Source organism: Clostridium aestuarii, from assembly GCF_026735135.1.
GTDB classification, from domain to species: domain Bacteria; phylum Bacillota; class Clostridia; order Clostridiales; family Clostridiaceae; genus Clostridium_H; species Clostridium_H aestuarii.
In genome coordinates this window covers 57,529-115,199 of record NZ_JAPQER010000007.1, presented here as the reverse complement: position 1 = coordinate 115,199, position 57,671 = coordinate 57,529, and the positions used below count along the sequence as shown (strand labels likewise).

Annotated in this window: 54 protein-coding genes and 6 CRISPR repeat arrays (2 of these 60 only partly in view); of the genes, 37 read left to right on the top strand and 17 right to left on the bottom strand. The window is 25.8% G+C overall.

The features are described 5' to 3' along the window. Positions 1 to 191: the beginning of a type A chloramphenicol O-acetyltransferase gene (catA, locus tag OW763_RS14285; RefSeq protein ID WP_268041871.1), read on the bottom strand. It extends 469 nt beyond the left edge of the window; only the first 191 of its 660 coding nucleotides appear in the window; the start codon lies at positions 189 to 191; its stop codon lies beyond the left edge, outside the window. 176 nt (positions 192 to 367) lie between these two features. Next, on the bottom strand, positions 368 to 1,138 hold the full coding sequence (locus OW763_RS14280; protein ID WP_268041869.1) for a GNAT family N-acetyltransferase: 771 nt from the start codon (positions 1,136 to 1,138) through the stop codon (positions 368 to 370). Between the two features lie 332 nt (positions 1,139 to 1,470). Here OW763_RS14280 and OW763_RS14275 point away from each other — a divergent pair, with 332 nt between their 5' ends. Beyond that, entirely contained in the window at positions 1,471 to 1,872 is a 402-nt protein-coding gene (locus tag OW763_RS14275; RefSeq protein WP_268041867.1) for a cyclic nucleotide-binding domain-containing protein, read from the top strand. A gap of 433 nt (positions 1,873 to 2,305) precedes the next feature. Here the strand turns inward: OW763_RS14275 and OW763_RS14270 are convergent, their stop codons facing one another. From OW763_RS14270 to OW763_RS14245, 6 genes are all read right to left on the bottom strand, one after another. After that, on the bottom strand, positions 2,306 to 2,473 hold the full coding sequence (locus OW763_RS14270; protein WP_268041865.1) for a hypothetical protein: 168 nt from the start codon (positions 2,471 to 2,473) through the stop codon (positions 2,306 to 2,308). A 205-nt stretch (positions 2,474 to 2,678) separates the two neighbouring features. Further along, the gene (locus tag OW763_RS14265; protein ID WP_268041864.1) at positions 2,679 to 3,212 is read right to left on the bottom strand and encodes a dihydrofolate reductase family protein; all 534 of its coding nucleotides are present in this window, start codon (positions 3,210 to 3,212) and stop codon (positions 2,679 to 2,681) included. Between the two features lie 170 nt (positions 3,213 to 3,382). Continuing rightward, the gene (locus OW763_RS14260) at positions 3,383 to 3,553 is read right to left on the bottom strand and encodes a hypothetical protein (RefSeq protein ID WP_268041863.1); all 171 of its coding nucleotides are present in this window, start codon (positions 3,551 to 3,553) and stop codon (positions 3,383 to 3,385) included. A 208-nt stretch (positions 3,554 to 3,761) separates the two neighbouring features. Beyond that, positions 3,762 to 4,352 carry an ATP-dependent Clp protease proteolytic subunit gene (locus tag OW763_RS14255; protein ID WP_268041861.1) on the bottom strand — a complete coding sequence of 197 codons (591 nt, stop codon included), beginning with the start codon at positions 4,350 to 4,352 and terminating at the stop codon, positions 3,762 to 3,764. A 215-nt stretch (positions 4,353 to 4,567) separates the two neighbouring features. Further along, entirely contained in the window at positions 4,568 to 5,092 is a 525-nt protein-coding gene (locus OW763_RS14250; protein ID WP_268041859.1) for a GNAT family N-acetyltransferase, read from the bottom strand. A 72-nt stretch (positions 5,093 to 5,164) separates the two neighbouring features. Then, positions 5,165 to 6,901, bottom strand: a complete 1,737-nt coding sequence (locus OW763_RS14245) for a replication initiator protein A (protein ID WP_268041857.1) — start codon at positions 6,899 to 6,901, stop codon at positions 5,165 to 5,167. Positions 6,902 to 7,399: 498 nt separating this feature from the next. On the opposite strand from OW763_RS14245, the gene OW763_RS14240 reads away from it, so the two are divergent. The 28 genes from OW763_RS14240 (at position 7,400) to OW763_RS14105 (ending at position 43,605) form a co-directional block, all read left to right on the top strand. Next, a complete protein-coding gene (locus OW763_RS14240) occupies positions 7,400 to 7,966 on the top strand; it encodes a hypothetical protein (protein ID WP_268041855.1) in 567 nt (188 codons plus the stop codon). A gap of 587 nt (positions 7,967 to 8,553) precedes the next feature. Next, positions 8,554 to 9,501 (top strand): Rpn family recombination-promoting nuclease/putative transposase, encoded by a 948-nt coding sequence (locus tag OW763_RS14235; protein WP_268041853.1) that lies wholly within the window; start codon positions 8,554 to 8,556, stop codon positions 9,499 to 9,501. A 153-nt stretch (positions 9,502 to 9,654) separates the two neighbouring features. Beyond that, positions 9,655 to 9,798, top strand: a complete 144-nt coding sequence (locus OW763_RS14230) for a hypothetical protein (protein WP_268041851.1) — start codon at positions 9,655 to 9,657, stop codon at positions 9,796 to 9,798. Between the two features lie 20 nt (positions 9,799 to 9,818). Next, positions 9,819 to 10,876: a CRISPR direct-repeat array (repeat unit 37 nt; unit sequence ATTTAAGTGCAACTTCCATTAAAACAAGGATTGAAAC). 110 nt (positions 10,877 to 10,986) lie between these two features. Continuing rightward, positions 10,987 to 11,973: a CRISPR-associated endonuclease Cas1 gene (gene cas1 / locus OW763_RS14225; protein ID WP_268041849.1), complete on the top strand. Its 987-nt coding sequence runs from the start codon at positions 10,987 to 10,989 to the stop codon at positions 11,971 to 11,973. Further along, on the top strand, positions 11,973 to 12,263 hold the full coding sequence (cas2, locus tag OW763_RS14220; RefSeq protein ID WP_268041847.1) for a CRISPR-associated endonuclease Cas2: 291 nt from the start codon (positions 11,973 to 11,975) through the stop codon (positions 12,261 to 12,263). Before cas1 ends, cas2 begins: the two co-directional genes overlap by 1 nt. Then, entirely contained in the window at positions 12,238 to 12,843 is a 606-nt protein-coding gene (gene cas4, locus OW763_RS14215; RefSeq protein WP_268041845.1) for a CRISPR-associated protein Cas4, read from the top strand. Before cas2 ends, cas4 begins: the two co-directional genes overlap by 26 nt. 252 nt (positions 12,844 to 13,095) lie before the next feature. Further along, positions 13,096 to 14,112 (top strand): hypothetical protein, encoded by a 1,017-nt coding sequence (locus OW763_RS14210; protein ID WP_268041843.1) that lies wholly within the window; start codon positions 13,096 to 13,098, stop codon positions 14,110 to 14,112. A gap of 394 nt (positions 14,113 to 14,506) precedes the next feature. Further along, positions 14,507 to 16,324: a TIGR02556 family CRISPR-associated protein gene (locus OW763_RS14205; protein WP_268041841.1), complete on the top strand. Its 1,818-nt coding sequence runs from the start codon at positions 14,507 to 14,509 to the stop codon at positions 16,322 to 16,324. Between the two features lie 57 nt (positions 16,325 to 16,381). Continuing rightward, positions 16,382 to 17,311 (top strand): type I-B CRISPR-associated protein Cas7/Csh2, encoded by a 930-nt coding sequence (gene cas7b, locus OW763_RS14200; protein WP_268041839.1) that lies wholly within the window; start codon positions 16,382 to 16,384, stop codon positions 17,309 to 17,311. A 5-nt stretch (positions 17,312 to 17,316) separates the two neighbouring features. Then, positions 17,317 to 18,018 (top strand): type I-B CRISPR-associated protein Cas5b, encoded by a 702-nt coding sequence (gene cas5b / locus OW763_RS14195; RefSeq protein WP_268041837.1) that lies wholly within the window; start codon positions 17,317 to 17,319, stop codon positions 18,016 to 18,018. Next, positions 18,005 to 20,419, top strand: a complete 2,415-nt coding sequence (gene cas3 / locus OW763_RS14190) for a CRISPR-associated helicase Cas3' (protein WP_268041835.1) — start codon at positions 18,005 to 18,007, stop codon at positions 20,417 to 20,419. The genes cas5b and cas3 overlap by 14 nt, the downstream gene beginning before the upstream one ends. 9 nt (positions 20,420 to 20,428) lie before the next feature. Beyond that, positions 20,429 to 21,082: a CRISPR-associated endonuclease Cas6 gene (locus tag OW763_RS14185; RefSeq protein WP_268041833.1), complete on the top strand. Its 654-nt coding sequence runs from the start codon at positions 20,429 to 20,431 to the stop codon at positions 21,080 to 21,082. Between the two features lie 355 nt (positions 21,083 to 21,437). Beyond that, positions 21,438 to 22,637: a hypothetical protein gene (locus OW763_RS14180; RefSeq protein WP_268041832.1), complete on the top strand. Its 1,200-nt coding sequence runs from the start codon at positions 21,438 to 21,440 to the stop codon at positions 22,635 to 22,637. A gap of 342 nt (positions 22,638 to 22,979) precedes the next feature. Continuing rightward, positions 22,980 to 23,377: direct repeats of the CRISPR family, unit length 37 nt. Between the two features lie 335 nt (positions 23,378 to 23,712). Continuing rightward, positions 23,713 to 24,150, top strand: a complete 438-nt coding sequence (locus tag OW763_RS14175) for a PBECR3 domain-containing polyvalent protein (RefSeq protein WP_268041984.1) — start codon at positions 23,713 to 23,715, stop codon at positions 24,148 to 24,150. Between the two features lie 322 nt (positions 24,151 to 24,472). Beyond that, positions 24,473 to 24,616: a hypothetical protein gene (locus OW763_RS14170; RefSeq protein ID WP_268041830.1), complete on the top strand. Its 144-nt coding sequence runs from the start codon at positions 24,473 to 24,475 to the stop codon at positions 24,614 to 24,616. 19 nt (positions 24,617 to 24,635) lie between these two features. Then, positions 24,636 to 25,697: a CRISPR direct-repeat array (repeat unit 37 nt; unit sequence GTTTAAGTGCATATTCCATTAAAACAAGGATTGAAAC). 71 nt (positions 25,698 to 25,768) lie between these two features. Next, the gene (locus tag OW763_RS14165) at positions 25,769 to 26,632 is read left to right on the top strand and encodes a group II intron maturase-specific domain-containing protein (RefSeq protein ID WP_418921804.1); all 864 of its coding nucleotides are present in this window, start codon (positions 25,769 to 25,771) and stop codon (positions 26,630 to 26,632) included. Between the two features lie 93 nt (positions 26,633 to 26,725). After that, complete coding sequence (locus tag OW763_RS14160; RefSeq protein ID WP_268041828.1) at positions 26,726 to 27,580, top strand: Rpn family recombination-promoting nuclease/putative transposase; 855 nt, start codon at positions 26,726 to 26,728, stop codon at positions 27,578 to 27,580. A 198-nt stretch (positions 27,581 to 27,778) separates the two neighbouring features. Then, positions 27,779 to 27,922 carry a hypothetical protein gene (locus tag OW763_RS14155; RefSeq protein ID WP_268041826.1) on the top strand — a complete coding sequence of 48 codons (144 nt, stop codon included), beginning with the start codon at positions 27,779 to 27,781 and terminating at the stop codon, positions 27,920 to 27,922. A 20-nt stretch (positions 27,923 to 27,942) separates the two neighbouring features. After that, positions 27,943 to 28,561: direct repeats of the CRISPR family, unit length 37 nt; unit sequence GTTTAAGAGCATATTCCATTAAAACAAGGATTGAAAC. A gap of 266 nt (positions 28,562 to 28,827) precedes the next feature. Beyond that, the gene (locus tag OW763_RS14150) at positions 28,828 to 30,984 is read left to right on the top strand and encodes a hypothetical protein (RefSeq protein WP_268041824.1); all 2,157 of its coding nucleotides are present in this window, start codon (positions 28,828 to 28,830) and stop codon (positions 30,982 to 30,984) included. 15 nt (positions 30,985 to 30,999) lie between these two features. After that, positions 31,000 to 32,259: a PDDEXK family nuclease gene (locus OW763_RS14145; RefSeq protein ID WP_268041822.1), complete on the top strand. Its 1,260-nt coding sequence runs from the start codon at positions 31,000 to 31,002 to the stop codon at positions 32,257 to 32,259. Then, the gene (locus OW763_RS14140) at positions 32,252 to 33,208 is read left to right on the top strand and encodes a PDDEXK family nuclease (protein WP_268041820.1); all 957 of its coding nucleotides are present in this window, start codon (positions 32,252 to 32,254) and stop codon (positions 33,206 to 33,208) included. The genes OW763_RS14145 and OW763_RS14140 overlap by 8 nt, the downstream gene beginning before the upstream one ends. Positions 33,209 to 33,228: 20 nt before the next feature. Beyond that, positions 33,229 to 34,719 (top strand): Cas10/Cmr2 second palm domain-containing protein, encoded by a 1,491-nt coding sequence (locus OW763_RS14135; protein WP_268041818.1) that lies wholly within the window; start codon positions 33,229 to 33,231, stop codon positions 34,717 to 34,719. 16 nt (positions 34,720 to 34,735) lie between these two features. Beyond that, positions 34,736 to 35,416: an RAMP superfamily CRISPR-associated protein gene (locus OW763_RS14130; RefSeq protein WP_268041816.1), complete on the top strand. Its 681-nt coding sequence runs from the start codon at positions 34,736 to 34,738 to the stop codon at positions 35,414 to 35,416. Beyond that, complete coding sequence (locus OW763_RS14125; protein WP_268041814.1) at positions 35,409 to 37,007, top strand: hypothetical protein; 1,599 nt, start codon at positions 35,409 to 35,411, stop codon at positions 37,005 to 37,007. Before OW763_RS14130 ends, OW763_RS14125 begins: the two co-directional genes overlap by 8 nt. Continuing rightward, a complete protein-coding gene (locus OW763_RS14120; RefSeq protein WP_268041812.1) occupies positions 37,007 to 38,278 on the top strand; it encodes an RAMP superfamily CRISPR-associated protein in 1,272 nt (423 codons plus the stop codon). Before OW763_RS14125 ends, OW763_RS14120 begins: the two co-directional genes overlap by 1 nt. Next, positions 38,278 to 38,745: a hypothetical protein gene (locus OW763_RS14115; protein WP_268041810.1), complete on the top strand. Its 468-nt coding sequence runs from the start codon at positions 38,278 to 38,280 to the stop codon at positions 38,743 to 38,745. Before OW763_RS14120 ends, OW763_RS14115 begins: the two co-directional genes overlap by 1 nt. After that, a complete protein-coding gene (locus OW763_RS14110; protein ID WP_268041808.1) occupies positions 38,746 to 40,989 on the top strand; it encodes a TIGR03986 family type III CRISPR-associated RAMP protein in 2,244 nt (747 codons plus the stop codon). 357 nt (positions 40,990 to 41,346) lie between these two features. Then, positions 41,347 to 41,964: a CRISPR direct-repeat array (repeat unit 37 nt; unit sequence ATTTAAGTGCAACTTCCATTAAAACAAGGATTGAAAC). A gap of 349 nt (positions 41,965 to 42,313) precedes the next feature. Beyond that, a CRISPR array of direct repeats spans positions 42,314 to 42,935; the repeat unit is 37 nt; unit sequence ATTTAAGTGCAACTTCCATTAAAACAAGGATTGAAAC. A gap of 262 nt (positions 42,936 to 43,197) precedes the next feature. After that, positions 43,198 to 43,605: a hypothetical protein gene (locus OW763_RS14105; protein ID WP_268041806.1), complete on the top strand. Its 408-nt coding sequence runs from the start codon at positions 43,198 to 43,200 to the stop codon at positions 43,603 to 43,605. Positions 43,606 to 43,907: 302 nt separating this feature from the next. Here OW763_RS14105 and OW763_RS14100 read toward each other — a convergent pair whose 3' ends face one another. The 5 genes from OW763_RS14100 to OW763_RS14080 form a co-directional block, all read right to left on the bottom strand. Then, entirely contained in the window at positions 43,908 to 44,648 is a 741-nt protein-coding gene (locus OW763_RS14100; RefSeq protein ID WP_268041805.1) for a lactate utilization protein, read from the bottom strand. Between the two features lie 223 nt (positions 44,649 to 44,871). Beyond that, the gene (locus OW763_RS14095) at positions 44,872 to 45,357 is read right to left on the bottom strand and encodes a DUF5673 domain-containing protein (RefSeq protein WP_268041804.1); all 486 of its coding nucleotides are present in this window, start codon (positions 45,355 to 45,357) and stop codon (positions 44,872 to 44,874) included. 28 nt (positions 45,358 to 45,385) lie between these two features. Further along, positions 45,386 to 45,907 (bottom strand): hypothetical protein, encoded by a 522-nt coding sequence (locus OW763_RS14090; RefSeq protein WP_268041802.1) that lies wholly within the window; start codon positions 45,905 to 45,907, stop codon positions 45,386 to 45,388. 446 nt (positions 45,908 to 46,353) lie between these two features. Continuing rightward, positions 46,354 to 46,797, bottom strand: coding sequence for a MarR family transcriptional regulator (locus OW763_RS14085; RefSeq protein WP_268041800.1), 444 nt, complete (start codon positions 46,795 to 46,797; stop codon positions 46,354 to 46,356). A gap of 22 nt (positions 46,798 to 46,819) precedes the next feature. Next, positions 46,820 to 47,395, bottom strand: a complete 576-nt coding sequence (locus OW763_RS14080) for a cyclase family protein (protein ID WP_268041798.1) — start codon at positions 47,393 to 47,395, stop codon at positions 46,820 to 46,822. A 421-nt stretch (positions 47,396 to 47,816) separates the two neighbouring features. On the opposite strand from OW763_RS14080, the gene OW763_RS14075 reads away from it, so the two are divergent. The 6 genes from OW763_RS14075 to OW763_RS14050 all read left to right on the top strand — a co-directional run bounded on the left by OW763_RS14075 (position 47,817) and on the right by OW763_RS14050 (position 51,706). Further along, entirely contained in the window at positions 47,817 to 48,335 is a 519-nt protein-coding gene (locus OW763_RS14075; protein ID WP_268041796.1) for a GNAT family N-acetyltransferase, read from the top strand. Between the two features lie 434 nt (positions 48,336 to 48,769). Next, the gene (locus tag OW763_RS14070; protein WP_268041794.1) at positions 48,770 to 49,102 is read left to right on the top strand and encodes a hypothetical protein; all 333 of its coding nucleotides are present in this window, start codon (positions 48,770 to 48,772) and stop codon (positions 49,100 to 49,102) included. Positions 49,103 to 49,289: 187 nt separating this feature from the next. Beyond that, positions 49,290 to 50,279 (top strand): DUF4097 family beta strand repeat-containing protein, encoded by a 990-nt coding sequence (locus tag OW763_RS14065; RefSeq protein ID WP_268041792.1) that lies wholly within the window; start codon positions 49,290 to 49,292, stop codon positions 50,277 to 50,279. A 5-nt stretch (positions 50,280 to 50,284) separates the two neighbouring features. Then, complete coding sequence (locus OW763_RS14060; protein ID WP_268041790.1) at positions 50,285 to 50,827, top strand: RNA polymerase sigma factor; 543 nt, start codon at positions 50,285 to 50,287, stop codon at positions 50,825 to 50,827. Next, positions 50,808 to 51,167 carry a hypothetical protein gene (locus tag OW763_RS14055; RefSeq protein ID WP_268041788.1) on the top strand — a complete coding sequence of 120 codons (360 nt, stop codon included), beginning with the start codon at positions 50,808 to 50,810 and terminating at the stop codon, positions 51,165 to 51,167. Before OW763_RS14060 ends, OW763_RS14055 begins: the two co-directional genes overlap by 20 nt. A 5-nt stretch (positions 51,168 to 51,172) precedes the next feature. After that, a complete protein-coding gene (locus OW763_RS14050) occupies positions 51,173 to 51,706 on the top strand; it encodes a hypothetical protein (RefSeq protein WP_268041786.1) in 534 nt (177 codons plus the stop codon). Positions 51,707 to 51,801: 95 nt separating this feature from the next. Here OW763_RS14050 and OW763_RS14045 read toward each other — a convergent pair whose 3' ends face one another. Together OW763_RS14045 and OW763_RS14040 are read right to left on the bottom strand one after the other, a co-directional pair. Beyond that, a complete protein-coding gene (locus tag OW763_RS14045) occupies positions 51,802 to 52,344 on the bottom strand; it encodes a protease inhibitor I42 family protein (protein WP_268041784.1) in 543 nt (180 codons plus the stop codon). 51 nt (positions 52,345 to 52,395) lie between these two features. Continuing rightward, entirely contained in the window at positions 52,396 to 53,010 is a 615-nt protein-coding gene (locus OW763_RS14040) for a hypothetical protein (RefSeq protein ID WP_268041782.1), read from the bottom strand. A gap of 278 nt (positions 53,011 to 53,288) precedes the next feature. Between OW763_RS14040 and OW763_RS14035 the strand changes: the two genes are divergently transcribed. Then, positions 53,289 to 54,461: a HipA domain-containing protein gene (locus OW763_RS14035; RefSeq protein ID WP_268041780.1), complete on the top strand. Its 1,173-nt coding sequence runs from the start codon at positions 53,289 to 53,291 to the stop codon at positions 54,459 to 54,461. An 87-nt stretch (positions 54,462 to 54,548) separates the two neighbouring features. On the opposite strand, the gene OW763_RS14030 is transcribed toward OW763_RS14035, so the two are convergent. Further along, positions 54,549 to 55,817 carry a hypothetical protein gene (locus OW763_RS14030; RefSeq protein WP_268041778.1) on the bottom strand — a complete coding sequence of 423 codons (1,269 nt, stop codon included), beginning with the start codon at positions 55,815 to 55,817 and terminating at the stop codon, positions 54,549 to 54,551. 175 nt (positions 55,818 to 55,992) lie between these two features. Further along, complete coding sequence (locus OW763_RS14025) at positions 55,993 to 56,391, bottom strand: hypothetical protein (protein WP_268041776.1); 399 nt, start codon at positions 56,389 to 56,391, stop codon at positions 55,993 to 55,995. A 625-nt stretch (positions 56,392 to 57,016) separates the two neighbouring features. Here OW763_RS14025 and OW763_RS14020 point away from each other — a divergent pair. Continuing rightward, a protein-coding gene (locus OW763_RS14020) for an endonuclease MutS2 (protein ID WP_268041774.1) crosses the window boundary here: on the top strand, positions 57,017 to 57,671 show its 5' portion. 1,250 nt of this gene lie beyond the right edge of the window; the window shows 655 of its 1,905 coding nt (coding positions 1-655); the start codon lies at positions 57,017 to 57,019; its stop codon lies beyond the right edge, outside the window.

Genomic DNA, 57,671 nt, shown 5'->3' with positions numbered 1-57,671 from the left:
CTATTTATTACTTTTGCAGCCATATAGATTAAAGCAGGATATAATTTTATATTATTTTTTTTTAGTTGAATAAGCAACTCTGTAATATCGATATTAGCTGTAATGCTGTATGTACATCTAACATTATTCATATAATGGTCAAAATATGGCCTTCTACTCCAATTTTCTTTTTCTATTAAATTAAAATACATTGAACCCAACTCCCTACATACAAATTATAAATAAAACAATTTAAAACTTTTAAATCATTCTTAATATAAATTACAAATTAGTTGAAAAAATAGCCTTAAAAACACGCAATAATAAACCCAGTTAAAATAAATAATGAGATTTTGGATTTCATAGTTTTCCTCTCTAAAAATTATATTTATCTTGCAGGTGTAGATAATCCTTTTTCGGTTATTATTTTTTCAAATTTCTTATCAGAAAGGATATCATTCGTTACAAATTCTCCATCATAAAACAAACTATATGATGTGAAAGGAGCAGGAGCGTTTTGTGCCTGTTCTGTGGTTTCAAACCGAATTGTCTTAAATTTAATTCCTTTATCTTTTGCAATTGCTTCAATAATAGGTACATACTTTACGGTAAATGGACATTGGTGTGCGTAATACAAAACAAATCCACCTTCACTAATTGCAGGATTTCTTACTGTATCCTTAAATTTAGGATATAACACATTTCCCTCAAATGGAAGATACATAAGCTCATAATAAGGTTTAGCTGTATCAATCACCTTAAACCCCTTGTGTTTTAAAAACTTAGGGTCAGCAAGATATGGTCTTTTCTTTTTGGATGACAATATAACAAGTCCTTTTTTACCTTTTTCTTTACTATCTTTGATACAATCATCTAAAAGTAAAGTAGCATTGCCTTGCCCTTTGAATTTTCCAGAAACCCACAGGCAATCAATATACATATATCCCTCTGCATTAATTGGGCACCATGCTTTTTCAGCGGGTATATACTCAATGAAACATTTGCCTCTAACATTACCTTTTTTGAAAACAAGTCCATCACTAAAACGTTCTGCTAGCCACGCTTTTTTTGATGCAACCTGACAATCTTTATTGTTTGTAATAGCACAGCATATATGTTCTTCTTCTAAATTTTCACTTGTAACTGTTATTATATTCATATTTATTTCCCTCATTTTTCTGTTATACAAATAATTTTTGATGCACATTATTTTACAATTTTATTATATATCATTTTATCATATTGAAACATACTTTCTTTAAATGACAAATAAAAAATATAAAATCTTAGGTTATATCAATAATATACTCATTCTACACTATCAATTACTTTGCTTATAATTCCTATTATATATTGTTTTTTTGTTGAAATTTGTAGAAATTTAGATTAAACTATTTTTAGAGACAAATTTATCCTTTGATTTTATTTTTAAATTTACCCCTTAAAAGATAACAAAATTTAATTTTTAATTATAAATATAGGAGTGTTATTATGAAGTTAACTATGCTTGATATTGAAAAAATGAAAACTATCGGTGAATTAAGAGAATACCCTGAAGATACTTATATATTCAAACAAGGTACTTTAGGCATAGAAATGTATGTTATTATTTCAGGAGAAATTGAATTATATATGGGAAATTGTAATAATTATTTATCTTTAGGTAAATTGACCAGCGGAGATGTTATAGGCGAAATGTCTTTATTAGAAACCATGCCTAGATGTGCCACTGCAAAAACAACAACAGAATGTATGCTTTTTATAATAAATAGACGTAATTTTAAAAAGATATTTGAATTATTACCAACAATAGCTATGAGAATAACAAAAAATTTAAGTTGTAGATTACGACAACAAAATGAAGAATTATGGATATTAAAAAATAATACATAATTATTATACAAAATCAATAGTAAAAGAGCTGTACATTTTAATTAGTACTAGCTCTTTTCTATTTATATATAACGTAAACAAAAACTGTTCCAGTTTTTGTAGGGTGCCTGATCCCTTAATCATTTTAAACTTATTTTTAGTATAATAAAACCTCCCGCAGTTATAGGAGCTGATATGTAGCAAAACAGTCTTATTTAATAATAGAAATTATATGTTTATTTTACTCATTTATTCGATTATTAATTTAATCTTTTATTTGTTTATTCAAAAGAATATTTACTCTTTTACTCTTATATTCATATCAATAAATTATTTGAAAATTAAAATCAGCCACATATTGGACAATAATTTTTTCTTTCATAATATCTATCTAATATAAATCCCTTATAACTTATAACTCATCACTTGTCACTTACCACTTATCACTTATAACTTATCCCTTATAACTTATATCTTTACTATTCTTGTCTATATAAATATCAAGTGCTTTTATTCCTCGGTGAGCAAGTTTAACAAATAATATGAATGCATATATACCAATACCTATGAATGCAAAATATATTAACATTATAATTATTGAAAATCCTGATGCAACTCCCATTTTAAATCTCCTCCTGATAATTCGTAATCTCTTTAAATTGTATAATAATATATGTCCAATTATACCATATTAAACCTTATTAGTTACATAAAAACATATTAATAGTTAGATACTATCTATACGCTGAACATATATCTAATTAAACAAAAAGATATAGGTAAATTTGTTTTTACACAAATCAACCTACATCCCCATTTATAATGAATTATCTTCTAATATAGCTAAGTTCAACCATACCATCAATCGTTTTAGTTTCAACAAGTCTAAGTTTGATTTCTGGATTTTCCTTTAAAAAAAGCGGAATTCCATCACCTAAAATAGTTGGTATTATTGTTACAATGTACTTATCTATAAGGTCTTGCTTAATAAATTGATCAATTAACTTTCCACCGCCAATAAGCCAAATATCCTTACCCTGTTGTTTTTTTAGTTTTTTAATAAATCCAGCAATATCTTCTGATATGAACTCTGCTCTCTTATCCATTTCACATTTTCTTGTGGTTGCCACATAGCACTTTTTGCCTTCATAAACCCAATTATCAGGAGATAATTCATTAATAACCTGTTCATATGTAGTTCTGCCCATTACAACAGTATCTATTGTATTATAAAAATTAGTATATCCATTATCAACATTAGGATTATCACCATTACCACTTAACCAATCAACGGCTCCATTCTCTCTTGCAATATATCCATCCAAACTTGTTGCAATATAAAGTATTATACTCCTGCTCATTAGTTTATCCTCCAACCTTTTACTTGAATTAAATACGCTATATTCTACTATTATATATTAACTCTTTTAAAAATCCTTCAACCTTTTCTTTATCATGAACACTTATTTTCATTTTAATTACCTTAATCTCATCATATCTAAACACTTTTTTTATTATAGGACTATGTGCTTCAAACCCTAAGCAATAATATTCCAATACCACCAAGAAAAAGCATTGCGCCATCACACTCTCTTAAAGCTATTGCAATGGCTTTATCTTCTCTTTTTATTTTTCTTACTCTACTTATTATTAAAATTAAAATGAAAAATGTAATAAATGGAATAAAATATCTATTTTTCATATAATAATTCCCCTTTTGCCAATATTAAGACTGCAAAATATTTTAACAATACTTATCAAATTATACCATATTAAACCACATTAGTTATATAAAAACACCCTATTAGATAGGTACTATCTATACGCCAAGCCTACATCTAACTAAACAAAAAGAAGTTAAGAATTTTAACTTTAAAATTCCTAACTTCTTATAATCAATATAATTGAAATTATAGATTAGTTAGTTCCTCATACTTTGAAATAACTTTATTTACTATACCATAATCAATTGCTTCATAAGCATTTAACCAATAATTTCTATCTGTATCTTTTTCTACTTTTTCTAACGGTTGACCAGTAGCTTCACTAATGATGCTATTAATTCTCTTACGTACTCTCAATATTTCTTCTGCTTCAATACCGATATCTGTAGCTGGACCATTGAATCCACCTAATGGTTGATGTATCATATATCTTGTGTTTGGTAAAGAATATCTATCTTGTTTGTCAACAGCAAGGTAGATTGTGATACCGGCACTTGCAACCCAACCAGTACCAATTACAATAACACGTGGTTTAACAAATTTAATCATGTCATGAATTGTATCACCAGCTTCAACATGACCCCCTTGACTATTAAGAAATAACTTTATTGGTTCATCTCCCATTTCTTGTAGAATTAAAAGCTGTTTAGTTATTTTTTCAGCTAAAGCTTGATTTATCTCTCCAGAAATAATGATTGATCTAGATTGCAATAGTTTTTCTAGCACTAAACCAGAAGCTTCTTTTTCTTGTTCTTTTTTTTCATCTTGCTTATTCATGGTATCATTCTCCTATCAATTAATATATTTAGATTTAATAATAACATAATCATTACTTATTTAACCAATTATATCATAATTAATCCACAAATTGTTGATTAAAAAACAAAAAGGTCCACCTAAAAGAAGGTGAACCTATGCTACTATGATTATATGGTATTAATATGTTATAAGTGTTGAAAAATTATGGCAATCTTATTAAAACACCATAATCTTTAGTACAAAGAAATCCAATATCTTTGAGTAATTCGTTCTCCCTCTGAAACTTCATTTTCCAACACACCACCATTATGTATAATCGTTTTTGATGATGCAATATTTTCTTTATCACAAGTAACAAGTACTTTTTCTATATTTATATCTTTGCATTTTTCCAAAGCCAAACAAAGCATTTCCTTTGCATATGCTTTTCTACGTTCAGATTTTCTTACACTGTATCCAATATTCCCGCCAAATTGAAGTAAATAGTCATTTAGTCTATGACGAATGTCTATCATTCCAATTACTCTCTTATCACAAAGTCTTATTGCTAAATATGTAGATGATGGAACAAATCCAGTTCTCACCGTTTCTTCTTTTGAATTATCTATAAGCATAGAAAACCATTCATTAAAACTTCTAGCTTTTTGTAATCCAGCAGTACCATCCATACTATCACCATTTATTTCAAATTCATTTTTATAATCCAATATTTGTTTCTCATATTCTTTTGTTGGAAAAACCAATGTAATTTTTTTCATAAATAACTCCTTGTAATTTTTATTATAATTTAAACTTAATAAATTATCGTTAATACCTATATATAGAAGTATCTACTCTCCACAAGCTAAAGTCATCTGTTCATTTTTAAAATCTTCAAATCCTTTTAACACCAGCATTTGTGAGATGTTATTTTGTAATTTCTTTTTAAACAACTTACTTTTATCTTGGCTTTTCTCAAAAGCTAGCCACTCTTGTTTTTGTTTTTCTAAAGACAATTTATCTTGCTCATTTATACTACCATCTGATAACAACAATTTAAATTCTGAAATTTTCTTTTCTACATCATTATTCAGTACTGCTAACAAATTTTCATACACTAATTCATATGCACCAACATTATCCTTTTTAAATTCCCTTATCTCCTTATCAACATACTTGATATAAGCATTTTCAATTTGCTGCTGTAAATCCATCTTACTTGTTTTGGCATTTGATTTCTCGTTTTCTACATAATCTACTATATGCTTATGTGTAAGTTCCAGCTTTACATTATCAGTTGTAAGGGCAAAATTTAATAATCCTGCTGGGTTAGATATTTTTCTTTTAGTCTTTTCCTCTTCTAACCATAAAATATACTTAATTATCTCCCATTTGTCTTTTTCTTTTACTATTTTATTCGTAAAATCTTCACTTGCACCTAGACTTATCAATTCTTGCCTTATATCCTTAGGTATGTATAATCTAAATTTAGCATCATCTTCATAATCATCTATGGATATTGCTATTTGTTTATACTTCATAGACAATCTGTCTACAATTTCTTCTTTAGAACCTTCAAAAATAATATATATACAACGTTCCTTAATATTATTAATTAGAACTTCATCACCAAAAAAATAATCGGATATAACCCCAAATGCTTTAAGATATTTTAATCCACTAATCAATCTTTCTTTGATTTTTGAAGGATGTTTTTCATAAATTGGAATTTTGTTTTTCAAAACATTTAGACTTCTTTTAATATATCTTACTGGCTGCTTATTAGAGAAATATAAATTACCTTTAACATAAGAATATAATCTTCTTGCTAATCCTCTAGATGGTAAGGAGAAATATTCTTTAGGATTTATATATTTTATATATTCATATCTAATATTATCTATAATTACCCTATTAAACTGAACTTTGCACTTAGCTCTTACAATTTCGCCTTTTACACGTTTTTCACTTTCAAACTCACAATCTAATATTAAATTAAATCCTTTACCTTTTGACCTTAAATATTTATCATTTTTTTTGTTAAAGATAACACCTTCACCTAAACTATGATAAGTTGCATATTTTAATTTATATATTTCCTTTATTAATCTTTCTAAACTTTTACCACCTGTAGACTTATTCATAAATTTGGCTAACTCATATAATGTGAATTCCATTTCATCATTAGGAATATCATACATATTAGTAGATTCATCATAACAAATAGGTGCTATCTTTTGTATATATAGACCTATCAACCCATTCCACACATCCATAGTTGTCATATCAGGAATTGAATGTATTACAAATAATTCTCTGTTTTTTCCTCTACTATCCACCCAATTTCTATATACTGAAGGATAATTGCGGTAATCTATTGGAGTTGGAGACTTTTCTAAATCTTCTTTTAGAATTTCTATTGCTCTTTTTACCCCACTACTAATATTATAATTTTCTTCTAATTTACCTATATTAATAACTTCTTTTTTACTAGAAATAAACAAAGGTGCTTCAATGATATTAATATCTATAATACTTGTATTATGTTGTATGATTTTTTTCTTTTCTACACTATTATTATCATTCATTTTTTTATCTTCCTTATTATAAAATATATAATACTAATATATCATAAATTTCTCGTACTTCATAGAAAATAACCTAATCAATATCTAAAATTTTTCTCGTACCCTGTAGAAGTTTTCTCGTACCTCACAGAAATTTTCTCGTACCCTGTAGAAATCATTTCTCGTACCTCACAGAAGTTTTCTCGTACCCTGTAGAAGTTTTCTCGTACCCTGTAGAAAAAACGCTTCGCTATCCATTGGTATAAGCGGCTTAAGCAAAATGTAACAACAACACTATAATTATACTATATTATTGTTTTTATACTGTATTTATACTGTTTTTATACTATGTAATAATAAACCATTATTTTATATACTTAAATTAAATCTTATTCACACTATTTACATGTATTAAATATTCACTATAGTATAATTTTATTTAACAGTTTAGAGGAAATATTCAGTATCAAATAGAATACTTATCTAATGTACTTACTGTAGAGTTGGAGGAACTAAAGAATGGACACTATAGAGAAAGAAAACATTGATTTTTTTGTTAAAAAATATTTTACTAGTTTACGTATTAAACAGTTTTTGATTACAGCAATTCTTTGTATTATTACTACATATTTAACAAAGGGAAAAGAAGATATTGTAATTAATATAGTACTTATACTTATAATAAATCCTTTTGCATTTTTTATATTCCCTAATTTTCTTGGAAAGGAAACAGAAAAATCAATTCAAGAAATTTATAATAAAACCTTAAAACATGATAATGCATTAACAATTATTTGTAATTGTAAAAAATTTAATGGACCTACATTTGGTGTTCTACATATCGATGAAAAAATGATATTATTTAAACCATTTAGGGAAAATCTTCAAAACGAGAGTTTTTGTATTAACCAAACAGGGATAAAGAATACTAAAATATCACTTTTAGAAATTAAAAGCTCAGTGTTTAATAGAATATTTTTTAAAGAACTAACTAAAGTAATAAATATTTCTTCTGATAACATAAATGTATCATTACAAACACCATTACCAGAAAGAACTATTGAAAAGATTAGAAAAAGGATATAAAAGTTTAAGCTTCAATTTACATATATGAAAAAACAGTTATAATAAATTATATAGAATTTTTACAGTAGGACAACCTTTAGTTACAAAAACCATTGATGAAACTATCTTTGTAAAGGCTTGTCAGTATGTAAAAGGGACAGAAAAACATTGTCCAACAGGGTGATTTCCACCCAAAAATATTGATTTTAAGCTCGTCTTAAAACAAGCTAAAAGTATTGATTTATAAGGATTTGTTAAGAAACAAGAGTTTAAGAGCATATTCCATTAAAACAAGGATTGAAACTGGATTCTTCTATTTAGGGTTTTATAAGTACGTGGTTTAAGAGCATATTCCATTAAAACAAGGATTGAAACTTTTGTATCTTTAAAGCAGAATTTTGATAATCATCTGGTTTAAGAGCATATTCCATTAAAACAAGGATTGAAACATAAATCAGAGAAAGCGGAATTTGAGAGCAAAAACAGTTAATAATAATGCAACCATAGTTGCTAGTTTAGCTGTTTTATTTGTTTTTTGTGTTTTAATTATTTTGAATATTTATAAAAGGAATTATGATATAATTAAATTAGAGAGAAGGTGTTTGTAAATGGGAGATGAAATCAACAATGAACATGATTTAGGCTATAAAAGCATACTATCAAACAAGAAAAACTTCATTGAATTTATGAGAAGTTTTGTAAAAAAAGATTGGGTAGATGTAATTAATGAAGATAATATTGTTCTAATAGATAAAGAATTCATATTAGAAGATTTTAAAGAAGAAGAAGCAGATCTCATTTACAAAGCTAATATTGAAGGGCGGGACATAATTTTCTATGTACTTTTAGAATTACAGTCCAAGGTGGATTTTAGGATGCCTATAAGGTTGCTAATGTACATGACTGAAATATGGAGAGATGAACTTAATAATACTGAAAATAACTTAAAGAAAAAGAAAGAATATAAATTACCAGCAATAATTCCTATAGTGTTATATAATGGTAAAAATAACTGGACAGCAGTTAGAAATTTTAAAGAGATACTCAGTGGACATGAACTCTTTGAAGATAATGTTGTAGATTTTAGATACTTACTGTTTGATGTAAATAGAATGGATAAAAATGAGCTTATAGATATAGCTAATGTTATTAGTTCAGTATTTTTATTAGATCAGAAGGTAGAGATAGAAGAACTAGTTAACAGATTAAAACTAGTAGGAAAATTTATAAAAAGCAAGGCATCAAAGGAGCAAGAAAAAGTATTCAAAGGATGGATACTAAATATATTAAAGAAAAGACTTGAAGATGAAAATAAAGAAGATATAGCTAAAGTATTAATACAAATATCAGAAAAAGAGGGTGATGATATGATTAGTAATTTAGGCGATACTATAATTAAAGGACTTGAAGAAAGAGAAAAAATAGGAATAGAGAAAGGAATAGAAAAAATCGCAGTAAACATGTTAAAAAGAGGGGACAGTATAGAAGATATTATAGAAATTACAGAATTATCTTATGAGAGAATAGTAGACATCAAGAATAAGCTTTTAAATTAAATTTCAACTCAAACAAATAAAGCTGCTGGTCCAGCAGTTCTGTTTGTTTTTTTGTGTTAAATTTATTTTTTGTATTAATTTCAAATTTACATATATTGAAAAAACAGTTATAATAAATTATATGAAACTTTTGAAGCAGGACAACCCCTATTTATGAAATCTATTGATGAAACTATCTTTGTAAAGGCTTGTCAGTATGTAAAAGGGACAGAAAAACCTTGTCCAACAGGGTATTTTCTATCAAAAAAGCTGGGTTTTAAGCTCGTCTTAAAACAAGCTCAAAGCATTGATTTATAAGGATTTGTTAAGAAGTAAGGATTTAAGTGCAACTTCCATTAAAACAAGGATTGAAACTTTTTTGTCGAAAATGTTTTTTTTTAATAGTTTTGATTTAAGTGCAACTTCCATTAAAACAAGGATTGAAACATTGTCTTTAAATACAAATGGAGTAAGGATACGCCCTATTTAAGTGCAACTTCCATTAAAACAAGGATTGAAACCGAAACTTTTATAGCATTAGATTTTGAGACTACTGATTTAAGTGCAACTTCCATTAAAACAAGGATTGAAACCAAGAGATTAAAGATAAAAGGACTCACAGAAATTTAATTTAAGTGCAACTTCCATTAAAACAAGGATTGAAACACAATATATCTAACGCAGTAACACTATCGTTTAAATGATTTAAGTGCAACTTCCATTAAAACAAGGATTGAAACAAATTTCTGCGACTTCTTCCGGTGTATAGTTTCTATTTAAGTGCAACTTCCATTAAAACAAGGATTGAAACCAAGAGATTAAAGATAAAAGGACTCACAGAAATTTAATTTAAGTGCAACTTCCATTAAAACAAGGATTGAAACTGTTTAAATGCTACAATTCTAACATTTTTAGGCTCATATTTAAGTGCAACTTCCATTAAAACAAGGATTGAAACTCTGTTGCGTTGCTGCTATATTGTTCTAATTGATGTATTTAAGTGCATATTCCATTAAAACAAGGATTGAAACTCTAGTAAATTAGCACAAAATACTTCAAACTCACGAGGTTTAAGTGCATATTCCATTAAAACAAGGATTGAAACATATTATGCAATAGATATATCCAGTTTTCCCGCTATGTTTAAGTGCATATTCCATTAAAACAAGGATTGAAACGTTTTAAAGTTTTTCCAATTTATATCCTTTGCATTTGTTTAAGTGCATATTCCATTAAAACAAGGATTGAAACAATGTTTTCTTATTTCCTTGGCTGTATCTTTACAGTTTAAGTGCATATTCCATTAAAACAAGGATTGAAACAACTGATATTAGTTCCTAACACTAATAATACCAGCGCGTTTAAGTGCATATTCCATTAAAACAAGGATTCAGACTAAAAGTCTAGATATTTCTCTAGGCTTTTTTATTTTGAGAATTTTATGTTTATAAATAGAATTAAAGTCAATAATACAAATATAACATTTTAGAATAGAGGTGGCTTAAAGTGAAACTTATAATTAATACACATGGTGCATATATAAGCAGAGTAAATGAAAGGTTTTTGATTAAAATTGGAGATAAAAAGCAAGAGTATTCCAGTAAAAAGGTAGAACAAATATTATTAACAACATCAGCGTTAATTACTACAGATGCTTTAAAATTAGCTGTAGAAAATAATATAGATGTGGTTTTCTTAGAGCATAATGGACAACCTTTTGCAAGAGTTTGGCATTCTAAGCTTGGCAGTATATCCACTATTAGAAGATGTCAATTAAGACTTACAGATATACCATTAGGGACACAGTTAGCAAAAGAGTGGATTACTGAAAAATTGAATAATCAAATACAGCATTTAGAAAAGCTAAAATTAAATAGAAGCGATGAGAAAGTAGAACTTATACAAAAATCAATAAATACTATAACGAAAGAAAAAGATTCTATATTAGATGTAAAAGAATCACCTATAAATAAGGTTAGAAATTCAATAGAAGGATATGAAGGTAGTGCTGGAAGAGTATATTTTAGTACATTAGGTAAATTAGTACCTACACAATATGCGTTTGAAGGAAGAAGTAAAAATCCAGCCAAAGATATGTTCAACTGCATGCTTAATTATGCTTATGGAATTCTATATTCTAATGTGGAAAACGCTTGTATTATATCTGGACTTGATCCTTATGTAGGAATTATGCATACTGATAATTACAATAAAACAGCAATGGTTTTTGATATTATTGAAATATATAGGGCATACATGGATGAAATAGTGTTTAAACTTTTCAGCAAAAGACAGGTTAAAAAAGATATGTTCCAGGAAATAGAAGGCGGCTTGTGGCTGAATAAAGAAGGAAAACAACTACTTATATCAGCTGTTAATGATAAATTTTCACAAAGAATTAAATATAGAGGAAGAAACATAGAGCTTAACAACATAGTTCAATATGATTGCCATAATATTGCTAACAGGATATTGCAGGAAGTTGGTGCTTAATGCTTGTTTGGGTTTTATATGATATAAGTGAAAACAAAATTAGAAATAGAGCAGTTAAAGCGTGTAAAGATAAAGGATTATATAGAGTGCAGAAAAGTGTGTTCTTAGGAACATTAAATAAAAATCAGAGGGATGAACTTACGATTATAATGGAAGATATGATAAATGAAAATACAGATTCTGTGTATATATTTCCTTCAGAAAAGAAATATTTAGATGATACAGCATTAATAGGTCAAGGTTTTGATAAGGAGCTGATTGCAGATGTCGTTAACTCAAAGTTTATATAATGAAAATGAAATCTATGTAACTCCTTCTGAAATTATAGAATTTATGTATTGTCCTCGGTTTACTTATTTTATGAAATGTTTAAGTATAAGACAATTTGAAGAAAAAAGGTATAAAGTAATAAAAGGAAGGAAAGTCCATGAGAATAAAAGCAGACAGGATTATATAAGACAAAAAATAGGTGGAATTTTAAAGAATAAAAATGTGTATTTAATATCTAAAACTTTAGGATTAAAGGGAATTGTAGATGAAATTTATAAATTGAAAGATGGTAGCTATGCACCAGTTGATTTTAAATATGCTGAATATAAAGAAAAAGAATTTTTGACTTATAAAACTCAAATGGCATTATATTCATTGATTATAGAAGAGCAGTTTAATTGCAAAGTTAATAAGATGTTCTTGGTTTATGCTAGAAGCAAAAATCTGATTAAAGAAATTGTATTTGATGATAAAACTAAAAAAGAAACACGAAAAGCTTTAGAGCAGTACAAGAAAGTAGTTAGTGGATATTATCCTAAATCTACTAAATATAAAGCTAGATGTATAGATTGTTGTTACCAAAATATATGTGAAAGATAGAAAACCTGCAAATAAAGCAGGTTTTTTTAATCTAATAAATTTAATCCTTGTTTTAATGGAGTTATTAAATAAATCGTAACAATGTTTCAATACTTGTTTTTGTGTACAGAGGTATTATAGCATAAAAAGTGGGGATACTCAAAACTATTATTATTGACAAATTATAGTATTAGTATTAAAATGACACTACATCGTAACAATTAAAGAATAATAAATCTATAATTTTAATGTATATCAAGGGGAGAATGTAATATGAAAAACGATATAGAAGAACGTGAAAAACGTATTTGTATAAGTTATTTAGATGAAGTTAATGCTTATGATAATATTAGAAATAAGAAATTCAAATCAATAGTAAGTATTTCAGCATTAAAAAATATTTACATAAATGGATTAGAAAACTCTTGGAAAGAGCTGAGAGAAAAATATAATGTTGGTCAAGGAATATATCTTCATTTTACTGATATAAAAAAGTTATTAAAAGATCCTAAAGGTGTAGATGAAAACCTAAAAAATATTTTTATAAATTCTAAGGGAGATATTAATTATAGCGTATTATATAATTTTTATATAGATGTATTAGGTATAATAAAAGATAATGATTTTGTAATACAAGCAACAGGAATTTTTACTGAAGGAAAAAATTATATGCTGCCGAAATTTGTAGAAATAAATAGTTTAATGTACCAGTTATTTAAAGAACATTTAGACAGAATGGCTTTTTATCTTAGTTACCTTACAATTACTGATATAGAAAAGAGAAGAAAAGTAACTAATGGTAAAAGAAATAATCCTGAAGTAAGGTGGTATAAATCTAAAATAAGATATGATGGAGATGCAGAACTTGGATTTCATAATGATTTAAGAAATGCTTTCAGTCACTGTATAGTTGATGGTACTAAACATTTTAACAGTAAATCTATTAAGGAATTGTTTGATAATCTAAAATTTATATCTAAACAGGAAGTTGCTGCATGCACTAACTGTTCTACAGGTTGTGGTTATGAAATAGTTTCACATGCTGGAAGTGAAATAATTGACTTTATAGCATTATATGCAGCTAGAGATATGTGGAAAGAATTTTACAAAGATATTATGATTAATGAAAAAAAAGATTCTGAAAAAGAAGTAGACAAACTAATTCAGTCATTAACCTCTATAAATATCCCTGGATTTGAACCCATATATCCTATAGAATATATTTCATCAAAAATATTTTGCACTGATAATATAGGAAAATACAAAATTATAAAAGATTATCCTTTTTAGATAGGAATTTTAATTGATAATACTTGACTAAAATAAGCTTATCCATTATAATTAGTTTGATGGCAGAGGTAATCTCTTACCCATCAAACCTCGCAGGGCGAAATGTCTGGGCGAGATTTTTTTATTTTTTGAGAATATTTTAAGTATATTTGTCAATATATATAATGATGGAGAAATTATGTTTCTACTATCAAAAACTGCAGGGTGAAATGTCTAGGCAGTTTAAAAGGAACCAGTAATGGTTCCTTTTTATATGTTATAAAACTATACAATAGCCTGTTATTACAAAAATATATTTTGTAAATTTAAATTACTATTTACAAAATATAGATAAAGTATTAATATAATGGTAAAAGATTTTAATATCGTTACAATTAAAAATGGAGGTGATAAGGTGGAAATTGTAAAGAAAATAGGAGAAGTAACTACCAATACAGATAATTTATTAGAAGTTTTTATACAAGATGTATCTGGAAATGGTAGATATAATAATGGGTTAGAAATTATTTTAGATGAATCAAAGGATAAATTTATATATAAAGGTATCAATTTAATTCAATATGATGATAAGAATAAATTAAAGTATCTTTATAGATCAGGTTCGTCAAGAGGTACAGATATAACTCCAACAGCAAAAGTTACAGATATAGAAAAAACATTTAATAATAAAATTTTAAAGGCTTTTCCAGAAGCAATTAAATTTTGTGATGAAAATTTCAATGATGAAAAACAAATTTTGGTTTGTATAAAAGATGTATTAAATGATAATAAAGAAACTATATTACAGGATTTAAAAAATCAGTGTGAAAACATTCCTAAAAAAGAAGGAATATTTATAACTGTTGCACTTGAAACATCTAAAGGTAAAAAGTATATAGGTGACTTTAAAGTATTTAATAAAAAAATAATTGATGATGCTCTTAAAAAATTTCATTATAGTGAAACTTATAAAAAAGAAGTGTACAAGGATAAGGCAGTATGTAGTTTATGTAGACAGAAAAAAGAAGATATATTTGGTTTAGTTGGTATATTCCCTTTTTACACTATAGATAAGCAAGGCTATATATCTGGTGGGTTTGATTATGAAAAAGCATGGAGAAATTATCCTGTATGCAAAGAATGTGCTGTGAAATTGGAAAGTGGTAAAAGGTATTTAGATGATAATTTAACTTTTACTTTCTATGGAAGAAAGTATTATCTTATTCCTAAACCTATATTTGAAAAAGATTTACCTAAAGTATTAAAAAATTATAAAAATTTAAATAGTGAAGATGTAAAAGATGTAAGAAATAAATATGCAGGTGTAGAAGAAAATACCTTTAGATTTTTAGCAAAACAGCAAAATAATATAAGCTATGATTTAATGTTTATTGAAAAAAATAATTCTGCACTTAATATATTGCTCAATATTGAAGAGGTGGCACCATCAAGGTTTAAAAAGATTTTTTCATCATTAGATGAAATAAGAAATATGGAATTTTTTGAAAATAAAAAAGTAAGTTTTCAATTATTAAATAATATTTTTACTAGAGATAATTACAATAGATATTTTTTAGAAACAATAGATAAGATTATATCTAACAATAAACTAGATTATAAGTTTCTTATGAGATTTTTCAATGAATATATAATTGAAGCTTTTAAAAGATTTGAAAAAGATGAAAGATCAAAGGAAAAAGATAGTTATAATACAGCAACCTTTAGAGTATTTGGATTTATATATTTTATTGAATACCTAAATTTATTTAAAAACAGAAAGGAGGACATAGAAATGTCAATAGAGAATACTATTTGGAATATTGAAGATTATTCTTCTAAAAAAGAGGTTTTTAACGCATTCTTTAAAGAAGCTAATCCATTTTTTGATACTAATTCTAAAAAAGCAGTATTTTTAACAGGTTATGTAGCTAAAAAATTACTGAATATACAATTTGTAAAAGAACAGAGAAAGCCATTTATACCACGATTAAAAGGTCTTAAACTTAATAAAAAGGATATAAAAAGGCTAATTCCTGAAATACAAAATAAATTATCAGAATATGATAGTGCGTATTATGATGAAATATTTAATATTATTTCAGAATATATTGTAGCTTCTAATGGTTTGAGTAATTTATCTGATTTAGATATTCCAATGTTTTTTAGTATGGGAATGAATATGGACAAAAACTTTGTTATAACTAAAAGTAAAGATGAAAATGAATTAAATTAATAAAATAAAAAAAGAAAGGGGTAGGCTGTAGTTAGATTTTACAGCCAAGTGATATATATGAATAGATCAGAGTTAATATTTTTATATGATATAAAGGATAATAATCCTAATGGAGATCCATTGGATTCTAATAAACCAAGAATTGATGAGGAAACAGGAATAAATTTTGTTACAGATGTAAGACTTAAAAGAACTATAAGAGATTATTTTCATGAATATTGTGGAAAAGAAATTTTTGTAAGAGAAATAAGAAATGATAAAGGTAATGTACAGGATGCTAAATCAAGAGCTAAAGATTTTGGTGAAAATAAAGAGGAAGTTATAGAAAAAGTATTAAATGATTGTATAGATGTAAGATTGTTTGGAGCAACTATACCTCTTGAATTTTCAAAAAAAGATAAGAGTTCAGCAACATTTACAGGTCCAGTTCAATTTAATGTAGGACGTTCACTACATAAAGTAGCTTTAAAAAGAATAAAAGGAACAGGAGCTTTTGCTTCAGGCGAAGGTAAAGATAATAAAACTTTTAGAGAGGAATATATTCTTCCTTATAGTTTAATAGGTTTTCAAGGAATTATAAATGAACATGCAGCAGAAAAAACTAATCTTAAAGATGAAGATATAGCTTTATTATTAGAAGGAATTTGGAATGGAACTAAAAATTTAATATCAAGAAGTAAAGTTGGTCAAATGCCTAGAGTTCTTATAAAAGTAAATTACAAAGAAGATAGTTTCCATATAGGTGATTTAATAAAAGGTATTAAATTAGAAACAGAGCTTAATGATGAAGAAGATATTAGAGATTTAGAGGGTTTTAAATTAAATATCAATAAATTAGTTTCAACATTAACTAAAAACAAAGAAAAAATATTAAGTATTGAATATATAATTGATGATAATGTGAATTTTGTATTGGAAGGAAAAGAAATAAAAATTAATGAAGCTGTAAAAAAATTAAATCCAGTAGAATTAAAAATAAAAGGATGATTAATATGAAATGTTTAGTATTTGATGTGTGGGGTGATTTTGCACATTATAGAAAATTTTATACAACATCATCTCCACTTACTTTTTCTTTTCCACCACGTACTGCTGTAGCTGGAATGATAGCTGCAATACTTGGAATAGACAAAAATGAGTATTTAAAATATTTTACAAAAGATAAAGCCAATATTGCGATAAAGCTTATAAAACCAGTTAAAAAATCAAGAATTTCCTATAATCTTATAGATACTAAAACAGCTAAAATGATGAGTAAAATTCAAAATAGAACACAGGTAACTTTTGACGTGTTAAAAGACTGTGGATATAGAATATATTTTACTCATAAAGATGAAAATTTATATAAAAAAATGAAAGAGCTTTTAAAAAATCATAAGAGTTATTATACTCTGTGTTTAGGGCTTAGTGAATATATAGCTAACTTTAAATATATCGATGAATTAGAAGTTAAAGAAGAACATTCAAAGGATTATGTGTATATAGATTCAGTAATTCCATTTAATGAAGATATGTTGATAGAATTTGAAGTAGATAGAGAGTATTTTAAAGATACAGTGCCTAATGAAATGAATGAGGATAGAGAAGTTATAGAATACAAAAAGGTAATATATGAAAGAAATTGTAAGCCTATAAAATGTATTATAAATAGTTTTTATAATCTTAAAGAAGGTGAAAATATTGTATTCTTATAAGCTTTTTTCACATGAAAATATACCTCTTATAACTCATATTAAAAATGTAGGAGATAGATGCTATAAAATTATAAAAAATAAAAGTGTTAACTTTTCATATGAAAAAGAGAAGTTAATGTATGTTTCTAAGGTCATGGGATATACTCATGACCTTGGAAAAGGTACAAAATATTTTCAAAAGTATTTACATCAAATGATTACTTATAAAAAAAGCGATGTGAATGAAAAGTTAAGAAGTCACGGTTTGCTTTCTGCACTTTATACTTACCATATGTTAAAGGGTTTTGATGAAGAATTAGCTTTAATGGCTTTTACTATAGTAAAAAGACATCATGGTAATTTAGAAAATATGGATGTTGAATATACTATTGATTCAGTTAAAGCTAAAAATGTTAAAAAACAAATAAAAAAACAGTTAAATGAATTAGAAAAAGAAGAAATAAAATACATTCTTGAAAAATTAGGATTAGAGTATATAGATGAAAAAGTATTGTTAAATGGTATAGAAGATATTGTATATGAAGCGTTTGAACAATTGAATGAAATACAAGAAAATAATGATTTAGACAAATACATAATATATAAGTTTTTATACTCATGTCTTATTTTTTCTGATAAAGAAGATGCTATATTTCATAAATCTAATGGAATAAAATATGATATCCCTTGTAATGTTGTAGATAAATATAAAACTATAAAATTTAAAGGTAAAAACTCTGAACTAGGAGATATAAGAAATGAAATTAGTAAAGACGTGGAAGATGGAATAAAAGAAAGTAATAATAGAATAATGTCAATTACAGCTCCAACAGGAACAGGTAAAACGTTAATGGCTATATCAGCAGCATTAAAGTTAAAAGAAAAACTGAAAAAGGATATGAAAATAATATATTGTTTGCCTTTTACATCTGTAATAGATCAAAATTATGAAGTTTATAGTGAAATTATAGAAAAGGTTATGGGAAAAGATAAGGTTACGAATGATAGAATCTTAAAACATCATCATTTAAGTGATATAAAGTATGTTAGTGAAGCTCAAAATTATAATGATAATAAGGCAAAATTTTTAATTGAGAATTGGAATTCACAGATTGTGGTAACTACCTTTATGCAGTTTTTTAATACTGTATTTTCTGATAAAAATAGTCAATTAGTAAAATACAATAATATATCTAACTCTATTGTACTATTGGATGAAGTGCAATCTATACCGTTTAAATATTGGCTCATTATTAATAAATTATTTAAAGTTATGGCAGAAACATTAAATATATATTTTATATTTATTACTGCAACCCAGCCACTTATTTTTAAAGAAGATGAGATAACAGAATTGATAAGCCAACCTAAAAAGTATTTTGATAAATTCAAAAGAACAAAATTACATATAAATTTAGATAAAATAATGTATAGTGATTTTCTCGTTGAAATGGAAAAAATGATATTAGAGAAGAAAGATAAGGATATCTTGCTCATACTAAACACTGTAAAATTAGCACAAAGTACTTATAAATTTATAAAAGATATGGATTTAGAAAATACTGATGAATACTTTCTATCCACAGGGATTATACCAAAGGAACGAAGAAATAGAATTAGACAAATAAAAATCGGAAATATTCAATTAGATAAATTTACTTATACAAGTATATTAAAATTAAAAACAAAAGTAAAAGCAAATCTTAAAGATAAAATCACGAAACTTAATAAAAACAAAAGAAGAAAGTTAGTTGTGAGTACTCAGCTTATAGAAGCTGGAGTAGATATAGATATGGATATAGTGGTAAGGGATATGGCTACAATAGACTCTATAAATCAAAGTTCGGGAAGGTGTAACAGAGAAAATAGAGGAGAATATTTAGGAGATGTGTATTTATATAATTTAACTAATGAAAAAGGAACTGAGTACAATAGTTTTATATATGATAATTACTTAATTACAAAAACAAAGGAAGTATTAGAAGACAAAGATGTAATATATGAAGAAGAGTATTTAAATATGAATAAGCAGTATTTTGAAAAAGTAAAAAAGGATATGACTGAAGATGATTCAAAGAAATTGATTAAATTCATTAATGAATTAAAATTTAAAGATGTAGCTAATAATTTTAAGTTAATTGATGTTCAAAATAAAATATCTGTGTTTATAGAAACAGATGATTATGCTAAAGCTATTTGGAATAAATATAAAGAGATTATGAATGAAAAAGATGTGTTATTAAGAAAAGAAAGATTTAATACTATAAAGAAAGATTTTTATGATAATGTGGTAAATATATTTAAGACAAAAGTAAAAGAAAGTGAAGAAATGGGTATAGCATATGTATCTTATGAAGCATTAAATGGAAGTTATGATAGAGAAACAGGATATAAAATGGAAGAAAATGATGTGATCTTATAGGAGGAAATTATGAAGTTAGAAGTTATGAGATTATCTTTTGAAAATGTAGAAATAGCTAAAAGGGATATACCTAAAGTAAGAGGTTTTATTGCTAGTAATTATCCAGAGTATGATGAACTTCATAATCATAAAGGAAATAAAACTATATATAGATATCCAGTAATACAGTATAAATCTATTGAAGGTATCCCTTGTATAGTAGCTCTTAATGAAGGTGTAAATGTATTAAAGAAAATAGAAAATGAAGTAGACAATATAAATATTGAAAATAAGATTATAGATATTTTTGAAAAAAGAATAAAATATGAAAAGGCTGAGTATGGTATTTCTAATACGTTATTAAAATATGAATTTGATTCACCTTGGATGTGTTTAAATGACAAAAATTTTAAAATATATATAAAATCAAATGATGAAGAAAAGAAGGAGTTGCTTAAAAGAATTTTAATAGGCAATATATTATCTATGTCTAAGAGTATGGGCTACACAGTTGAAGAAAAAATAAATGTCTATTTAGAGTTGAGATCTTGCAATGTAAAATTTAAAAATAAAGATATGCTTGGGTTTAAAGGGTATTTTATTATAAATTTCAAAATCCCCAATTATTTAGGTTTAGGGAAATCAGTTTCAAGAGGATTTGGTGCAGTTAAAAATTTAGGTTAGAACTAAAGTAAATGTGAGATGTAGTTATAGGTGTAGTTATAAATTACACCTATTTTGTTATATCTAAAATTTGATTATTTAGTTTGTCATATATCTCTACAGAATGTATTACAAGTATGTAATACAAAAAGAATGTATAGTAGAATATACGAACCCAACAAGCTAGATACACCAATATTTTAAAGCATGTGTGGTCAAAAAAATACTTGTACACAGTTACAAAATTACTTATAATAAGTCAGAGAATTACTTGTATTAAATGTATTGAAGTGGTTATCAACAGAGAAATACTTATGGAAAATGTGAATAATACATAGTATGCATTGATATAACTGCGAATGGAGTGTGAATAACATTGAAAAAAACTAAAGATTTACAAGAAAAACAGAATAATATTATTATTAAATCTACAGCAAAAATATTTCACCACAATGTAAAAATAGAAGGCGTTGTTGAAGGAAATACAGTACAGTTACCTTTTATTGCTGAATACAGAGGGGTAAGGCAAACAGGATTAGAATATGTTTGGTACACAAAAGATAAAAATGGAAATACTATTAAAAGAGGTATTTTTGTATCTGGACATGGTGAATATGGTGTTCCAGATCTAAGTGATTATGACACATTAATTGCCTTACAAAGATTATTTATATATCAAAAAACAGAAAAAGGTATCTGTGAATTAATAACGGATATTACGAAAGTTAATGATGATTATTTAGAAATAGAGTTTACAATAGATGGTTTAGCTAAACATATGGGATATAAGTCTCCAAACAATGTAACAAGAAATAAAATAAAAAAGTCTTTAAAAAAATTAGTAGCTACTACAATTGAAAATCGTTATGAAGGTGGGATTTACGATATAAGAAATAAGAAATATGTTATAAATAGAGATGTTAGTTTTCATTATTTAGAAAGTAGAGAAGGTTATACTATTGTTGATGAACAAGGAAATGTAATACAGGATGTTACAAAAATACGATTTAGTAAATTTTTTTATGAACAATTAGTATATGATTATAAGCTTTTTTATAATGTTCAAAATATTAATAAAACAAAAAATAAAATGGCTAAAAAATTATACTTAATTGCTTTACAGTGGAAAGGAAATAACAGTATTTCTTGGGCTAATTTGAATACATTAATGGAAAGAATACCTATGAAGCAGGACAAACCTAAATATCGAAAACAATATGTGAAAAGAGCATTGAAAGAATTAAATGATAAAAAAATTGTAAAAATTAAATATGATGAGAAAGACAAAGATAAAGTATATTTTATCTTTGATGAAAAAAACAATAATGAAGAGTATTATTTACTTAATAAGTATAATAAGTTTAGTGAAATTCAAGAAGCTTTCTATACATTAGGATTTTCTATAGATGAAATAGATATGTATTTAGATATAGAAAAAATCAAATATATTAAAGGATTATTACGATATGTTGAGGTACAAAAAAGAAATGGACAAATTAAAAAAGATATTAAACAATATTTTATAAGTTGTCTAAAAAAACAGATTGAAATAGATTTTAGATTTATGAATTTATAGTAAAATAGAAGTTGCTTAATTATTTGTATATAGAAAAAATAATATAAAAGTCACAGAATTACTTGTAGAAATTGATAATGGTATTATACTAGAGTAGTAAAAATCTTCAATTTACATATATTGAAAAAACAGTTATAATAAATTATATGAAACTTTTGGAACAGGACAACCCATATTTACGAAAACCATTGATGAAACTAAATTGACAAAGGCTTGTCAGTATGTAAAAGGGACAGAAAACCCTTGTCCAACAGGGTATTTTCCACCCCAAAATATTGATTTTAAGCTCGTCTTAAAACAAGCTCAAAGTATTGCTCTATAAGGATTTATGAAGAAACAAAGGTTTAAGAGCATATTCCATTAAAACAAGGATTGAAACTATAAATATATTATCATAATTCTTGATGTTTTCTGGTTTAAGAGCATATTCCATTAAAACAAGGATTGAAACTATTTTGTCGAATAAAATATACACTTATATTTTATTGTTTAAGAGCATATTCCATTAAAACAAGGATTGAAACAAAATTTGAAATGATTTATATTGATGTTATAGATTGTTTAAGAGCATATTCCATTAAAACAAGGATTGAAACTCGATATCAGCATAAAAAGGAACATTTGAAGTACAGTTTAAGAGCATATTCCATTAAAACAAGGATTGAAACATGTAAGCTTTATCTGTTCCAATAAATCCAACTGTGTTTAAGAGCATATTCCATTAAAACAAGGATTGAAACTCTATAGTGTAGTTTTGATGAGGCATAATTCATCAAGTTGCTTTAGAAATTGAGTTGTGCAGTGATTACTTAAAATTTAAGCTGAAAAATAACTTTTAATAAATAAAGTTATTTTTCAGCTTTTTTATGATCAACTTCTAAATAAAAGACTAAGTGTTTAGTGGAGAAATTTTAATATGATATAATTAGATAGGGATTATGTATTAAAATATTTTTTAGAGTGTTATTCTGATTAATACAGATAATATTTGCTAACGCAAAGTGGTATTTTCTCCCCAAACTATAGATGATGGGGATATCCATACCACAAAAGGAGGTTTAGCTGAAAGTTGTGTATGGGAAGTAATAAAAAACGGTTGGATACTTACTATAGTGTTGGACAAATCAACAAGAACATAGCGAATATAGTTAATTTTAACTATACTGGTACCGTATATGCTGCACCAGGTGTTATTAAACATATAAAAAAAAGACATAAACATCAACTAAATACTGATGTTTTGAACAATCTAATAGCTGTAATTGAAACTATTATATCATCACCTGATTATATAGGACATCATCCAGAGAAAGAAGGTACAGGTATAGAATTTATAAAGAAGTTAGCTGATAACTTACTTGTTGGTGTTGAAGTAGATTTGTATGATAATTATATTTATGTTGCAACAATGCATCCAATACCACAAGCTAAGATAAATAATAGAGTACATAGTGGAAGATTACAGGAATATGTAAAAACAGTAAAAGTAGATGAGGTAGCAGCAACTAAATAGAATTTAAGAATTTTATAATTGTTGAATTCTATTTTAAATAATGTTATAATATAGATGTAATATGGAAATAATGTGAATAGATTCAATTAAATTTTGAGGATCGGAAATGGCACCCGACACGCTATCATTATGATAGTAAACAGGTATGCAGGATACGCCGCCCTGCCTAAATTTAATTGGATATGTGGAATAAAAGCACGGTATATAACCGTGCTTAATTTATTTTTTGAAAACTAATTTGTCTTAATCTTCAATTTACATATATTGAAAAAACAGTTATAATAAATTATATAGAATTTTTGGAGCAGGACAACCCTTATTTATGAAAACCATTGATAAAGCTAAAGAGATAAAGGCTTGTCAGTATGTAAAAGGGACAGAAAAACCTTGTCCAACAGGGGGTTTTCCACCCCAAAATCTTGATTTTAAGCTCGTCTTAAAACAAGCTAAAAATATTGAAATATAAGGGTTTGTGAAGGAACAAGGGTTTAAGTGCATATTCCATTAAAACAAGGATTGAAACTCATTTTATTACCTCCAGATTTTTAAATAACTCTTTGGTTTAAGTGCATATTCCATTAAAACAAGGATTGAAACATGCTGCCATTTATTTATTCCTCCTTATTTGGTTTGTTTAAGTGCATATTCCATTAAAACAAGGATTGAAACATTCTTGATCCTACTACTTCTTTTGATGATTTTTCAGTTTAAGTGCATATTCCATTAAAACAAGGATTGAAACATTATGAATATAGAATTTCAAACAAAGCGGAAATTTGTTTAAGTGCATATTCCATTAAAACAAGGATTGAAACTGAACATTAATAAGAGGGTTGATAGTTTAGAAAGAAGTTTAAGTGCATATTCCATTAAAACAAGGATTGAAACATTCGGGTTCAACAAGTTCATTATTAACCCAAACTGTTTAAGTGCATATTCCATTAAAACAAGGATTGAAACATCTATTTAATTCCACTAACTGCTGTTTGCAATAAGAGTTTAAGTGCATATTCCATTAAAACAAGGATTGAAACTTCATGCATAAACCTCCACATAATTATTAAAATACAGTTTAAGTGCATATTCCATTAAAACAAGGATTGAAACAATAAGCAATCTGAACGTATTGCAAAGGCTATTAAAAGTTTAAGTGCATATTCCATTAAAACAAGGATTGAAACAGCTCTAGCATTGCAAAAGTATTATCTTTTTGTGGGTTTAAGTGCATATTCCATCAAAACAAGGATTGAAACATTTGTTTTTGTTCATTACCTGCCCATAAATGTTTTGTTTAAGTGCATATTCCATTAAAACAAGGATTGAAACCCTTCTGTATAATTAATAGAATCGGAAGCCGATTTATGTTTAAGTGCATATTCCATTAAAACAAGGATTGAAACCCCTCAGGACTTAGATATAAGTTCATAAATTTGCCAGTTTAAGTGCATATTCCATTAAAACAAGGATTGAAACTCTTGTTTGTAGGGTTCGTAGGTAGTTGCTGTTGTACGTTTAAGTGCATATTCCATTAAAACAAGGATTGAAACTATCTTCTCTTATTCCTTGTCCATTTATAGAATTTATGTTTAAGTGCATATTCCATTAAAACTTTGAAGAAATACTTCGAAAAATATATAAAGGTAGAGACGAAAAAGGAAGAAGAAAGAAAGTCTATTATGTGAGATATTGTGATGATTTTATAATAACAGCAGATAAAAAAGAAATATTAGAAAATGAAATAAAACCACAAATAAGTAAATTCTTATCTATTAGAGGACTAGAATTGTCAAAAGAAAAGACACTAATCACTCATATAGAACAAGGATTTAATTTTTTAGGTTTTAATATTAAAAAAGTCAAAAATAAACTTTTAATAAGACCCTCAAAAGAGAATGTAAAAAGATTTCTAAAAGAAATAAAAGCAGTAATAAAACAAAATAAAACGGCTAAGCAAGAGAATTTGATTAACATACTAAATCCTAAAATAAGAGGATGGGCTAACTATTATAGACATGTAGTATCTAGGAAAACGTATGAAAAAGTAGATGCACAAATATGGATCAAACTATATAAATGGGCATATAGAAGGCATCCTAATAAAGGAAAAAGATGGTGTGTAAAAAGATATTTTTACTATAATAATGGGAGTAATTGGTCATTTCAAGCGGTAGATATTAAAGAAAGATTAAGAATTTTATACAAGTGTACAGATATTAAAATAATAAGACATAAATTAATAAGAGATAATGCTAATCCTTATGATTCAGAATGGCGATTATACTTTGAAGAAAGAGAAGGATATCGACTGTTCGAAAGTGTAAATGGACAAAAGGCATTGTATAGAATATGGAAAAATCAAAATGGAATATGTCCTATTTGTAATACAAAAGTAACCAGAAAAACAGGATGGAAGATACATATAAAAGATAAAAATAAAGTAATATTACATCCAAAATGCCATAGAAAGATACATTCAGAATAAATAAAACTACCCAAGCCGGCAATTGTGATAATTGCTTTGAAGTGCTTGAGCCGTGTGAAGGGAAACTTTCATGCACGGTTCTTAGGGGAGGAAATGCCTAAGGGCATTTCTTTACCCGACAAAAAGCTTTTTGGTGAAAATGAAGTTAAGGATAATTTAATTGCATTTTTAAATGCAGTTTTAGATAAAAAAGATAAAACTAGATTAGTTACATTAGAAATAATAGATAATAAAGAATTAACTAGAGATTTAATAAATGATAAAACTGCAATATTAGATGTAAGAGCAAAGACAGAAGATGGAACACAAATTAATATAGAAGTCCAGCTTACAAATCAGCATAATATGGATAAAAGAACGTTGTTTTATTGGGGAAGAGTGTTTAATGAAAATATAGCTAAAGGTGAAGACTATAGAAATTTGCAGAAAGTAATAACTATAAATATATTAGATTTCAACTATTTGAAACTTAATAAGTTTCATAGTAAATTCCATTTATGGGAAGATGAAGCTAAAGAATATATGCTTACAGATTTAGTGGAAATACACTTCATAGAGTTGCCTAAGTTTAATAATTTAGAAGAAAAAAATTTAAAAGATGATAGACTTCAAAGGTGGTTGACTTTCTTTAATAAAGACATTTCAGAAGAAAAATTAAAGGAGTTGATGGAAATGGATACAGATATAAAAAGAACTGAAGAAAGATTAGAATATTTAAGTAGTGATGCAAAGACAATAGAAATTTATAAAGCTAGAGAAAAATCATTACATGAAAGAGCTAATATGATAAATGGAGCTAAAGAAGATGGTAGAAAAGAAGGTATTATTGAAAAAGAAAATGAGTTTATTAAAAATTGTTTAAATCAAGGATTAAGTTTAGATATGATTTGTAAAATTACAGGAAAAACTATTACTGAAATAGAAAAAATTAAAAAACTACTTAACTAAGAATGAATCTAATGGATTGGAAAGAAAAATCATTACATGAAAGAGCTAATATAATAATAAGTTAGAGTTGCTATTTTAACAACTCTAACTGTTTTTTAAAACTATGAAGAGATTTGTATTTAATCTTCAATTTACATATATTGAAAAAACAGTTATAATAAATTATATAAAACTTTTGCAGTAGGACAACCCTTATTTATGAAAACCATTGATGAAACTATCTTTGGAAAGGCTTGTCAGTATGTAAAAGGGACAGAAAACCCTTGTCCAACAGGGTATTTTCTATCAAAAAAGCTGGGTTTTAAGCTCGTCTTAAAACAAGCTCAAAGTATTGCTCTATAAGGATTTGTGAAGAAACAAGAGTTTAAGAGCATATTCCATTAAAACAAGGATTGAAACATATTTAAGTCTGATAATACCTTTGGAAGTTTGTAAGTTTAAGAGCATATTCCATTAAAACAAGGATTGAAACGTACCAGATCTTACATGAATTTTTGAAGAACTTGAAAGTTTAAGAGCATATTCCATTAAAACAAGGATTGAAACTAAATATGCTTTACGAAATCATAAGATAGGAAAAGAAGTTTAAGAGCATATTCCATTAAAACAAGGATTGAAACATAGCATATCCTTTAGCCATATCAGAATCAGATTTTGTTTAAGAGCATATTCCATTAAAACAAGGATTGAAACCACACTAGAAGGTTTAGAGTTAAGAAGAAATTGGAGTTTAAGAGCATATTCCATTAAAACAAGGATTGAAACTGAAGAATAAAAAATTGTTTCGATTTGTAAGCATTTGTTTAAGAGCATATTCCATTAAAACAAGGATTGAAACTTATTTGTTGAAGGTTTTCCTTTTTCGCCACCATTGTTTAAGAGCATATTCCATTAAAACAAGGATTGAAACTGGTTTTCTAAATCTATACCTATTTCATATTCAGGTTTAAGTGCAACTTCCATTAAAACAAGGATTGAAACACTATATCTAAATGTCCATTTTCTACACTAAGGGTAATTTATATTAAAAATAAAAAGTATCTACTATTTGTATAAAAACAAGTAATAGGTACTTTTTTATATTATAAAAAATATGATATAAAAATTCATTGTAAACCATTTTATAATTAGTGTATAAAAAAGGAATAATAAAAAATATTTTGTAAAAAGTAGAGGTTTTATAACTAAAATAGAGAAATGATATAATAAATGTAAAATAATATTAAAATATCCAGGGAGAAATAAATATGATAACTATATGTTTGGATGAAAGTGGAACTTTTGAAGATAAAAAACAGAGGAAATTTGTAGGAGGATTAATATATTTAAAAGATGATATAGATGAAGAAAGACAAAGAGTAGAAGAGTTTTTAATTAATGAGTGTAAAAAATTAGGCTTAGAGTATCCACAGGATATTCATACTACCGAAATGTCACATGATGTTAAATTAAAAGATAAAGAACAAGAGTTGGTAAAGAATTTAAAAAAATATTTAAAACAAAATAGAGGATATGCATTTACATATTCCTTAAAAAACGAGGGAGATATTGTTAAGTTAAAAAATAAAGGTAATATAGTCAATGAAAATAATGCATCTAATTTATATGAAAGAATGATGACACAACTTATATTTAATAACTTATTTTATAACTATAATTTTAAAGATGAAGAAAAATTTAATCTGAATATTGCAACAAGAGTATATACAGCAAAAACTAAAGAAGCTGAGAATGAATATGAAAAGTTAGGTTATTCATTTGGAACTAATAATAAAGGAGAAAAATATTTTTACTTAACTAATCAACAAACGTATAAAGTGGCTATTGCTCAAAAAGTCTTGGAGAGTAGCATTGATAAAAAATTAGATATTAATTTAAAAGTAGAAAATATTAATTATAAAAATAAAGACAAGAAAACAACTCCAATACTATATTTAGCTGATTTTGCGTGTAATATTATAAGACAAGAACTAAAAATTTATGATAGAAGATATGATTATGTTAAGGATGTTATTCAAAACAATAAAATTTTAGAAGATATTACAGGTAATAAAATTTATTGTTGGGCTTATGATGAGATTGATGCACAGTACAATAAGTTTTATAAAAATTTTCAAGATAAAAATTTAGTTCAAGTATTAGAAGCATTGTATGATATAAAACATAATTCTTCTGATTTTAAAAAATTATACAGTAACAGTTGGTACAAACCATTAAGTAAAAAACTAAAGGAGATATTTGAAATAGAAAATATAGATTTATACATTAGTAAAGCTAAAATATATTTTGATAAGGCAAATACTTCAAAATATGGATATAGTAAAGGAATATTTATAGTTGAAAAATTAAGGATTTTATTAGCTAAAGAAAATGAAGAAAAAGAGATAAAAAAAGAAGTTTTAGAAAAGAATATGTATTTTTTAAATGATTTGATTTTACGAGGATATAATCATCAAGGTAATGTGAATAAAGCTGAAGAATGTTATGAAATGTGTAAAAAATATAAAAATACAGTAAGTGTAGAAGAATATATAAATACTATAAATAGATATAGTATAGTTTGTACTAATAAATTTGATTTTAAAAGATCAATAAAAATTCTACAAGAAAACATAGAATATTTAAATTTATGGAAAGAACTAATGAAAGAAATAGCTAAAGAACATGATATAACTAATGATAATTCATATAAATTAGAATTAAGAGGTAAGGTATTAAGTTCATTAGCTCAGAGTTGTGCATTCAATAATAATAAAGAAGATGCTTTAAATAGTTTTAAAGAAGCATTACAAGAATTTAAGGAAAATGATGTACAAAAAAATGTTACTTTATCATATTTCATGCATTTAGCTATATATTACAAAGATTTAAAACTCTATAAGAAAAATGAACAAAAATATTTTAATACAGATGATTTGTATGAACAATTTACAAGAATAAAAGAAAGCAAAGATAGTTATAAGTTATTTGTTTATGTTAAAGCATTAAATAATTTATTTTATGACAAGGTAAGTAATAGTTTAATAAAAGAATTGAATGATTTTGATTATAAAAATAATGGATTTAAGATTAATGAACATCCATGGGAATTAATTCATAAGAATTTAGGTATATTACTTTATAAAAAAGAAAAATTTAAATTAGCAAAAAAACAATTTGAAAAAGCAGTTAATTGTGTAAAGATTAAAGATATAACTATAGATTTGATAAATGAATGTACAAAAATCCAAAGCAATCTTTTAGATAATGACATTGAAACATTAGCTAAATCTATAAAAAAATTTAAAATTAAGTGTGAAAAAGATACAACTATAGCTATATATTTTAAAGATAGTTTTGAAAATACGGATGTACCTAAGGTAGCAAATAATATAATTAAAAAATTTACATATATGTATATTTAATTTGGAGATGATTATATGAATGAATTAAAAAAAGCAGATTTATTATATTTAATTATGGGAACAAATCCTTTTCCAAATTTAATTTCAGTCATTACAAGAGTTAAAGATAATGGAAAAATAATATGTATTTGTACAAAAGAAACAAAACAAAAACCATTTAGGAGATTAAGGAGTATATTAAATAAATTAATTGGAAAAGAATTAAAGGTTGATTTAGTTGAAGTTAAAACTGATGAAATAGAAAAAATAGAAAAATCAATTAATGAAAGTTTAATAAGCAGTACAAGTGAATTAGAAAAAGATGCAACTATAGAATTAAATTATACTGGAGGTACTAAGGTAATGTCTTCAGTAGCATATAATACTTTTAAAATATTTGCAAAGCTCAATAAACAGTTTGAATTGATTGTTAGTTATATAGATTCTGAAAAAGAAAAGATGTTTTATGAATCAAATAAAAATGATGGTTGGAAACCTAATAGTATTAGATTAATAGATTTAAAAACTAAGTATAAACTAAATGTTTTAGATATTGTAAGTACATATAATAACATTAAAAATATTAATAAAAATATTAAAGCAGAACCTTATAATCAAAAGTTAGCAGAAGAAATAAGTAATTTATTTATTGGTGTGTCTAAAGAACAATATGATATAGGTATTAAGTTTTTAGAAGAATTTTTTAAAGGTAATTTTAAAAAAAATGACAAAATAAAAGGTGAAAAATTAAAAAATGAAATAGATAATATACTAAAAAAATTTCAACTTTTAAAAAATATAAAAAGTTGTAGTGACTTAGTTTATGATGATAATGAAATAGAAAATGCATTACTAAGGGCTTTTCAAGGTATTTGGTTTGAAGATTTTATTTTTAAAATATTACTTGAATTAAAAGAAGAAGGAATATTAGATGATGTAGTTGGTTCGTTAAAAAAAATAAAAGGAGACATAGAGGAAGAAAATAAATTTGAAGTAGATTTAGTAGCGTATAGAAAATATAAACTGTTTGCTATTTCTGTTACGAGTATAGATAAAGAAAAGGATGCAAAATCTAAATTATATGAAATAAGACAAAGATCTAAAGAGTTAGCTGGAGATGAAACTGGTATTTGTTATATAAATTTATGTTGGAAAGTGGACAAACTGAAAGAAGAATATGTAAATATTTGGGATAGTGAAAACCCTAAAAATACTTTGATAATTGGCGTAGATGGATTTAAAAACTTAAAAGAAAGATTAAAAGAATGGATTTTAAGGGGGACTGAATGTGAGTAAGTATGTTGATTATATCGTTTCTTTAATTGGTACAAATCCATTGCCAAGTTTTATAACATTACTTAAAAATAGTTCTAACAAAACTAAAGTGTTTTTAATTCATACTGAAAATGTTAATGGAACATCAATAGGAACTAGAGCAGTAGCAGAGAATCTAATGGAAGTTTTAAAAGAAAAAAAGAAGGGTATTAATGTTCAATTAATACCGAGTGATAAAAGTGATATTAAAGAAATAATAAAGGTTATAAAAAAAATTCAAAGATTAATTGAAAAAGACAACTCCGAGTGTTTAAGTAGAAAAGCTGTTTTGATAGATTATACAAGTGGAACAAAGATTATGTCAGCGCTATTTTATAATAAATTTAAAGAATTAAGAAGTGATAAATATATGTTTACATATATAGATGATAATAGTGAACATATGATTTTAGATGATGGAGATAAAATAAGAAAAATTCCCATATCTGATATAGAAAAAGAAGAAAAAGTAGCAATTGAAGATATAAGTAGAATTCATGGTTATAAAATTGCAAATATAGATCAGTGCATTGAAGAAAAAATAGAAACAGAAAGAGGAAATACGTTAATTTATTTATATCCTAGGAAAGATGAAAAAATTAAATTTATAAATAAAAGATATGTAGAAGTAAAAGTAGATTCGATTCTTTTATTAAATTATAAGTTATATTTGTATGAAGTAAGTAGTGAAAAAGAAAAATCTAAGTGTAAAATGGAATTATTTATTTTAAAAGATAAGGCTGAAAAAATAGGAGGAGGTAGAAGTAAATTTTATTATAAATGCAAAGCAAATGATAAGGGTTTAAAGGCTTTAAAAAATGATATAAAAACAGACTATGAGTATGAAATGGATAAAAGATTAAGAATATTAAATAAAGAGTTTACTATTGAAGATGAAATAAAGAAATTAAAAATTGACAATAAATTCTAAAACTTTAAGGAGGAATCTGTATGGCAGCATTGGTATTATGGGAAATTTCTCGTAAACAAGATTATATTTTTAAAAGTAATAAGTTAGCTGAAAACTTAGGAGCATCTATTATCATAGAAAAAATAACAGAAGAATTACCTAGTGAAATTCATAGTAGTTATTCTAAAAATAAGGTCTTTGATGGTGGTGGGAAAAGTTTATATAGATTTATGACTATAGACAATGCTAAAGCTTTTACAAAGAATATTAGTAGAAAAGTATTGGAAGAATATCCAGGTATAGAAATTTTTATGGTTATTAAAGAATATGATGAAGAAAAAGATAAAGTCACAGTTGCAATAGAAGAGGCTTATAAGAAATTAGGTATAAAGAAAAATCAGAGAAAAAATAGTGGACTGCAGTTATCATTTGGAGTAGAAAAAAGATGTAGTTCTACTGGAATGCCAGCAAGTGAATATATTAAAGAAGATGATAGATATAGAGATGTAAGTAAAGAAATATTGGTTAAACTAGATAATTCTCAATATAGAACAAAAAAATTTAAAAAGTTATTAGAAAATAGAGATTTTATAAAAGGATTTAGAGAATTAGCAAAAGGCGAAAAGAACTACATGGCTGTTATTCATATTGATGGGAATCAAATGGGTAAAAAATTTAATGAATTAAAAGAAAGTTTTAATTATAAAAATGAAAATTGTAAAAATGAAAATCAAGAATATCTAAATAAATTAAAAAAATTAAGTAATGATATTCAAGCAGCTTACGAAGGTGCTTTTAAACATATGTGTAAAGTGGTGATTAACAATCAAAACAAACTAATAAATGATACAAATATAGAGGATGATAAATTTCCTATAATACCAATAATACTTGCTGGTGATGATATAACTTTTGCATGTAACGGAAAGATAGGTATAGAATGTGCAAGAGTATTTATAGAATATTTAAACAAAAAACAAATAGAGATAACTAAAGATAAAAAAATGTATTTAAATGCATGTGCTGGAGTTGCAATTGTTCGTTCTAATTATCCTTTTAAACAAGCTTATGATCTAGCAGAAGATTTATGTAAAAATGCTAAAACAAAGGTTTTAGCTGATTACGAAAATGAGAATAAAGACTTTTCAATGATTGATTGGCATATAGAACAGGGTGAAATATCAGGAACTATAAAGGAAATAAGGGATAAAAATTATAAGACAGAAGATGATAGTACTCTTTGTATGAGACCACTTTATATAAATAATGATGAAAAATGGTATAAGTATAGTAATTTTCTAAAAGCTTTAGAACAAATTAATAACATAAAAATAGCTAGAAGTAAATTAAAAAAGCTTCGTGAAATTTTAAAAAAAGGCGAAAAAGATACAAAATTATATTTAGAATCAAATAAAATAGAACAATTTTTCAGTAGATTTGAAGATACACAAGGAGATTACTGTTTTTATGAAAGTACGTGTATGTATTATGATGCAATAGAATTAATGGATTTGTTTATTGAGTTAAATTAGAAATGGAGGTATATATGTGAAGCAGCTATACATAGAAATTGAACTTATGTCAGAAGCTATATTTGGAAGTGGACAATCAGTTCCAGGTTCAGTAGATTTAGAGATTGTTTATGATGAATATGGATTACCTTATTTAAAAGGTAAAACTTTTAAAGGAAATTTACGAGATGAAGTTTTTAAATTGATAAGAGTTTTAGAAAAATATTATGAAAAAAAAGATTACTTTAAATATGGTGAAGGACTATTTGGAAAAGAAAATGATGGTACAGAGGGTTGGAAAAAATTAAAGTTTTCAAACTGTGAACTAGATAAGAATGTACGGGCGATGTTGAAATATGGAATAAGTAATAAACAATTTTCCCAAAATGACATATTAAAAGCTTTAACAAATGATAGAAGCTTTACAAGTATAGAAAAAGATGGATATGCAAAAGAAGGTTCACTTAGACAATTTAGAGTTATAAAAAAAGGACTGAAATTTAAAGTGGATTTATATTGTGAAAAAGCACTTAATGATATAGAGTTAGGACTTTTAGCAGGGGGAGTTAGTACGTTAAGGCATATTGGAACCATGAGAACTAGAGGTAAAGGTGAAATTTTGGCTAAATTAAAACAAATAGATAATGATGGTACAAATAAAGATATTACGGATATTTATATAAATAAGTTGTTAAAAGAGGTGAAAAATCATGAGTAACTATATAACATATACTTTAGAAAACAAAGAAAATATAAAGTTAGCTAATACAATAGTACAAAGTGATTCTCAAACCTCTATGGATTACATATCAGGTTCAGCTATAAGAGGAGCATATATAGCTAAATATATAGCTAAAAAAGGTGTTTATAATATAAACCAAGGTGAACATAGAAAAAAGCTTTTAAATGGAGGAATAAAATTTCTAAATGCTTATCCAATGGATGATGAAGAAAGAGCCATTCCATTTCCAAAATGTTTCTTTTGCAATAAAGATGAAATTAAGAAATTTCAATATGAAGAATATGAAACACATATAGATTTAACGGTAGGAATTGATAATCAATTAGAAGATAACTATGAAAAAGTTAGATCAGCAGAATTTGTAGGAATAGATGATAATGAATATGAAAAAATAAAAGTTACTAAATGTAGTAATCTTCACATTAGTAAACAAGGAAACAAAAATGAAAAAAATAAGCTATTTAGATATGATGCTATAAAAAAAGGACACAAATTCAAGGGTATAATTCAATCAGATAATGAAGAATATTTACAGGAAGTAAAAGAATTATTAGAAGATTCTATTGTGTATATTGGAGGAGCTAAAGGTAGTGGATATGGTAAATGCCTAATATCTGATATAGAAATAGTTAAAGATAATCCAGAATTCGAATATTTCGATAATACTAGTGATTTTGAGGATGTTATATATCTATTTGCTATGTCTGATATAATTTATAGATCAAACTTAGGAGAGTATAAAACATTTATTGATGAAGAATATTTAAAAAATCAGTTAGGATTAGAAAAAGTTGAATATTTAGATAGTTGTATTGAAACTAAAATAACATCTGGTTTTAATAATAAGTGGAATTGTAGTATTCCACAAGTTGTTTCAATAAAAGCAGGAAGTGTTTTTAAATATAAAATTTATGGAGATATTGATGAGGAAAAACTTCAAAGATTTATTGATATAGGTATAGGTGAAAGAAAATCAGAAGGATACGGAAGAGTTGTTATATTAAATGCACTTGATGATACTGTTTTAAATAAAACAAAAGAAAGAGAGGTAGAGATAGAGATATCGGATTTAATAGAAAACTTAAATGAAAATGATGTTAAACAATTGAGTAATATATTTACTAGCATATATGAATATAAAGTTGAAAGTAAAATAAATAAAGTTGTATTAGATATATATAACAATTTAAAGAATCCAAATAAATTAAATAATAATCAATGGGGTAATTTATATGAACTTTTAAGTTCAGTTGAAAATATGAGTATAGATAGAGGTAAAAATAAAGTTAGAGATTATATTAATCACATAAAAGAAAAAAACGGAAATTCTTTAAATCAATTAAAAAATGTTAAACATGGACAAGATAGAACAAATTTTATTGATTATTTAGAAGAATATATTAATCAAAGTGATGATGTTAAAGAATTCACTTCAAAAATAGATGTAAATGAAATACAAATTAGTAGTATAAAATCAAAATTAGATAGAGAATTTGTGTATAGAACAAATATAAAAATTATAAGAGAATTATGCAGATATCATTTAAGAAAGGAGGACAAACAATAATGGATTTAAACAATAAAAAATATATAACTTTTATAAATGCATATATTGAAAGTGTTTCTCCATTACATATAGGCAATGATGATGACCTTTTAATTAGTGAACATAAAGCGTATATGCCAGCAACTAGTATAGCAGGAACTTTTAAAGCTTATTTATTAAATATTGGTGAAGAAGCAAAAGATTTGTTTGGCTCACAAGATTCTATGAGTAATATATTTGTATATGATGCATATGCAAATATTGATTTAGTTGAAAAAAGAACAGGTGTGAAAATAAATAAAGAAACTGGGAGTAATTTTGATAAATCCAAAATAGATAGAGAATATTTAGCCAGAGGACTTAACTTTAAGCTTAGATTTGAAATACATTCAGATGAAAAAGATAATAAAAACTTTAAAGATATGATTTATAAATGCTTAAAGGCATTAAATAAACAATATATAAGATTTGGAGCATATAAAACATCTGGTGCAGGAGCATTTAAATTAAATAAAGCAGAAGAAATACAGTATGACTTAAGTAAATTTGATGACTTTAGCAATTATTTAAAAAAATGTTCTGGTTCCTCTAAAGATGTAACAAAGGATGTAGAAAATATAAAACTTGATATTCAACCAATTATATTTAAATTACAAGGAGAATTAACTACACCAGTATTAATTAAAGCACCATCTAGTTTAGATAGTGATGAAGTGGATTCTGTAAATATGAAATCAAAAGATAAGTATGTGTTACCTGGAAGTAGTTTAAAAGGAATAATAAGAGCAAGAGCGGAAAAAATATCAAATTATCTTAATAAAAGTGGATTTATAGATATGATTTTTGGGAGTGAAAAGGATAAAAAAATGGGTTCGGTATTTGTAGATGATGCAATATTAAATGGTGAAGGTTATGATAACACTGTTAAATATAATAGAATAAAGATAGATAAATTTACCGGTGGTGTTTGTAACTCAGCGCTTATGAATGAAAAACCTTCTAGGGGAAAAGTAGGAATAAAAGTAACATTAGAAAAATGTGTAGACAATAATTTAAACAAAGCAGCAGCAGGATTGCTTAGTTTTGTGTTAAGAGATTTAGCAACGGAAAACTTATCAATTGGTAGTGGGACAAGCATAGGAAGAGGAAGATTTAAAGCTGACAAAATGCTTATAGAATGTGGTGATGAAAAAATAGATATTGATTATAAAAATAAGAAAATAACTAATAGAGAATTATTAGAGAGTTATATAAATGAGTTAAAGCACTACAAATGCGAGGAGGATTTGTAATGGAGTCTATGTATAAATTAATGGAATTAAATAGCCGTAATTTAAAAGAGGTTTTTGATTTTGTATGTGATGATAATCAGTGTATTGATAAATTATTAGATAAAGATGTTTTAATAAGATTAGGATTTAAATATGGAATAATATATAATTTCGACTCAGTTATAACTGATAAAATACAAAATATTAAAATAGATAAAGAAAATATAATAGAAGTAAGATTTTTTAGTTATGAGAATGAAATAAGGATATTCAATAATGAAGGGATATATTCTGGAACGATATTTTATCAAAATGAAGATAAAGATTTTTTTACGGAAGAATATTATTTATACCCTAGAGAAAAGAATAAAAAAAAATATCCTCACAAATTAGAAGTTAAAAAATATGTAAATTATGATGATACAGATAAACAAGCATATATAAGCTATGTTAAACCATGTTCTTTTGAATTTAAGGAGGTAATTTAGTTGAAACCTGTAAAAATAGATACTAAAACTATATGTGGATATTCTGTTTCACCATATAATTTTGTAACATTACCTGCTTTTGGAGTTGCTAGATATAATTCTATGGATCAAATGCCAAAGCATAATTTATATAAAGATAAAAACGGAAAAGAATTATTAAACGGTATAATAGAATATACATTAAAAGCAGAAACTCCAATATTAATTTCTAAAGGTGTAGATAAAGATAGTAAAGAATCTTATTTTTTTAAGAATAATAAAGGTAATTATACAATACCAGGAAGTTCTATAAGAGGCATGGTAAAAACAAATTCTGAAATATTAAGTTTTAGCAGTGTAGTAGGTAACAAAGATTCTAAAGGATATTCAGACAGTGAAATTCAGAATATGAAGTTTCTTTATAGAGGATTAGCTGACCAAAGTTCATTATCAAAGGATTATACTAATAGATTAGGTATTGAATCTAAAGGTGGAAAAAATAATAAATATAGTTATGTTAAGAATGTTAAGGCTGGTTATATTTATAAAAAAGGAAAAGAAAGCTACTCTATAATACCTGCTAAAAAAGATATGAACAATAGATGTTATAATAGGATAGGTGAGGATGTTTTAAGAAGAGTTATAGATAAAGATTTTGAGAAGGATATAAGCTTTATGTATTCTAAAAGAATACTAAATATGCCTAAATCATTAGAAGAATTTGAAGAAAAATATCCTAAAAAGTATAAAGAAATGGTTACTAGATGTACTAGAAATGGAAAGTTAAATGAACAAAAGTTAAAAAAACAGTTGAAAGCTGATTTTTTAAAAACAATATTAATAAAATCAGGGTTTAAGAAATATCAAGAGCCTATGTCCTTTGAGATAGATAATACTAAAAATAAAATAGTAAAATTAGGGAAAAACGAGAAATATAACAACAAAGGTTGGATGATTTGTTCAGAATATATGCATTCAAAGTTAGCACATTTTATAATTAATGAGATGGATACTAATGTGAAAGAAATAGATATAACTGTTGAAGATATAAGGTACTATAATAATGATTTGATAAGAACCGAAAAGATGAAAAAAAATGGACAAATGAATGAAAATAAAGAATTTTATGAATTGCCTTCTGAAATAGGAATTAAAAATGCCAAACCAATATTTTATATACAAGAAGGAAAAACTATTCACTTTGGTTTTACTCCTTATTTAAGAGTTTTTTATGATCATTTTGTATTAGAAGGTATACCAGATAAATATAAAGATATAAAAGGTATTAGTTATTCAGATGCAGTTTTTGGATTTGCAAATAAATTAATTGTAGATGATGAAAAGTCTGAAAATATGAGTTATAAAACAAGAGTAAGTTTTGAGGATGTTATTGCTGAAGAAAGAGCATGTATAGATAATGATTCAAGTAAAACTATGCTGCTTGCAGAACCTAAATCTACATGTTTTAATCTTTATTTAAAACAAAATCAATTTGAGGATAATAAAAAGTTGTCTAATTATAATAATGAACATTTTAAAATAAGAGGAATAAAGCAATATTGGTTAAAAGATTATATAACAATTGAAAAAGTTAAGGAAGATAGTAAAATGGCTTTTACAATTTTTCCATTAAAAGAAGGTACAGAATTTAAGGGTAAAATATATTTTAATAATTTATATGAAGATGAGTTAGGATTATTATTATGGTCATTAAAATTAAATGATGGATGTTATCAAAATATAGGAATGGGCAAATCACATGGATTTGGTAGAATAAAGGTAAAAGATATTGATTTAAGTTTAGAAAATCTTAAAAACAAATATGATGATTTTGAATTTGATTATATGGATAAAAACAATAATATAGATAAATATATAAAAAAATATAAAGAAAAATTTAGTAAAGAACATCTAACAGATGGTAAAAAAATTGATGATATGTTGCCAATTAAAGAATTGATGTATATTAAATCAAAAGTTACGAGTAAAGAAGAAGGAAATAATTTTAGATATATGGAATTTAACACTAAAGAATTTGCAAAAAGAAGAACATTACCAGAAATATTACAATTTCAAGACGAAAAATTATTAAAAGATCTAGATACTAAAGTAAAAAATAATGGACAGAATAGAAGAAAACAATATAATAATAAAACTAAAGTACATAATAGTGTTACTAATAAAAATAGATATAATAGTAAGAATATCAATAATGGTCTGGCTGAAGGATTAGCTAAATGGAAAGAGCAATGTCAGGATAAATAATGATATATAACAGAAAAACTAAATTTAAAAAAGAACTAAGTATAAATAAAAATTTTATATTTAGTTTTTTTTGAGTTGATTTTTATAATAAAATTAGCGTTAAAAACAAATTATTTTAAATACAATTTACATATATTGAAAAAACAGTTATAATAAATTATATAGAATTTTTGTAGCAGGACAACCCCTATTTACGAAAACCATTGATGAAACTAAATTGATAAAGGCTTGTCAGTATGTAAAAGGGACAGAAAAACCTTGTCCAACAGGGGTTTTTCCACCCCAAAATCTTGATTTTAAGCTAGTCTTAAAACAAGCTAAAAGTATTGAAATATAAGGATTTGTTAAGAAGTAAGGATTTAAGTGCAACTTCCATTAAAACAAGGATTGAAACTTGAGAGAGATTATTTCTAATCAAGAGCAGATTATTATTTAAGTGCAACTTCCATTAAAACAAGGATTGAAACTAGTAGTTTCCCATCCATTATAAATTCCATGATTATTTAAGTGCAACTTCCATTAAAACAAGGATTGAAACTATTTCTTAAATAATTTTCTATTACTGCCTTTTGAACATTTAAGTGCAACTTCCATTAAAACAAGGATTGAAACAAAAATACTGCTAATAGTGGATATGTTCTTACTTGATTTAAGTGCAACTTCCATTAAAACAAGGATTGAAACATATATATGGTAGAAAAAAGGATTATGTGAATTTTATATTTAAGTGCAACTTCCATTAAAACAAGGATTGAAACATTATAGTATAAGAGGTATACAAAAGATAAGAGAACATTTAAGTGCAACTTCCATTAAAACAAGGATTGAAACTATATTCTTCAAATTTAGCCGTTGAGTCCATCATTGTTTAAATACAACTTCCATTAAAACAAGGATTGAAACAACCATTGCGCTTCATTGCACCACATATTGAAATAGTTTAAGTGCATATTCCATTAAAACAAGGATTGATGTTTATGTTAATCTAAAAGTATCCCATCATTTTAATTGAAAATCCCCCTACCCTAAAGTAAATTTTGGTACGGGAAGGTTATCTTTTCTAGTTCAAAATTAAGTTGTCTTAAATATACAATTTACATATATTGAAAAAACAGTTATAATAAATTATATAGAATTTTTGCAGCAGGACAACCCCTATTTACGAAAACTATTGATGAAACTAAATTGATAAAGGCTTGTCAGTATGTAAAAGGGACAGAAAAACCTTGTCCAACAGGGGTTTTCCCACCCCAAAATCTTGATTTTAAGCTAGTCTTAAAACAAGCTAAAAGTATTGAAATATAAGGATTTGTTAAGAAGTAAGGATTTAAGTGCAACTTCCATTAAAACAAGGATTGAAACTTTTAAGATGTTATGTAGTATTTAATATTATATTTAATTTAAGTGCAACTTCCATTAAAACAAGGATTGAAACATTGTGATAAGAATACTATTGCTATATCTAATTCTTATTTAAGTGCAACTTCCATTAAAACAAGGATTGAAACACCCAATGGCACAAGTTATTTCCTAACATTGACCATTATTTAAGTGCAACTTCCATTAAAACAAGGATTGAAACATAATCTTCTAACTTAATATTTAACGTATTACATATTATTTAAGTGCAACTTCCATTAAAACAAGGATTGAAACTCTCGAACAAAAAGCATTAAAAGAAAAAGAAAAACATTTAAGTGCAACTTCCATTAAAACAAGGATTGAAACAATATCTTTCGTCAATCATTTTTTTCTTGTCTTCATCATTTAAGTGCAACTTCCATTAAAACAAGGATTGAAACACTTGATTTAATTATATCATTCTATTCTGTTATTATTTAAGTGCAACTTCCATTAAAACAAGGATTGAAACCTCCACTAAGTTTCTTATATCCTTTCACATGATCGTGTTTAAATACAACTTCCATTAAAACAAGGATTGAAACATTAGACAAATAGATAAGCTGCTAGTTTAGCAGTTTTATTTGTTTTTTGTGTTAAATTTATTTTTGTATTAATGTATAATTCTTTTAGCATGTTTCAATTAGACTCATACTATTTTTATGAACAAAAGGTTTAATATGGTATAATTACATATGTGTTGCTGTTGAATAATATAAATATAGTAGGTAATAACAAACTCAAATTTATTAAAACATAATCGTATATGTATATTTATTAATCTAAATAAAATTTAGGGGGTATATGATGAAAAAAATAATAATTACTGTCTTATTACTGGCAATTATTGTGATATTAGGGGTATGTACATCAAAAACAAAACCTATTTTTAAAGGTTTTTATCAGAATGAAAAAGATGTAAATGGATATTTTGTTCAAATATCTATTCGACAAGATGATAGTAGTTTTATTGAATATATTGATAATAGGGAAGTTGATAGAGGAACCTATGAAAAAGCAGAAAACAATGTATATAAAATGAAAAGTGATAAGCAAAATTTTGAAATTACCTTAAATGACGATAACTCTTTTGAAATATTTATAAAAAAAATAAATGCTAGAGATCCAATTCAAATGAAAAATATTAGTCGTACTCCAACAACTTTTTCAACAATATTTGATGATGTGGATGAATATAAAACTCTATTAGATTAATATTGACTGTAATAAATGTTACAGTGTAACAAACAATTATATTTGTATAAATATTTACAATACCACAAACATAAATGTAAACATTTATGTTTGTGGTATTGTTTGCATTTTAAAGTAGCTATAGGTCTTAAGTTGAATAGGGTATTTTCTATCAAAAAAGCTGGGTTTTAAGCTGGTCTTAGAACAACCTCAAAGTATTGAGATATAAGGATTTAAGAGCATGTTTCATTAAAACAAGGATTAAAACTTTTGAACTACTGTAAGGTACCTGACCCCTTACAAAGATTTGAAAATAAGTATAATTAAAATCCTAATTCCTCACCTATTATGATTACATGGAAATCCGAATCTACAGGTTTTTTATGTATAATACTTGTTATATTACAGTTTCTTTGTTCAGATCTACAGTCCATACATGAACCGCAATGATTGCATGCCAAATCATTATTATACTTTATATTATTCATCTGTGCTGCAACAAAACGAATCCTGTCTAATCCTGCATTTAAATCTTTGACCAGTTTGTTAACACCTGCTATAACTATTATTCTGTCTGAACCGTAAAGACTTCCTGCAATCCTGTTTCCTGCTCCATCAATGTTGATAATTTGACCATCCATTGTTATTGCATTTGCTCCTAACATAAATACATTAGCAACAAGATACTGCATGAGTATATCTCGCATTTCTTCCTTATTTCCTACAACCTTAAACCCTGGGCTGTTATGTTCCATCGCATAGTTATTTACTGCACAAGTATGAGGAATTGCAACACAATTTTTCTTTTCTAGTTCCTGATCAAGTTCAAGAGCAAATACTGTATGTGAATCCCCGCATCCTATGATACCATTATCAGGAATCAAACTTAAAACAAGTTTTCTTGCTTCCTCGATTGAATCACAATAGTGAGCTTCAAAATTATTATTTTTGAGATTCTTTACTGCAACTGTACCCTTTTGTCTTAAGTAGTCCTTTCTTATGGTATTTCTGTTATATGCCTCTTCTTTTAATTTTGGCATATTGAAATTATGTAAATCTAGCATGCTTTTTCCTCCTTATATTAAATTACGTACAATTTATGTTTAATTATACCATATTCAAATTATAATTTTTTTCACTTTAACTCCTCCATCATTTAATGTTATATATTTTTTCTTTATATGCAACCATTTTGATTTGTTTTACAATAAAAAAAGCGTTAAGCCTTATTTTTTAAGACCTGACGCCTTACAAAGATTGAAAGTAAAACAAACAATCTTTGCTCCTTCAGTTAATATATCTTTGCAGCAAGTTCTCTACTTTTTGCTTTTGTATTGTATCAAATTTTAATTCTACGTAGCTTAAATTAAACAATCCATAAGTTTTAAACACAACTATATTTGATGATGACCATTCATAACTTTTAATTTTATCCCATTTATAAAAACCTGTCCTAAAAGATATACCTTTTTCCGTTATTCCTAAACCTTTTTTTGATTGAATAATCATTAAAATGCAGAAAGGTATTGAAAATGTATGCTTTGCAAAAATATATGTTAACGTAATAAAATGAATACCTTTTAAATAAATTATAGTATCTGTTATTAAAGAAATGATAGATATTATCAATGCTATAACAGATATTATATAATATATTTTCTTATTAAATGCACATATGACAAGGTTACCCCTATTGTTTTTTATATAAAATTCTTTGAATATAGAATAAATTATTAATATATTTATAACAGAAATTACAATAATCCATATCATTTTTTGCACCTCTCATTATCTTCAATGTTTATAAAATTATAGTACAAGGATTATTTTTTATCAATTTATTAAATAGTTTTTCTATAGTATTTCTATGCTTTTTATATATTTTACGTTGAAAAACATCGTCTATATTATAACTTATAGATATAATCATTATATTTTTTTTATGTTCCCTAAAGTTAAAATTTTTTACAGAGGACCACGTTATCAATTTATCCTCTATAATTATACCTTGTTCAGTTATTAATAATTTATCGTCAAAAATAAACTCAGAGTTAAAAAAGAAGCCTGATATAACTGTATACTGAAAAAATGCCACTGCATCTATTTCATTTACTATAAATATTTGAAACCATATAAAAAATATAAATTGTAAAATAAATATAATAAACTTTCTTTTACTATTTATTATTTCATGAGAAAAAAGTAATTTATTATTCTTAAGTAATTTATCTAATGTATGTTTATGTGTAAATCTTATATATATATTAAGAATAATTAAAAGTATTGATACTCCATTAAGAATAGCTGATTCTTTCCATCCCATATATTTATCTCCTTAAAATACATAATTTATTAGGTAATATATTTTTGCAATAGCTTATCCATTTTTTGATTTTCTTCTATACATACTTTAAATTCTATAAAGCTTTCATTTTTCCAAAAGATAAAAGTATCTTTAACTATAATTTTAATTATATTAGGTGATATCCACTCATAAGAGCTAATACTGCTTCATTTATAGAACCTTTTATAGCAAATTATTCCTTTTTCAGTTATTCCCATATTTCTTTTATCTTGAATAAAATAAGAAAGCAACATTAAATTTCAATTTTTGTTGATAAAGGTTATGTTTTTGCAGTGAAAATTGATGGTGAAATATTACATTACTTTTTTAATCCAGTAACAGGAGAATACTATGTCGTTGATACTACAGGTATTTAAACTATGGTTAATGATAAGCTATATTATATATTGTTATGTAAGTTTCGATTACTTTAATTTTTGATCAAAGTCTTTTTTTAAGATATCTAAAAATCTAAATATAACTTTTTTTTCACTTTCATTAAAATATTCAAATATCTTTTTATCTCTTTTCACAGCTTCCATGTGCAGAGTTTCATGTTTTATAAAAATTTCTTTACCTTTTTTTGTGAGACTAAAGTACTTTTCCTTTTTATTTTCTTCAGTTTGATATAAACTGAGATATTCATTAGCTATCAATTTTTTTGTTATTTTAGTGACTGCACCTTTAGTTATTTTTAGATGTTCTGTAATTTTAGTTACATTAGCACGTTCTGTTCTACCTATATAATCAATAGCATGTACTTCATTTATGTTCAAATTACTATAATTATCTAAAAAAGCTTTCTCATTGAATTCTGTATATAGTTGATAGATTTCCATTAATTTTTTTAACATTAATTCGTTATTCATATAGGTAACCTCCATTTAATATCTAGTGTAATACATCAACTAAAACTCTAGTTGCTAATCCAGTTGCAAATGGATTTTCTATCCACATAGTATAAACGCTAAATTTATTACCTGCTTTAATGTTTAATTTACTTAAATCTAAGTTTTCTATAACATAAGTATTATTTTCTTCTGATTTTATGTCTGCTTGAATGTGTTCCTTTCCTCTACGAATTCCTGCACAATCAATTCCTATAAAGTATACCTTTTTTTTAAGTAAATAAGTTATAAGGTTCCAACTAAGCTCAGGGTGCTGCTTTACATATATGTCACTTCCGTATGGATAACTAATTTGGATATTAGTTTTGAACATTACAAAGCTATTTTCTTCTATTTCTACGTTTTTTAATACTTCAATCCCTATCTCTTCATTCAAACCATAATTTGTGCAATCGATTAAAATTCCTTTAGTTTTGAAATACTCTATTGGAATAGTACTTTTTTTATACACATCTATATGAGTGCCCACATGCCCTGCATTTATTAGTTTATTTTCTTGGGATTCTAGCCATTTCCAAACTTTATGGTTATTATCTAATTTTATTGTGATATCTATCATACTATTGATCCTCTTTCCTTTAAAGTATTATTGTTTCCTAGTAAACAATAATACACGATTTTTGTTTCTTTGTAAACTATATTTTATTTGAAAGATGTATCTTTAAGCAGCAAAAGTTGTTTCAGTTTTTGTAAAGTAGCTAACTGTTCACAAAAATTGGAATAAAAAAGAACAATCTTTGATACTAAAGTTTCAATACAAACTATTTACATCTAATTGGTTATATAATACAATTCATATAAAGGATGGACAATTTATAAGTATGTCCTTTTATAGTTAGTAATGATAGGAGTTGGTTTTATGAAAAGTTTTATAAATGGAAAATCTATAAGGTGGTTTACTACCTAAGTTAAATTTACAGGTATTGATCCACCTTTATTTTTAGTAAGTTATTTTTTAATATTGAAAGGTGGAAAATAAAATGAATTTAAGAAACATACACACAGACAGGTTAATGTTAGTACCTGTAACATTGGAAATAACTAAATCTTTAATAGATGGAAGTAATAAAGAAGTTGAGAAACTTGGAATTAAACTAGATAAAAAATGGCCTACAGAAGATACAATGGATATTTTACCTATTATAAATAATTCATTAGAAAAGAATAAGATACCAAGTGGATTTGAAACTTGGATGATTGTAAACAAAGACAATATGAAAGTAATTGGTGATATAGGCTTTCATGGAAAACCTAATGAAAAAGGTGAAGTTGAAGTTGGATTTGGATTAGTAGAACATGAAAGAGGAAAAGGTTTCGGTTCTGAATCTTTAAATGCTATTATGGATTGGTTAAGTTTTCAAGAAAGTGTTAAAGTTATTAAAGCAGAGTGTTTGATTAGCAATAAGCCTTCTGCTCGAATATTAGAAAAGGCTAGATTGAAAGAAATTAATAGAGATAGTGAATTAATTTACTGGGAATTTGTTAAACCAATATACTAATAATCAGATATAATAAAATTTTAATAGGTAGTCCGAAAATGGACTACCTATTTTCAGAATACATACAGTCCAACTATCCCCAAAAACGCAAAAAACACCTGAAATACTGTGTCTATAATAAAATCTATTTTTCAATCCTTTCGTTTCCCTCGTCCCTTAATTTGTATTTAAAAGTTCCTCATTATAGTTTTTATATAAATATTTACATACCATGAGCTATATAAAAACAATCATATGGTATACTTTATCATGGATTTTATTTTATAATTACAAAAATATCTAGAATCAAAATTTACAAACAGAAAGAGATGATCTAAATTAGAATATCAATCAAATCACTAAAAGAGTTAACACTAATAATTTTTATATTTGTTTTATTAATAGGATTAATAGTATTACCTTTTGTATTACCAACAATAGTTCATAATAATAAATTGAGCACTTTTGCTAATAATTTATATACCCATCCTTTACCTAAAAACACAAAAATTTTATCTAAAGATAAAGAAGTAGGTCTTTTAGTATGTAATGGAAATCATTGTGATTATAGAGCGTCTATGATGTTATCTACTAAATTAAGTAAAAATTATATATTGGCATATTATAAATCAGCTTCAGTGCCAACAGCAGATAAAAATATTGATAAAGATGATGTGAAAGTAACTGTTGAAATATTAAATCAAAGAGATAAATTAGGAAACTTGATTTTTAAAATTGAAATTTTTGATGATGGGTATCCTGCTGGCTTTGATTTGAGATGTAATTAGATAATTATTATGAAAAATAACAATAACTTATATTTTATAATGTTATTGTTATTTTTATCGTGGGATATTAAAGTTTATATACGTCTATATTATTGTAAAGCAAATATATGACATGGGGGTATTTTAGTTACTAAGAAACTATATTGAGTAATTATTATTTTAAGCTTTAATTTAGGAGGAAAAGATAATGAGAAAAATTGGTACAATAACGTCATCAGCTGCATTAATTTTTCTAGGAATATGGATGATTATTTATGAAAATAATCCTATCTTAGGAAAGTCAATCTTTAAGTTTTGGCCTGTGATTTTTATAATACTAGGGATTGAAATGCTCTTAATTATGAAAAGCAGTAAGGAAAATGAAAAGGTAAGGATAAATTATTTAATAATACCTGTAGTAATTATATTTTTAGCAGTTAATGGTTTTATGAGCATTAGTAGTAAAGTTAATGTTGATGGAATTGTTAATCAAGTAACCAAAGAATTTAAAACAGGAATTTCTTTTAAAGATGGATTTACAATCAACTTTCATAATAATAACAAAGAAATTAAATCTAATAAAACTTTAAAGCCTCATGGGAACAAAATACTGCTGGATATTACAAATGCAGATATAAAAATAAAGAAGTCAGATGATGATAATATTAAATTAGAAACTTCAGTTTATGTAGATAAAAAAAGTGATATTGAAAAATACGAAATTGACGCCAAAGAAGAGTATGACGGATATAAAATTTCTTTTAATGAGAGTTATGTTAAAGGCGAAAAAATAATTATGTATATCCCAAATGAACTGGATGTGGAGATTGATGGAAGTAATTTGAATGTTAAATCTTTGGATGAGGATTTAAAATTTAATATTGATATAGATGCAAATAATGCCAATGTTAAATTAGAAGGAGACGTACAAAAAACAGATATAAAACTTTCTAATGGTAATGTTGAAATTAGTAATAAGCTTTGCAAAGATATAAATATCGATATGAGTAATGGAAAGGTAAGTATAGATACAGAAGATGAAAATGTAGCTATTAATGCTGACGTGAATATGGGAGTTTGTAGCCTAAATAGTGATAAGAGAATAAATTCAGGGATTAAAGAAACTGTAGGAAATGGTGAAGGAAACATAGAAATCGATATGAGTAATGGTGTTGTGGAGATTGACACTCAGGAGTGATTGAGTTGAATGATGAAAAAAGTATTATAGAGAGGTTAAAACAAAAAGATGAGGAATGTTTTATTGAAGTAGTAAATTCCTATAAGAAAAAAGTTCTTGCTTTATGCTATTCATATATTGAGGATTATTATGAAGCTGAGGATTTATCTCAAGAAGTTTTTACATCACTTTATAAAAGCATAGATAAATTTAGAGGTAATTGTTCATTATCAACCTACATTTATAAGATAACTGTATCAAAATGCCTGGATTATAAGAGAAAAAAAAGCCTAAAAGGTTTTTTAACAGATATGTTTCATATACAAAAAGCTGAAGAACCAGTAGATTTAGATGAAAAGATTTTTGTAAGGCAGTGTATTAAAAAACTTTCTAAGGATTTAAGATTAGTAGTTGTGTTATATTATTATATAGGTTTTAGTCAGAAAGAGATTGGTGAAATTTTAAATATAACTCCTAGAGCTGTAGAAGGTAAGATTTATAGAGCTAAGAAAAAGCTGAAGAATGAACTGAAAAAGGAGGATGCGACCTATGCAAGAAAAATGGGATGATATTGATAATTTAATATTTAATTCAAAGGAAGATATTGAACCCTCTCCTGATTACAATGAAAGACTTATGAATAAAATTCACAATATAAAATGTGAAAGTGAATCTAAAGTACATTCAAGTTCAAATAGAGTATCACTATTGTTTAATTTTAAAACCAATAACTCAACAGCATTAAGCTTAATAATGGCTGGATTAATGATGCTAATCGTTGTTAATACTGGTTTAAAATATAAAATTGTTGAAACTAAATGTTTTATTAAAAGTAAAACGATGTTAATAGAATCCAAATACAACTATAACTTAGACATTATTAATGATAAAAATTTATTTAAGGAGTGATTAGTTTGAATAGAAGAAGTAGATTTCTAACTTTTGTAACAGCTTGTATACCCGGTATAGGATATATGTATTTAGGACTTATGAAGAAAGGAATTCAAGCATGTGTTATATTCTTTCTTTTAGAAGATATATTAAGTATTATTGGACTTGGAGGAATTGGAAATTTAATTCAATTTATACTTTGGTTTTATCTATTTTTTGATACCTATAATATAGCTCATAGAATGGATAATGGAGAAATTGTTATGGATTCAGATTTCTTCTTTGAAAAATATATGTCAAATAATTCAAATGCTGTTAATAACTCAAGTGAGTTTGATAGTATGAATTTCAAGAAAAAGCAGCCAATACAATTAGATAAGAAAAATATGACAATTATTGCATATATAATTATAACGTTAGGTGTATTGGGAATTGTAAATAAGTTTTTTGCAGGAAGTTATGTTTATTATCAAATAAAAGAAGGGATAACTCAATATTTTATACCAGTAATGTTAATAATTGGTGGTTTATTTATGTTAAGGAAAAAAGAGCATTAAGATATAGTCACAGCCCTGAAGCTAATATAGTACAATGTATTAGCTTCAGGGCTGTTTTTTAGTTAACTGAAAATTATTAAATTATATAGGTTTACTCACTTAACCATTATATTGAAATTAACTTCAAAAAATTCGTCTCTTTGTTCTTCTTGATGTTCATATCTCATAACAATTTTCTGATTACCATTTTTTATACATTTAAAATAGAAATTTTGTCTAGAATAATCCATTCCACACATTCCCTCTTCGACTTTAGGAAGAGGGATATCTATCCAAGATCTTTTAACAAATTGTACTATTCCGTTACAAATATTATTTTTTATATTCCAAGTATAAAGAATAGTTCGATTAGCATGAAGTGATATTATGAAATCTTTATTATTTGGAACAGTTATATCTACTGATCCATTATTTTTAAATTCATATTCTTTAACTGTTGTTTTTTCAGCATCATACACCATAATTGCAACATATTTTTTATCTATTTCAGTAGAATAAGTGTATTTTCCTTGACTTAATAATTCATCCATTTTAGTTGGATTAGATGTATTATTACCTTGATTTAACTCATTGGAGTAACCTACCCCTAAAATACAAAGTATTAAAATCTTAGCAATAATTTGCTTTGTGAAAACCATAATACTTTCCTCCTCCAACATGTGTTATACATTAAATTCAGCCAACTCTTCTTAAAAACCTGAAAAAAAGCTACTTAACTTAAGTTTTAAATCATCTCTGTCTTTATCCGTCATACTATTAACATCATTTCCTTGTCGCTCCCAAACTCTCTCTAATACATAGTTTTTATTTTGTGTGCTTAATTCAGATAAATTATTTATTTTTTCACTTTCTAAAGTATTTTTAATAACTTTATTAGCAGCTATAAATACATCTAACTCCTCTTGGTTTTCAAAAGTCAAATTTTTTAATTTATACTCTGATAATGTCCAGTTTCCTTTATCATCTTTATAAAAACTACAATAACCTTCATCACAAAGATATTTCGCTATAAATGACTTATTATCTTTATTATAGAGATTATTTAAGTCTGAATTAAAAAAATAGTAAATTTCATATTTTTCATAGTCTTTACTATTAATTTCATCAACCGAATTGAAAGCGCTTTGTTTTAAGTCTTTTTCATTCGTAAATCCTTCTTTAACCTCTATTTTTCGTGTACCATATATTTTATGATCTTTACTATCCCCAATATTATTAGATGCTTTATTTGGTGAAGAACATCCTATCATAAATATCGATAATGTTGCTATTAATGTATTTCTTAATATTTTTAAGTTTATCATTTATTTCCCCCCATTTTAGGTTGTGATACATAATCATATATATAAACCATCAAAATTAACAATTAAATTTTTTCTATCACCTCAGATTTAATAATAAATCACACCCAATTATACCATATTAAACCTTATTAGTTATATAAAAACATACTAGACAAGTGGTGTCAGGCACTATTTATCTTATGTTTTCATTGCTAAAGATATAATATGTAAATTTTTTTATGATATAATTGACTATATATCAGCAGTTATTCAATGTTTTAGAAAGGATGTGAAAATATTTGAGTGAATTTTACATTATGAATAAAGATATACCGGTTTTGATTTTTAGTGACAAATTAAATATAAATGGAGATTATCCAACAATAAAACTACTCAATAAAGATTTAATTCCATATATTTTAAAACATGAAGTTGGAGGACTAAAAGATTGGTTTAAAAGTAGAGTAATTCCTGCTAATAGAAATCATTTAGAAAAATTAATTCAATCTTTACAATTTCAAAAGAAACCAACTGCTCTTGATTATCTTAAATTAAATAATGGATTTAGCTTAAATGATAGTTATTGGATAAAACCATTAGATAGTAAAGATATGTATCCATTAGATTTATGTTGGACTAAATATAATTTATATGATAATAAATTTGAGGAAGCTCTAGGACTTGTAACTTTTTTCGGTAATAATACCAGTTTAGGTGGTACAGTAAATACTCCTAAAGTTTCATCACCAGAGCTTACAACACAAGGAGTTATGAATAAAGCATGGAGAAAAATAGACAATAAACTTTTATTATATAAAAGAGGTAATATAGGAGCAGCTAACTTAGATAAAGAACATTTTGCAGAAGGTATATCAAGTGAGCTAGGAAAGCTATTAGAACTTAATTGTATCCCTTATTGGACAGATAAATGGCACAATCAAAATTGTTCAGTATGCGAGATTTTTACAAGTAAGGATAACGGTTATTTGCCTATTAGATATTTTTTAGAAAGTATAGAACCTAATAGAAAGAAATGGGGATTTGCAAATATTATAGAATGGATTCCAAAAGAATTTAGACAAGATTTTTTAGATATGATAGTTTTTGATTATATTATAGAAAATAGGGATAGACACCTTGGAAATTTTGGATTTATTATAGATAATAATACACAAGAGCTTTTATCTTTTGCTCCATTATTTGATCAAGGATATTCTTTAATGTCTAATGCTATGGAGTATGATTTTAATAAGGATTTAGTGGAATATTCAGAATCGCATCCAAGCTTTGTATTAGAAAACAGAGAACTTGCAAAATACGTTATAGAACAAAATAAATCAAGATATAAAAGTTTTACTAAAGTTTTAAGATTAAAATTAAACAATATAAATTGGTTTAATTGTCCTAAGTGGTATAGAGAAGGAATAAAAAAATTAATACTTAATAGATGTGATGTAATAGACTCTATTTAATGATTGAGGTTTTTTTGAAAAGAATGGGAATGTATAGTAATAATGCTATTTGGTACTAAGTCAATCTTAGTGCCAAATAGCATTAATTTAATCATTAAGTCTTATATCCCCTATTTTTATATCATAACTCCAACCTGTTTTAGGTATTCTGGATGCATAATATTTTTTTGAACCTTTAGTATATACCCATATGTCCATATCTCTACCCCTACAGAATATTTGTATAGTATTATTATCTAAATCGAATTCATCATAAATTGTTACTCGTTTCAATAAATTATTAGTATCTACTAGATATCTTGTTAAAAGATTATACCTATCTATTTTAGTTCTTACTGTTTCTAATATGCTATATTCTTCTGCAGACAATAAATCTTTTATTGCTTCCAAATGTTTTAAATCCTTATAACCAACGGAAGAATACTTATATTTTAATCCTGTTGCTTCTGGATAGTATTTTTTAGTTATATCTACAATATTTGTTATAGGTAAATATCTATAATATTCAACCCACTTACTATTTGTTTTTGATAGAGGTAACACCAGTGGTTTCATATCCCTTATACCATAAAAGAATATATACATTGAATCAATTACACCATTAAAGTTAATTTGGAAAGTTACTGTATTACCGTTAACAGACATTACTTCAGGAAATTCATGACAATCTGTTTTATTAGTTGCGTATACAGACTTCATAGTTTTGTTTAAGATAAAGTCTTCTTTTTTCATTTCCTTAGGAAATGTTACAGTAAAAGTACGATAACCTGACTCTAAAACAGGTATTTCAATTTTAATTGGGTCTAATATAGTTATATTTTCAAGAGCTCCTAATGATTTATTATAATCTATACAAATAGTATCCTCTTCATATTTTGTAGTAGCAAAATCTACTGCAGTATAAAGTTTAGAATTATCAACAAACCAACTGTCAGAATCAAATTCTGTAGGTATTTTAGAATTAGTGGTTTCTTCTTTGATTTCCTTAGGTTTTTCTGTATTTACTCCATTTATTTGCATTGTTTTAGCTGTTTTTAGAAATTCTGATAAATTAAAGGTTTGTCCACTTTCGCTTGCAGCTAAGAAGGCATTAACTATATCAGTGTAACTAACATATTTCCCTGTATCGTCTTGAAAAGCTAGCACAGTCCCCTCTTTTACATTTTTAACGTACTCATTATATAACTTAGCTTCTGCACCCTCTGTATAGTCTAAATAGCTTTGTCCTAATTTCTGAACATTATATGTGTAATTTGTATTATTTTTTACAATATAATTCGTAACCTTTGCTTGTGCAGTTGGTGCACCTAATAGTAATATTGCTGATAACATTATCATTAATCTTCTTTTTATCATATTAATTACCTCTTTAATAATTATAGTAATTCATAATAATTATATCATATGTTACCTCTTTTATTATATTATCTTTATAATCTATAATGACCCATTTATTATTTAGTTTCACTATAAATCTATTTTTGCCCATAGGTAATATCCTTTCAGTACATATCTAGTGTAATACACCATATTATGAAGGAAAATTCTCTTCATAAAAGTATTTTTTTGTTGGTAAAATAAATATTAATTCTATAAATGTCATCATAACGTTTGTAGAAATAAATGGTTGTTTATTTTGTAGACCCCAAATAATATTTACTAATAGGAAAAATGTATTATAAGTTATCATTAGCCAATAACCCCATATTTTAAGTTTTAAAAAGCCATAAGATGCTATTAGTAAAATTATATACAATAATATCTGCATTATATGATGTGAAAAAATAGGTAATGGTATAGTAGAAAAATTATGGCGTTCTAAAAAACCTGGAGATAATAATGATGCTATTGATAATAATATTGATAGTAATGCACTTAAAAAAGATATATCTCCAATAAATGTTATTATAAAAGGTCTATTTTTACTCATAACTATCACCCCCTATAAATTTGTGATTTCTTTAAACTATGTAACAACACTCTCTCAAAATTATACCATATTAAACCTTATTAGGTATAAAAAACATAATAACAACTATATATTCTCAACATACTTTTAATTCAAAAAAAGTTAGGAATATATCTATATATTGGATTTACTATAGTTTAACACGATTTTTAAGTTTGTTTATTTGATGATTTATTTTCAAAATCAATATAATAAATGACGGTAGAATTTTAATAAAATATTGCGTTATTCAATTTGTTGATATATAATGTAGGTAATATAAATAGGAGGTTGTTTTGTGAGTGTAGTTGTTCTTAACTAAATGAATTTAATAAACATCTTAAAAGTTTGAAAAGCCCGTTATTCTTGGGTCTATTTGTTGTGCGTTTAAGATGTAATTATGTTAAGAACACGGATAGCTAATCTTATAAAACATGCCCTTGATAGGTTTTACTTTAAGGGACTCTTTATATCTATAATTTGCTATTAATGCCGTGCTTTGCACGGCTTTTTTATGCAAAAAAATAGTATAAAAAATGAAATAATATAAGGCTATAGGTGTACTCTGTTTACCTATAGCCTTTATTTTTTTGGAGGGATGAAATCAATGAATAAATGTACATTTCAAAAACTACAACTAGATGAAGTAAAGGAATTAGTAAAAGGGTATTGTGCAAGTTCACTTGGAAAAGACTTAATAGATAAGCTAAATCCTAGTGGAAATAAGAAAGTAGTTAAACGAAGATTAGCTGAAAACAAAGAAGCTAAAAAGATAATAGAAAATAGTAACCACATACCTCTTGGTGGGTTATCTAATGTAAATACACTTATTGATAAGATTGAAAAGGGTATGATATTAGATCCATATGAACTTATAAAAATACAAGATTTTTTAAGAGGAAGTAGAAAAATAAAGTCTTTTATGTCTGATAAAGAATTTTATGCACCTACTTTAAGTGCATATGCTGCAAATATAACACCCTGTGAAAATATAGAAAGTGAAATAGACCACTGTATAAGAGGAAGTAAGGTGGATTCGCAAGCTAGTAAAGAACTAAAGAAAATAAGAAGAAATATAGAAGTAACTAAAACTAAAATAAAAGAAAGACTAAATAAATTTTTAACAGCTAGTGGAAACAAACAGTATATTCAAGATTTTGTAATAAGTAAAAGAGAGGATAGATATGTAATTCCAATAAAAGCATCCTACAAAAACAAAGTGAGTGGAGTTATATTAGACACATCATCAAAAGGAAATACTG

What these genes read in the sequence shown, in the direction of transcription:
- OW763_RS14280 (WP_268041869.1), bottom strand. Translation starts at nt 1,138, where the DNA reads ATGAATATAATAACAGTTACAAGTGAAAATTTAGAAGAAGAACATATA.
- OW763_RS14275 (WP_268041867.1), top strand. Translation starts at nt 1,471, where the DNA reads ATGAAGTTAACTATGCTTGATATTGAAAAAATGAAAACTATCGGTGAA.
- OW763_RS14270 (WP_268041865.1), bottom strand. Translation starts at nt 2,473, where the DNA reads ATGGGAGTTGCATCAGGATTTTCAATAATTATAATGTTAATATATTTT.
- OW763_RS14265 (WP_268041864.1), bottom strand. Translation starts at nt 3,212, where the DNA reads ATGAGCAGGAGTATAATACTTTATATTGCAACAAGTTTGGATGGATAT.
- OW763_RS14260 (WP_268041863.1), bottom strand. Translation starts at nt 3,553, where the DNA reads ATGAAAAATAGATATTTTATTCCATTTATTACATTTTTCATTTTAATT.
- OW763_RS14255 (WP_268041861.1), bottom strand. Translation starts at nt 4,352, where the DNA reads ATGAATAAGCAAGATGAAAAAAAAGAACAAGAAAAAGAAGCTTCTGGT.
- OW763_RS14250 (WP_268041859.1), bottom strand. Translation starts at nt 5,092, where the DNA reads ATGAAAAAAATTACATTGGTTTTTCCAACAAAAGAATATGAGAAACAA.
- OW763_RS14245 (WP_268041857.1), bottom strand. Translation starts at nt 6,901, where the DNA reads ATGAATGATAATAATAGTGTAGAAAAGAAAAAAATCATACAACATAAT.
- OW763_RS14240 (WP_268041855.1), top strand. Translation starts at nt 7,400, where the DNA reads ATGGACACTATAGAGAAAGAAAACATTGATTTTTTTGTTAAAAAATAT.
- OW763_RS14235 (WP_268041853.1), top strand. Translation starts at nt 8,554, where the DNA reads ATGGGAGATGAAATCAACAATGAACATGATTTAGGCTATAAAAGCATA.
- OW763_RS14230 (WP_268041851.1), top strand. Translation starts at nt 9,655, where the DNA reads ATGAAATCTATTGATGAAACTATCTTTGTAAAGGCTTGTCAGTATGTA.
- cas2 (WP_268041847.1), top strand. Translation starts at nt 11,973, where the DNA reads ATGCTTGTTTGGGTTTTATATGATATAAGTGAAAACAAAATTAGAAAT.
- cas4 (WP_268041845.1), top strand. Translation starts at nt 12,238, where the DNA reads ATGTCGTTAACTCAAAGTTTATATAATGAAAATGAAATCTATGTAACT.
- OW763_RS14210 (WP_268041843.1), top strand. Translation starts at nt 13,096, where the DNA reads ATGAAAAACGATATAGAAGAACGTGAAAAACGTATTTGTATAAGTTAT.
- cas7b (WP_268041839.1), top strand. Translation starts at nt 16,382, where the DNA reads ATGAATAGATCAGAGTTAATATTTTTATATGATATAAAGGATAATAAT.
- cas5b (WP_268041837.1), top strand. Translation starts at nt 17,317, where the DNA reads ATGAAATGTTTAGTATTTGATGTGTGGGGTGATTTTGCACATTATAGA.
- OW763_RS14185 (WP_268041833.1), top strand. Translation starts at nt 20,429, where the DNA reads ATGAAGTTAGAAGTTATGAGATTATCTTTTGAAAATGTAGAAATAGCT.
- OW763_RS14175 (WP_268041984.1), top strand. Translation starts at nt 23,713, where the DNA reads ATGGGAAGTAATAAAAAACGGTTGGATACTTACTATAGTGTTGGACAA.
- OW763_RS14170 (WP_268041830.1), top strand. Translation starts at nt 24,473, where the DNA reads ATGAAAACCATTGATAAAGCTAAAGAGATAAAGGCTTGTCAGTATGTA.
- OW763_RS14160 (WP_268041828.1), top strand. Translation starts at nt 26,726, where the DNA reads ATGCCTAAGGGCATTTCTTTACCCGACAAAAAGCTTTTTGGTGAAAAT.
- OW763_RS14155 (WP_268041826.1), top strand. Translation starts at nt 27,779, where the DNA reads ATGAAAACCATTGATGAAACTATCTTTGGAAAGGCTTGTCAGTATGTA.
- OW763_RS14150 (WP_268041824.1), top strand. Translation starts at nt 28,828, where the DNA reads ATGATAACTATATGTTTGGATGAAAGTGGAACTTTTGAAGATAAAAAA.
- OW763_RS14145 (WP_268041822.1), top strand. Translation starts at nt 31,000, where the DNA reads ATGAATGAATTAAAAAAAGCAGATTTATTATATTTAATTATGGGAACA.
- OW763_RS14135 (WP_268041818.1), top strand. Translation starts at nt 33,229, where the DNA reads ATGGCAGCATTGGTATTATGGGAAATTTCTCGTAAACAAGATTATATT.
- OW763_RS14125 (WP_268041814.1), top strand. Translation starts at nt 35,409, where the DNA reads ATGAGTAACTATATAACATATACTTTAGAAAACAAAGAAAATATAAAG.
- OW763_RS14120 (WP_268041812.1), top strand. Translation starts at nt 37,007, where the DNA reads ATGGATTTAAACAATAAAAAATATATAACTTTTATAAATGCATATATT.
- OW763_RS14115 (WP_268041810.1), top strand. Translation starts at nt 38,278, where the DNA reads ATGGAGTCTATGTATAAATTAATGGAATTAAATAGCCGTAATTTAAAA.
- OW763_RS14105 (WP_268041806.1), top strand. Translation starts at nt 43,198, where the DNA reads ATGAAAAAAATAATAATTACTGTCTTATTACTGGCAATTATTGTGATA.
- OW763_RS14100 (WP_268041805.1), bottom strand. Translation starts at nt 44,648, where the DNA reads ATGCTAGATTTACATAATTTCAATATGCCAAAATTAAAAGAAGAGGCA.
- OW763_RS14095 (WP_268041804.1), bottom strand. Translation starts at nt 45,357, where the DNA reads ATGATATGGATTATTGTAATTTCTGTTATAAATATATTAATAATTTAT.
- OW763_RS14090 (WP_268041802.1), bottom strand. Translation starts at nt 45,907, where the DNA reads ATGGGATGGAAAGAATCAGCTATTCTTAATGGAGTATCAATACTTTTA.
- OW763_RS14085 (WP_268041800.1), bottom strand. Translation starts at nt 46,797, where the DNA reads ATGAATAACGAATTAATGTTAAAAAAATTAATGGAAATCTATCAACTA.
- OW763_RS14080 (WP_268041798.1), bottom strand. Translation starts at nt 47,395, where the DNA reads ATGATAGATATCACAATAAAATTAGATAATAACCATAAAGTTTGGAAA.
- OW763_RS14075 (WP_268041796.1), top strand. Translation starts at nt 47,817, where the DNA reads ATGAATTTAAGAAACATACACACAGACAGGTTAATGTTAGTACCTGTA.
- OW763_RS14065 (WP_268041792.1), top strand. Translation starts at nt 49,290, where the DNA reads ATGAGAAAAATTGGTACAATAACGTCATCAGCTGCATTAATTTTTCTA.
- OW763_RS14055 (WP_268041788.1), top strand. Translation starts at nt 50,808, where the DNA reads ATGCAAGAAAAATGGGATGATATTGATAATTTAATATTTAATTCAAAG.
- OW763_RS14045 (WP_268041784.1), bottom strand. Translation starts at nt 52,344, where the DNA reads ATGGTTTTCACAAAGCAAATTATTGCTAAGATTTTAATACTTTGTATT.
- OW763_RS14040 (WP_268041782.1), bottom strand. Translation starts at nt 53,010, where the DNA reads ATGATAAACTTAAAAATATTAAGAAATACATTAATAGCAACATTATCG.
- OW763_RS14030 (WP_268041778.1), bottom strand. Translation starts at nt 55,817, where the DNA reads ATGATAAAAAGAAGATTAATGATAATGTTATCAGCAATATTACTATTA.
- OW763_RS14025 (WP_268041776.1), bottom strand. Translation starts at nt 56,391, where the DNA reads ATGAGTAAAAATAGACCTTTTATAATAACATTTATTGGAGATATATCT.